Consider the following 57,671-nt stretch of genomic DNA (forward strand, 5'->3'; position numbering starts at 1 on the left):
ATAACCTTCGCGATAGCGTGAAAGGGGAAGACGCGTCTAAGAAACTCGAGGGCATCTACCTGCGGTTAGCCCGAAGCATCCGCGAGCAACTCGACACGGCCGCACCAGCGAAAAAGGCAAAGCTAATCAAAGCATTCCGAGTCTTCTTGGAACAAGTCGCGGGAACTACCCAGGACAACGCGACGTTGCTTTGGATCGGCCAAACGCTCATGCAACTGGGTGAATCGACGATGAATCCGGGCGAAACGAAGGCGATCGGTAATGCTGCAGAACTCATGACGGCAGCTCTCAGCACGTTCGAAAAAATTAGTGGCGAAGAAAAGTCATCACCGTCGGTGATCTTTCAAATGGGGCGAGCGCAACGCTTGCTAGGGCAATACTCGGCTTCGATCAATTCATTTGAAGGATTGCTGAAGACCATGCCAACGATGATTGATGCACAAATCGAAGCAGCGACTGCTTACGAACAATGGGCGGCAACGCTGCCACCCAAGTTCGCTCCCAAGTCGTATGCGAAAGCTCTCAACGGAGCCAAACCCGATGCCAAGGGCAACAATGTGATTTGGGGCTGGGGAAAGATCAGCAAACAGACCATGGGGAACGAGAAATTCCGAGACACGTTCTTCGACGCTCGGTATCACTTGGCACTTTGCCGGTTCCTTTGGGGGAAAGCTTTAAAAAATAACGACATCATCAAGAAATCTTCCGGTGACATCACCATGGTTGCCGCGTTGTACCCTGACCTTGGGGGGAACGAACAGCGCGCGAAGTTTGATGCCCTGCTGAAACAGATCCAACAGGCCAGTGGTGAACCAGCCAAGGGTCTCGATGCCCAGAAGAAAAACTAGTGTTCCCGGTGCAAGCGGTTCATTCAATGTCGGTCGATACATTATGATTTGAATGTATCTGGTTTAGTGCGTTGTCGACTATGGATGTCACCGGGTTGTCGCCGGCTAACGCTGAACCGTTCCACCAATCGAAGCCTCTCTTCTCTCCATTTCTGCTGCATTCATGAATCGTCCTTTCCCGATCGCCCTGTTTGGTTCGTTCGTTGTTTTCGCGATTGGCTTCTCGGGTGTGGCTTCCGGTCAACAAGATCGCCTTTACGACACGTCTGGGAAGAACATTGCTGGCACGGTGACTCAGATCAGCGCCAAGGGTGTGCAGATCAAAAAGGGCAGCAACGCCCAGAACTTCATGGCCAGCGACGTCGAAAAAATCTTGTTCGACGGCGATCCGTCTGGCTTGACCAAAGGCCGAGAGTTTGCCTTGGACGGCCAATACGAACAGGCCCTCGAGCAACTCAAGACAGTCGACCTGGACAAGATCAAACGAGACGCAATCGAAGCGGATTACATGTTCTACACCGCTATGTCGCAGGCCAAACTGGCATTAGCTGGCAAGGGGCCCAAGGATGCCGCGGCAAAGATGATGCTTAGCTTTGCGAAGAAACATAGCCAGTCCTATCACTTCTTTGACGCTGCCAAATTGCTTGGCGACTTAGCCTTGGCCTTGGGCGATCCCCAAACCGCGTTGCGATACTACGGTTCACTCTCGAAGGCTCCATCACCTGATACGAAGATTGAATCTCGCTATTTGGCGGGCATGGTGTTTTTAAAATCGGGTGAAAGCGATAAAGCCCTTGAACAGTTCGAGCCCATCATTGGCCTCAACGCACAAACCCCCGCGACGACGCGGTTGCAAATTTTGTCCAAGGCGGGCAAAGCGGTCGCACTTTCTCAAAAAGGTGAATCCTCCGAAGGCTTGGCGTTGGTGAAAACATTGATCACCGAACTTAGTCCGACAGACATTGAAATGGCGGCTCGCGTTTACAACGCTGCGGGCGCTTGCTACGAAGCAAGCGGCGATAATGACGGAGCTGTTTTTGCATACTTGCACACGCACCTGATGTACTCAGCACTTCCCGATGCCCACGCGGAATCACTGCTGAGGTTGATTGAATTGTGGCCCAAAGTAGGAAAGCCTGAGCGAGCGGCCGAGGCACGCCAGGAATTACAACAACGCTATCCGGGTGCCAAGTAGAACAGCCGCTTCACTTTTTCGATGGCGACATGATCACCTTTGGCGGCAACATGATTCCGGATTCCTCGCTAGACTAACCAAATCAAATTACCAAGCGTTTCGAGAAGGGTTGATTCCAACCCTCTAAAACTCGCTTTCGAAGTCTTCTCGTTAAACCATCTCTTGTGGAGAGTCCCGTTGATGTCCATCGCCCGTGGTTCCCTGTTTGACCTGCTACGTGTTGGGATGATCCTAATCGGGTTATTCGTTTGTGTCGGTTCCCCAACGTTGTCGCTTGCTCAAGACGACGCGGCCGCCGAGTTCGCTGACGATCCTGAACCCGCCGCCGTTGCGGACCCGGCCCCCGCTGCCGAGAGCGCGGCCCCGGCGGGTGGAGCCGCACCTGCGACACCAGCCAAAAAGCAGAACTTGCTATCCTGGACGATCGAATCGCTCGGATACGGGTACGTTTTCATCTTCTTGGCTCTGTCGGTCTGTCTGGTTTCGCTGTTCGTGATGAATGTTTTGGCTGCTCGCCGCGATACGCTTTGCCCCCAAGAGCTCGTAGATAGCTTCGAAGAACGACTCAATGAGAAGGATTTCCAGGGGGCATACGACATGGCTCGCACCGATGAGTCCGTGCTAGGCCAAGTACTCTCTGCTGGACTTGCCAAACTCTCACGTGGGTACAACAAGGCCCTTGAAGGCATGCAAGAAGTTGGCGAGGAAGAAAGCATGAAGCTTGAACACCGCCTCTCTTACATGGCATTGATTGGAAACCTGTCACCCATGATCGGATTGTTCGGCACGGTCCAGGGGATGATCTCGTCGTTCCAGGTGATTGCAACCGGCGGATCGACGCCGAAGCCATCGGACTTGGCTGCTGGTATTTCGACGGCTTTGTTCACGACGTTGGTCGGTTTGGCCGTCGCGATTCCCGCAATCGCGGCCTACAACATTCTTCGAAATCGAGTGTCGAGATTACTATTAGAAGTGGGTGTCACGAGTGAAGACTTGATGAGCCGATTCGAAGATGTTCAACCCCAGGGTGCAAAAAAGTAGCAGGTGCTAGGAAATCGTAGCCGGTGCCCCAATACCACCAGGTGCCCCAATACCACCAGGTACCTCGGATTCGAAATCCAAAACAGTGGCACTGTGAAGTGATGCCCACCCCCTTTTCTTTGTTGATTCCAAATTCATGCGCGTCAAAAAAACAAACGTCGATCTAGCTGAAGGCGACCTAACGCCAATGATTGACATGACGTTTCAGTTGATTGCCTTCTTCATGGTGTTGATCAATTTCGCGCAGACCGAATCCAATGACAAGGTAAAGTTGCCCAGCAGCCAATTGGTCAAACCGCCAGAGGCACCGTTGGAGTTCCCAATCATCTTGCACGTTGCCCAAGACGGTGCAATCTATTTGGGCGGGGACGATTACACGCCAGAGACGCTTCGTTTGGGCCTGGGGCAAGAGATCAGTGTGATTAAGGCCGAAGGCAAATCTGTTTCCGACGCCAACGTTGTTATCCGCGCTCATAAAGACGCCGCCGCAGGTGCCGTTCAAGAGGTCATTCGCGTGGCTCAGGAGCAGAAACTCGAAAACTTTGCTCTGCGGGTAAAGGAGGATCGATCATGAAGATTCGAGGCGGTAAAGACAAAGAAAAGAACGAGTTGAACATGACGAGCATGATCGACATCGTTTTCTTGCTACTGATCTTCTTTGTGATGACGTTCAAAATCGTCGAGCAGGAAGGCGACTTCAGCGTGCGAATGCCGCTAGCTGGTGGCGCGGGTGCTGCTGACATCACTGATCTACCGCTCAAATTGCGGTTGCGAGCCGATGGTGATGGAAAACTAACCGGAATGGCACTCAACGAAATTGACCTAGGCGTTGACTTCGACAAACTACGCGGAAACGTTGTCTCGCTGATCGGCTCAACGGCACCAGCGGGCGATGACGGCGATGGTCCCGAACTGGAAATCGACACTGATTATCAACTTCGATATCAATATGTAATTGAGGCAATAACGGCAGTCTCGGGGTACAAAGATGGCGACCAAGTGGTCAAACTGATTGAAAAGATCAAGTTCGCCAAACCCCGACGTTAAAGGCCGGTGGCTGTATACCGCCGCGTTTCCTCAGTTGATTCTTCTACTCGATAATTACGATTCGTTCGTTCACAACCTAGCTCGCTACTTCCGCTGTCTTGGCGTAGCGACCCAGGTCGTTCGCAGCGATCAAATCGATGTCGAGGGATGTCGCCGTTTGAACCCCGACGCCATCGTCATTTCTCCTGGGCCGAAACGGCCCGAAGATGCTGGTTGCAGCATCGATGTGATTCGGCACTTCGACTCGGCGGTTCCAATCCTTGGTGTTTGTTTGGGGCATCAGGCCATCGGGTTAGCAATGGGCGGACGAATCATCGAGGTTCCTCCGATGCACGGGATCGCGAGCTTGGTGACTCACAACACAGAAGGTTTGTTTGCGGGCTGCTCAAACCCAACCCAAGTGGGACGCTACCATTCGCTCGCGATTGATCCGACAAGTGTGCCGGATTGCCTTCAAGTTACCGCAACAAGCGACGACGGGATCATTATGGCCGTGCGGCATCGCCAACGCCCGTTACTTGGAGTTCAATTTCATCCCGAGTCAATTTTGTCGGAAGACGGCGCAAGGTTGTTGGAAAACTTTGCCAACATGAGCCGTTGCCGTGTAACCAACCCCATCGATCTAAACGCGGCAAGACTATCGTTCTCTCGGCAGGAAACCGCATGATATTGGAATCGATCGTTACCAGTTTGAATAACGATGGCGTCGTCAACGTTGCTCCGATGGGTCCGACCGTCGACGAAGCGTTCACCCAAATCACGCTGCGTCCGTTTAAGAGTTCACGGACTTACCAAAATTTGATTCAGCAGCGTAAAGCCGTTGTTCACGTGACCGACAACGTGATGCTGTTCGCAAAAGCCGCCGTGGATGCATTGACTGTTGAAGAGATGCAGTCACTCGTCCAGCCGCTCGAAACAACTGGACTGTTCCGACTACGGGATTGTCACCGCTATTTCGTCGTCGACATTGACACGATTGCAGAAGACAATCTCCGAGCGACATTAAAGTGCCGGATTGTGGATTCGGGTGTAGTTCGTCCATTTTTCGGCTTCAACCGCGCCAAACATGCGGTAATCGAAGCTGCGATTCTGGCAACGCGAACTCATTTGATCGCCGCGGACGAACTCCAAGACCAGCTCTCTCGCCTGCGTCCACTGGTCGACAAAACCGCGGGTTCTGACGAACATGCCGCTTTTGAATTTCTTGTGCAAACCATTAATGAGCGACTTGCCGCCAACCACTGCAACTAAATCGCCTCTGCGTCCTATCCAAATCGTGACTGGTTCAAGGCTTCACTTTGGATTGCTGCGAGCGTCATCGCCCTTTGGGGGAGTCGGTGTGATGATCGATACTCCGCAAACAAAGGTCACCGTGTCGCCGGCTGAATCCTGGAGCATCGACACGCAGTTTTCTTCCCGAGCCGTCCCCATCGCGCAGCGAGTAGCGAGAATTGCCGGATCCAAGGACTTGCCCAATTGTCGAGTTACCGTCCAGAACGACACATCCCGGAAACACCAAGGACTGGGCAGTGGTACCCAACTTAGCCTGTCGATCGCCGAAGGGCTTTGCCAATTTGCCAATCTAGATGTCAGTCAGGAGCAACTCGCCGTTCAAATCGCTGACCGAGGAAAGCGATCCGCAGTCGGTGTGCATGGATACTTCCAAGGCGGCCTGATCCATGAGGAACCGACCGACGGTCGTTCGCTCAATCCAGTGGTAAACCGCATTCCGCTTCCCCCGCAGTGGCGCGTCGCCTTTTATCTGCCCCCGACTCCCAATGATCCCGTTAGCGGAACCATCGAGAGCGATATGTTTGCCAAGTTGCCGGACGCTGACGAGCGACACATTTGCGAGTTGCAAAATTGTTTATCGCAGAATCTGATTCCATCAGCATCTCGCGGTGACTTCGAAGGGTTTACAACCGCCGTGACGACCTACAACCGGTTAAGTGGAATGCTATTCGCCGAAGTCCAAGGCGGTGCCTACAACGGTGAAAACGTTACCACGCTTGTAAAAAAACTACAGCAACATGGTGCTGTAGGAGTGGGGCAAAGCAGTTGGGGGCCAGGAGTGTTTGCGTGGTTTGAATCAGCAGCTTCGTTGACCGATTTCCATCTCGACATCGATTCGGAACTGCGGCCTTCTTTTGTGGCAAGCGTCATGAACCAGGGTCGACACTAGGAACCCATCGCGACCACCCGAAGAGCACCGCTGCCGACGCTAGGTAGGCAAAGAAGAATTCAAAAACAGCAGGGCGATACTCGGCGCTCAGCACAATATCGCCCCATCCTTCGGGCCCTATCGGCAGAAACAACCGACTGCCATCCAGCGGAGAATGCATCGCCCCAACGATCGTAAAAGCAGCAGCCAATAGGAACACTTTGGCCGCGACGTCTAACTTTCGATCGATCGCGGACGCCAGTGCCCACGACCAAAGCAAACTGGTCAGGATGAAGCCACTGCTAAGCATATTGATTGTACTTAGATTCCCCATTAGCAAACCATCCGCAAGCGTAGTGGCCGATAGCCCTGCGTCCCGAAGTGCTTGGTCGTTAAAAATTCGATTGGGGATATTGATGGCTAAGAATGCCAGCGCCGGCAAACAAGCAATCGCCACCGCGGCGTAGTGGCGCCGAGGGGTTGCAATGAAACTTTGCGCCGTGATTTCCAGGCCAACGAAAACCAAAATGGGATACACCGCAGGCGCCGGGATGTAAGCGTTCAAGTAGGCAAAGTACCCGACTAGCCCTGCGGATCCGACTACAAGAGCGGTCGCTAATGTGTAGCCCGCACGGCCTCCCATCGCCTTATAAGCAGGATGTCCGATGTAAGGTGTTGTTTGGATCACGCCGCCAGATAACCCCGCAATCAACGTTGCGAATCCTTCAATGCCGATCACCGTTCGAGTGTCGTACGCGTCGCCCGCCGAAGCAGCACTTTCTGTGCAATCAATGCCTCCAACAACCGTAGCGATCGCAAACGGCATCGCAATGGGGAGGTAAGGCAGCGCATCGCTAAAATGGCTCAGCCAACCAAACTGCCATGCTTCCAGCCATCGTGTGGGAAACCACTCAACGACCAGAGGTTCAGGGAAATGATAGGCATTACCTGGAACAGCACACATCAAGTAGTAAACGGTTCCCGAGACAATTAACGCACCCAAGGTTCCCGGAACGTTGCCCGGCAACGGAACCCTTGCGATCAAGGTCGTTAAAACGATTACGAGTGCGAGCATGCCTGGCAACGGATGTCCCAGGATTTCCGTTAGTGGCAAAAAGCTAATCAGCACGAGCGCGATCGCGGCAAGCGATCCGAGTAACCCGGCACGCGGAATGATGGTTCGCACCCACTCGGTGAATGGCGCGAGTGCAAACTTCAGCAGCCCGGTTAATACAATGCACCAGATTCCAATGTGCCACGTACGGTAGGCAGCTTCGATATCTTCAAGGCCCATTGCCTGGCCTTGCTTGAACGATGCCCCAAGGACGAGTGCGGTGATCCCGAAGGTCGATGGGGTATCTAAGCCCAACGGCATCGCGGTGACTTCCTGATTGCCGGTTTGCTTTGCTAGGCGAAAGGCCAAGTAGAAAAACATCAGGTCGCCGACGAGCACTCCCAAGGCTGTTCCGGGGACCATCGCCGACACCGCAAACTCGATCGGAAAGCCGAATCCAAACGTCAGGATGCCGACCATCAGAATCAGGCCCGCGATGTTATCGAGCATCAATCCAAAGAAGGCATTGATGTCACCCGTCTGACACCAACGGTACGCGCCCGGTTTAAACGAATCCGATGGTTGAGCTGGATTAGCCAAAATGAAACTCGTGTTTGAGGCGTTGGACTAGTCCGCGACGCAGTTGCTTTAGTGGCACCGGCGGTTGTAGCCCTCCTTTCCCCATAGCTCCATACGGCTCTAGTGAGGGGATTGGCATCCATATTTAGCCAAAGACGTTTTGACGAATTGTTAATTTCTGGGATACTGGAAGCTCAGGACACAGGAATTGACTTTAGAGGAAGATAATTCTCCTCTGATACGACTTACGCGTGCGTTTATCTCGCGTTTTTACGCGTCCTAGCTTATCTCTTTCTTTTCAACTCATTTCTAAATTTACTTCCGCTTGCCTCCAAACTTCTCATGAATGCGATCCAAACGGCAGCCTCCACTGCGAATTTGCAAAGCGACCTCAGCGATGAAAGCCTGATGATCCAGTATCGCGAATCTGGTGACCGAGCGATTTATGGGGTTTTGATGAGTCGCTATGAAAGAGAGATCTACAGCTACCTGCGACGCTACATTGGGGACGCGGAATTGGCTGAAGATGCTTTTCAAGGGACCTTTTTGCAGATTCACTTGAAGTGCCAGCAGTTTGATTGCTCTCGCCGGTTCCGCCCTTGGCTTTACGCGATTGCGACGAACCAGGCAATTGACATCCAACGCCGAAATAAACGGCATCGCATGGTCAGCCTCGACCGAACCTCTAAGGGCGAGCAGGATGATCGAAGCGGAAACTGGTCTGAAAAGCTGGTCGGCGATTGCCCAGACCCTCTCGACGTGGCCGCTGAACACGAAGACAGTCGTTGGGTTCACGATTCGGTGGACACGCTCGGCGAATCGCTCAAACAAGTCGTTCACTTGGTCTACTACCAGGGAATGAAGTACCGCGAAGCTGCCGAAACGCTGGGGATTCCTGTCGGAACGGTGAAAAGCCGATTGCACGCTGCAGTGGGCCGATTGGGTCTGATGTGGGAAGAATCGCACGATTCGGGCGATTCTCAATAGCCTTCCGCTCGATCGGACCTGCGACTTTTGGCAGCACGGCCATCAGACGCTTTCTGCTCAAAACGATCGTATGCGTAGCTATAGTGAAGATATTCATATTATTCACTGGGGCTCTTTAGATTCGGATCGCCAATTCGAACCGCCCGCAGAGCTCTCGCGTAAGTATTGGTAGTCATCAATTCCTGATGATATCTACGGCGTGAGTTTTCTCGTCCGTCGACCCATGTGCCATTTGACCCTGTCCAGCCATGCACGAAGATCTTCTCGGATATCTGCTAGGGGCCCTCGAGCCTCATGAGATGGAACGTGTTGAGGCATGGCTGAAGGAGGATGCCGAAGCGAGACGGCAACTGGTTGAAATCGAGCGGTCGCTGCGTAAGCTTGAAGATCACACCGAGCCTATCGAGCCAGCCCCAAGCGATTTGGTCCAGCGAACGCTTGATGCATTGCCACCGATGCCAGTGGCTGACGATACCGCCGACGATGAAGTTCATTCGCTCGACGAATTCTGGTTTGATCCCGATCAAGTCAACCAAACCCCTCAGGGCCACGTGACACCCTCGTCGAACTCTGGGAACTGGTCGGGTGCCGGGAACTCACTGGGCTCGGATAATTCATCTGGTGGGAACTACTCGACGTTCCACCCCATGACGCCCGAGCATCGTGTTCCACGCAACCGGTCGATGCACTGGATCGACGTGGCCGCGTTATCGATGGCGGCGGCGGTTCTGCTGGCACTCTTGATTCCGGCGATCCTTCAAGATCGCTTCGAAGCTCGTCGGGTCGCATGCCACGAACAACTGCGAAACATCGGCGTGGCCATCACTCAATTTGTCGTTCAAAGTGAACAGTCACGCTTGCCTGCGGTCGCCGAGAAAGGTCCCGAAGCATTCGCGGGTGTTTACGCAGTCCGACTGGCCGACGCGGGACTGCTGCCTGATCCTGCGGTCCGATGGTGTCCGTCGCTCGATGCACCTGGAAGTAAGGACTATCGTTTTGCCGAGATCAACGAATTGCCTTCGGTGAATGAACTTCGCGAAGCCCCCGTCGATCAGTTGCGTATGTTTCAGGAATACGCTGGCGGTCACTATGCTTACACGCTCGGTGTGATCGACAAAGATAAGTTTGCTCCACCACGGTTTGAATCTCGCGCCTCGTTCGCGGTCCTTTCGGATGCCCCACTTGCAGGTAACCCAACCGAAGCAAACTTCAGTGAGTCGATTGGACATGGTGGGACAGGAATCAACGTGCTTTACGAAGACGGCCGCGTCGATTTTGTATCGCTTGCTTCGCTTCGCTCGATGCCAGATCACCCGCTGTTTAATCACCATGGTGAAGTCGAAGCCGGTGTCAACGTTGACGACGCCTCGCTCGCCCCAAGTTGGCGTCCTCCGTTTGTCGAAGTTCGCCAGCGATAACTTGTCTTAGTTATCGGTGCTGTACGAGCGAAGTGTGGTTACCGATTCAAGCCGCTTTGTTTTCTGGCAAGGCTGACTTCAATACTTGCTCGCTGGCAAGTGTGCAAAGCGCCTTCACGGTCAATTGCGGATTGATTTCACATCCCTGCGGAAACAACGATGCGTCGGCGATCGTCATGTTCTGAATGGATTCGCCGCAATCCGTTTTCAAGCGGAAGGTCGTCGTGTCAACGACGTCACCCAGACATGCCCCACCTTGCGGGTGCGTGGTTAGCAAGTTGACGAACGCGGGACCTCGCTTGCGGATTTCGCAAAGTGCCCACTCAAAATCGTCCATGTTACGAATCCGAGCTGGATTTCCGTTTCGCATCAGTAGTGACTTCGTCGGCAAGTAAAGCGACACACCGTCATCTGGCTTGGCGGCGGCAAAATAGATCCTCGCCACTCGTCGCATGCCACGCAGCAATAGCTCAAACTCCGCCTGATCAAATTCCAGATGAAAACTGCCGCAGGAATCCACGTAATTGCTACAGCGAACTTCGGTCGGAATCACAATTCCCGACATGGAAAGGTGATTGAACTTCCGCATCACGCAAGCAAATTCTTGGAACCAACCCGTTAACGCAAGTGCTACCGTTCCCGGGAAGTGGAACCAGTTTTCTAGCGCCGGTTCCTCGACCATCTTTCCGTCTTCCTCGATGTAGCGACGGTCTACGAGGAAGCACTGCGTCACGCCTGGCTCGGGCCGCCCGCTGCCGGATGGCCAAATCGGCTTATCATACATCGCATAGAGCGCGGTGCCGATGTTCGCGGTGAGACGTTTGCCAAGCTCACGATTTCGAAGGCCCGCAGTAGCCAAACTCTGGCTTGCCAATCGAGTTGTCGCACCCACACCGGCGGCCACGACATAATGATTGGCGGTGATGGTCGCATTGATTCGGCAGCCACCCTCTTCAACTCGAGTAACGTCGACTCCATCCACCTTTAGTTCACCCGATTCGTCGCGTCGGATGCGGAGTTTGTGAGCGCGAGTTCGATACGAAACATTGGCGGGCGCCGGATTATGCATCGCTTGGGTAAGAAAGCTATTGGCTCCCACAGGAGAATACGGATGAATCCCACCGATGTGATCACCAAAACTGTCGACCGAGTTGTCGCTACCGCAACCGCGGCACTCTTTACGAATTGCGACGGGAAGCGGCTGGCACTCTTCACCAAGTGCTTCGCAACCTTCAGCAAACCGTTGGCTACGATCGCTAGTTTGTGTTTCAGTGACTAACGTGTTAACGCCTAGCTCGTTGCAGATAGATCCCATCAGGTTGCTGAACTGCTCGTAGGGGGTATTCGCAGGCTGACGCTCACCCCACTTTTGATACGCAGATTCAGGGATGGGCAAATGAATCGCATTGTTCACATAAGGGCCACCACCAAACACCTCGGCCTGCGCCACATTGACGGTTTGCTTTGGCGGAATCTTTTTACGTTTGGACGGAATGATCAGTTCTAATTTCGACTTTACATTGCCGAGGCCTCCGGCGATCTGCCCCGCGGCATCTTTGTAAAGTTTGTAAAGCACTTCATCGCTTCGGGGTGGCGACAAACGAAATGACCCATCGGCTTGTGGCGTGCGTTGAATCAGTGCATCAGGGCTGACGAAATCACCGACATCAAGGATCAGCACCTGCAACCCACGAGCGGTGAGTCGGTTGGCCACCGTAGCACCACCAGCACCGCTACCGACGATGACAACGTCATAGTGGGTCGACAAATCAGCCAACGGTGGCGCGGCAACCGTCACTAGATTGTCTGGATTTCCACATTCATCAGACCAACCAAGCCCGATCAACTTTCGCGCGGGCTCACGAGAGTGAATGACTAGTCGTCCCAGCATGGCGATGCCGGCCACCGCCGTGTGCAATAAATGGTCTTCGCACCATTCCATTCGTGGCGGATCACTCTTGCAGCGACGATGTTCACCCTGATTAAGCAGCTTGCGGACGTCGCGACTACAAAGATTGTGCAGCCGATGACCGACGTGTTTGACGCTGTAGACGTCGAGCCACAACAACGCCACGGCAATACCATGCTGTAGACGCTTGGGCAAATGGCTTGCGTAGACAAGAATTTCGCGGGCCACCTCGCAAGCATTGTCGCCCTGGTGGCCGCACCACAGCGTGTCAATTTGAGCTTCAATGATGGCGACGAGCGTCTTGAATCTTTTGTTGTAGACCGGTTCAAGCGGACAATCCGGAATTTTGCGATCGTTGTTACCTAGCCCAAATGGCAATAGGCCTGCAACTGCGGCGGACCGCAATACATCACGACGGCTAAAGATCTCGAAAGATGAAAGGTCCAGCATCCTTGCCAGTTCCAGTCCAAGTTGATTTGCATGCAGCGTTTCGGAATCGCGAAACGCAGTCTCCTCAGGCATCGGCGTTTTCAATTCGCCTTTTCATTCCGATTGATCCGACATCGGTACACCATCGCGAACTTGATACCGATGTACCGAAGCTAACGGTTTTGCAGGCTAGCTACTTTTTTCGCAGGCGACGGCCGTAGCGTCCAAACACGCCAATCGTCAACATCCCTAATACAAAGGCACCACCGACTTGCGCCCATGCGCTGCTAAGCAAGATCTTATTGACCAACGAATCATGTTGACGACTCGTCTTGGGAAGTTGCCCCGTGTATTGCGCAACGTGATGCAGAAAACTGACCGCCAATGATTCTTCAGGGATGCTTTGGTGGCAAGCGATGCAGGTGCCTTCACGAGAAATATGTTCGATTTCTTCTTTGTTGAACGATCGCGACAACTTGAAGTGATGTCCCACGGTAGCGAGTTGATTGCCCTCCTTATCGACAATCTGAGACCAGTCATGGTCCAAATTCTCGATCGCTTCCATTTGAGGTTGAGTTCGCTTTGGCAAAATTTCGCCGTCGATTGTTTCAAGGTCGACTGTGTGCTGTTCATTCCACGGTCGCGTGGATCCGATGCCAAGACCTAGCGCTTTCGCCGATGCATGACATGACTCGCACGTCCTCGCCTCCGTTGTCGTGGTGTGTGGTTGGACGGGACTCATGTCGATTGCCAATTGCCCTTCGTCGCCACCTCCTTCGACGCCCGCTTCCGTTTTAAAGATATGGTTCAGCAGGATTGGCTTGCCGTCTTGGCCAATGATCGTCACGGAAGGCTGACACCCTGGTGCGAGCGGTGTGACTCGGCCTTCGCCGTTGACCCCTAGCATCGGTTCTTCCCAACGAAGATACGAACGCTGTTCGCTAATCTTACCCGGAATGATTGTGTCATAGTCGGATTCACCGCGGTCGGCAGCGTGTTCGGGTTCCATGTGTTTGCGACCGGCTGCGACCCAGTCAAAGTTCTCTTTTGAGTCTTGGCATTCAGGGCACTTGTCTTTCTGCGAATAATCAATTTTGACATGGCAGCCATAGCACTGCGGAGTCCAGGATGCATGGCACGTGTAGCACTCCATGCGATCGAGGTGCTTGGTAACTCCTTTCATGGACACCACGCCGCGTTGGCTTACTTCGCCCTCTTCGATGAGCGTTTTCAGTGGCTTCATTCGAATGTCTTTGCCAGCGGCGGTGTGAACAATGATTTCATTTCCATCGCGAACCACATTTTCGTAGGGATTCCCACGAGCCGTGATAAGAAATCCATCTTTGGGATCGTAAGCCGTGCCTTGGCTAACGTGAGGCAACCCAATTTTCGTGGTTCCTCGAGGACTTCCTTTGGCGGGCTCCATCTCGAACTCGTCCATGAAACCGAGCGGCAGATCCCAAGGGTAGACATCCGGAGTGCCATGGCAATCCGAACACTCAATTGCAACCGCCGCCAAATTGGCGGCAGCTAGAAACCCATCGCCATGAATGCCTGTTGACGTGTGACAATCCTGGCATGTCATCCCAAGTTGATAGTGAACGTCCTGCTCCATCGCGATGTAGTGCTTGGTATGGAGTGCAGGTTGATTTCCACCATCGGCTGCGAAGGGAGAAACGTAGGGCGATTCCATTAAGCCTTGAAATGACACACCGATACGTTTACCGCGGTCATGGCACGTTGTACAAGTCTCGACGGGAATGCCCGAATACGTTTTGTCGTGAACGGTGACTTTGGCTTCGCGGGTACCCTGCAGCGAGTGGACAAGCATGTGTCCAGTTTCATCCTTTGGCACACTTGCATCAGCACCTTCGTAGAAACCCTCATTGCTATAAGGAGCGTGACACGACGAGCATCCCATACCGCGAAAGTCACCTCGCGCTTGCCTCCCCTTCACAGCATGATGACAGCGTTGACACTCCTGCCGAATGTAAGTGAAAGCCGCCTTCGTGGGATCATCATGCAATTGATCCAACTCATCTTTGGTCAATGCGTCGGGCAGGGCTTCGTGCTTAGAAACAAAGACATCAGGTTCAATTTCAGTAAGCCGTTCCATATAGGCGCGATACTGATCATTCCCTAAACGAGATTTAGGATCACTCGGATTCTCGACCGCGTAGTTGGCCCACTTATGGTTGTACCCGGTGAGTGATCCAAACGCCCAACAGACACCTTGAATTTTCCCGGCCTCGGTCATCATCAAACTTTGCCACTGCACGCGTACCTGATCTTGGTGGCACTTGCCGCATGTATTTTCGTTGATCCAAGGACTACCAGGATCCGCATAAAAGTTGTCCCCACCATGAGCCTTGTCTTTATCCTCACGCTCGGTGGGATCGCCGTTATGACAAACAACGCACCCCGCTGGATCACCCATGGTAGGTCCCATCACCATGATCTGCTTCATCATTTCCGAGTCCGCCTCGCGGATCAGTTCGATGTCCGCGTGGCAAGCCATGCAACCGCTTTGGCTGCTTCGGGAAAATGATCGACAAGTTTGTCAGCGGCGTTAGAAACAACCGGGCAAAGCAGACACGCCATTAAGACTAAAGCCTTGGCGAATCGCGAGATGGAAGAGCAGTGCATGAAAAGGCTAGATGAGCTGGAGGTTCGGCGACCAGAACTCATAAGCCTAACGCGTTGAGAAGCCTCCCAAAAGGAACAAAACAACGCGACGGGTTTTTACAACACAATCAATTCAAAAACTGAATCAATTAGCGACCGCTGTCTCAAACTTGCGAACCTTCACGTCGGTGCTGGTTGGGAAATCCTCTGGTGTGTCGGTGAGCGTGACCTTTCCGGTCGCTGCCCACTCGGTGCCACGCACCAACGTGGTGATGAATCCAACACACTCCATCGACCCATCATTGTCACCCATAGGAGTATGAAAGATTCGGCCTTGTTTGTAGTCGATCGTCATCAACATGGGCTCGTGACGGCCCGTTCCCTTCATTTGAGGATCGGCGTAGGCGGTTGCCAAGATCGACATGTTATTGGCTGGTCCGCGAAGCTGCTGATAGAGTTCATCCTTGGCATGCATCCACGCGCGAGGCAAACCCTTGGTGATCGGGTGGTCCGGATCGCGAATAACAATTTGGTATTCGTGTTGCGGACCGTGCGACCCACCGCTTCCCGCCGACTCGTCACGGACGATCTTGCCGTCCTCGTCGTAGTAGACATAGGGGCCTGACTTCTCATTGCGTCCATCCCAGCCACCGAGACCGATCATCTTATTGAACTCTTCCCATTGGCCAAACGAATTGTCCGCGGCATGAACAATGACCATTCCGCCACCACCGGCAACATACTCTTCCAGCGCGTCCTGAGTTTCTTGGGGCCACGGAGCTGCTTTCCATCCAAAATTGCTCAGCACGACGTCGTAGTTTGCGAATTCAGGCTTAAAATCAGGATCGGATTTTGGCTCTGGTAGATCTTGGTATTCCTTGCCGTCTTCCAACGGAAACTCTTTCAATAAATCTCCGCCTTTCCACGTGAATTGAGTTCTCGCAATATCAACGGTAAACCGGCCACTGTCTTCAAGAAACGACTTCATCATCATGGTTGTTTTGGGCCAACGCACGTGATTGTTTTGACCGTCAATGATCAGCACCCTCAGCTTGTCTTGCGCGAACGTTTGCGCTGAAATTGAAAAGGCGGTTACCGCAAACAGAAAACAGGCAAGAAATCGCATGGATACGTTTTTACTTTAGAGAATGAGGAAAGAAGCCAATCGGAATTGTACCCCACCTCGTTCGCTCATACGAATACCGGGCCGACTCGAACTAGCGAAAATTGGCCAAGCTCGATGACAAAGCTGCACAGCCAATCACGGCTGAGTTACGATAGCGGTTTGCTCCCAACCCGATCTGCCGATCCTTCCGAGTCGCTCCATGAAACGCCCGTTCTGGCTTTGCGCTACCCTCCTTGTTCTGTTCTTTTCCATCGCCGGTGAATTTCATCCACTTTCGGCAGCCGAACGCAATGTGCTTTTTATCATCACGGATGACGAAAGCCCGACACTAGGATGTTACGGAGACAAAGCTGCCGTGACGCCGGCGATAGATGCAGTAGCCGCCGATGGATTGATTTTCCGAAACGCCTTTGCCACCACCGCGTCGTGTAGTGCTTCTCGAAGCGTTGTGATGAGTGGATTGCACAATCACCGAAACGGTCAATTTGGGCACGAACATCACTACCACAAATTTGCATCGTTCCATGATGTTGCAAGACTAGCCCTGCCACGAGTGATGGAGCGTGCAGGCTACCGAACGGGCCGAATAGGAAAGTACCACGTCGCTCCGGAATCGGTCTATCACTACGAAACGGTACTCAATGCCAATTCAAGAAGCCCGGTAGAAATGGCCGAGACCAGCCGAGCGTTTTTGACTGAAACCGACGACGATCGACCGTTCTTCTTTTACTTTGCCACATCGGATCCCCATCGCGGTGGTGGGATCGACAAGACTTCTAAGTCTGAACTAAAGCCTGATTTGTTTGGTAACAAACCCAACCGCAAATCGTACCCCGAGATTGAAGAGGTGTTCTTCAATCCCGAGGACGTGATTGTGCCTGCGTTCTTACCGGACACCCCCGAGACAAGAGAAGAGCTTGCGCAGTACTACCAATCGTGTGCGCGCGTGGACCAGGGTGTTGCTCGCTTGATCAAGATTCTCAAGGACGCTGAACTTTTTGACAAAACGATGATCGTATTCACCGCTGATCACGGAATGGCGTTCGCCGGTGGTAAGACAACGGTTTACGAAGGTGGGCTACGAGTTCCGATGGTGGTTCGGGATCCCTATCAATTCCAACGAGGTGTTGAATCCGATGCTTTGATCAGTCACATCGATATCACGCCTACCTTGCTTGATTTCGCAGGTGGCCTAGATACCGAAGCGAACGCCCCTAAGAACCCATTGAACGTCAAGAAATTCTGGAACGAACGTGACGAGGCCGTTGCCGAAAACCGCAATGGCGGCATGCCGTTTGACCAATACCACGGCAAGTCGTGGATGCACTGCTTGGCAAATCCTGATGACGATCATCACGAACAAATTTTCGCGTCTCACACGTTTCACGAGATCCAAATGTACTACCCGATGCGAGTGATTCGGGATGCCAAGTACAAGTTAATCTGGAACATCGCGCACCCTCTTCCTTACCCGTTTGCTTCGGATCTATGGTCGGCTAGTAGCTGGCAAGCTCAACTCGCCAAGGGTCAGGACGCTCCTTACGGCAACAAAACCGTCGGCGAATACGTTCACCGACCCGAGTTCGAACTTTTTGACATTGCCCGTGACCCCGATGAGACGACCAATCTTGCGACGAGCCCCGGGCATCAAGACATTCTGGAGCTCTACCAAGCGAAGCTCAAGAAAATGCAGCAGGACTACGATGATCCGTGGGTGATGAAATGGGACTATGAATAGGCAACGAAGATCGAATGCTTACAGCGTGCACATTCCAAGACCTCTGGAATCAAGCACGCGTTATCTATCGCGGTGCTAGCTAGCCCGACCCTCGCTTGAGTTAGCGATACCGAACCAGCGAGCCTGACCTACCGAGCCTGACCTACCGAGTCTTATCCTACCGACCCTGAATATCAGCGAGCTTGTTCATCGAATCCTTCAGACTTGCATACAGGTCGCGATAAATGGGGAAAAGCTCGTCATATCGTTTTACTGCCGAACGGTCGGGTTTCGTTTCATCAGCCACTTTGATCGTAGCTTTGCAGGCTGCCTCGACGTTGCGATAGGCACCATCACCTACGGCCGCAAGCAGAGCCACGCCGAACGCGGGACCTTGCTCGACCTCCAACGTGGTGATTTTCTTCCCAAATACATCGGCTTGCATTTGTCGCCACATTGGATTCTTGCTTCCGCCACCTGAAGCTCGCACCTGCTTAACCGGCACGTCAAGCGATTCGATGATTGCTAAACTGTCCCGAAGCGCGAAAGTGATTCCTTCCATCACACATCGAGTCAGATGCCCGCGAGTATGCGTTGTGTTGAGTCCCACAAAACTACCTCGTGCGTTCGGGTCAGCGTGCGGTGTACGTTCGCCATTGAGGTATGGCAAGAACAGTAAACCGTTGCTTCCTGCGGCAACCTTTTCGGCTTCCCGAGTCGCCGCCTCGTAACGAGACTTTTCGGGAATCCCAGCTAGACCTTGAACAACCGAATCAACCCACCATTGCAAGGCACCGCCACTAGTGAGGTTCACACCCATCATGTGCCACTTGCCGTTCACTGCATGGCAGAACGTATGAAGCCGACCTGCTGCATCGTATTGAGGCTCGTCGCTGTGAACGAACATGACTCCGCTGGTACCGATCGAGGTACTGAGCACGCCGGATTTGACGACGCCATTTCCGACCGCTCCAGCGGCGCAATCGCCGGCACCCCCGACGACCTTGCAATCGGTAGTCAATCCAAGCTGTTTCGCAGCTTGGCTAGTGAGCGTGCCGGTGACTTCATCGCTTTCAACCACTCGAGGCAGCAAGGCGGCATCGAGTTCGATTTTGCTGAGCAGTTTGGTAGACCACTTTCGCTTTACCACATCAAGCAAGAGCGTGCCGCTGGCATCGCTAACTTCGGTAACGTAATCGCCCGTTAGGCGACGCCTGATCTCGTCCTTGGGAAGCAACACTTTCGCGAGACGATCGAAGTTGCGTTTTTCGTTGTCTCGCAACCAAAGAATCTTGGGAGCTTGAAAGCCCGTCAAGGCTGGGTTGGCAACCAACTTGATCAACGCGTTCCGACCTCCGGCTTTAGCCGTGATCTCTTCACACTGAGCCGCAGTGCGTTGGTCGTTCCAAAGCAGAGCAGGGCGGATCACGTTATCGTCCTTGTCCAGGAAAACCGACCCATGCATTTGCCCGCTCAATCCGATCGCTTTGACAGCCTCCGGCTTAACCTTGCTGGCCTTCATCACTTCGCGAACCGTCGACACAGTCGCTTTCCACCAGTGTTCCGGATCTTGCTGAGTCCAACCTGGCTTGGGTTGTTCAAGCGGATACTCGGCATTCGCTTCTGCAATCACCTTGCCGCTAACGTCAATCAAAAGCGTTTTGGTGCCGCTGGTCCCAATGTCGATGCCGAGGTAGTAACTCATAAGAATAGATTAATCTTGCGTGGCGATGGGGAAGTAAAACGAAACGTGAAGGCCTAGTTAAGACTCACACTTGAACGACTGATTCTAAGCGATTCAAAACAGCGAATTCGCATCGCGAGAACTGGCAGACACTATAGTGCGTATTACCGTTGCACTGTAGCGATGAGCACTCAATCTCGTCGCAAAACTTTGCCGTCGCGAATCTACTCGACCTTTCAATTCGAACCCGCAGTGACTTCCCGTGTTATCGAATCTTCACCAGAAGCCCCCTGTTGCGAAAGACAACGACCAAGCCGCGTTCCCGCCAGGAAACATCCCCAGACTTAATCGCCGAAACTGGCTGACGGTTACCGCAGCAGCTTCCTGCGGGCTGATGGTAGGCTGCCCTCAACCAACCACGCCCGAGCAGTCCGAAACTAAAATCCCGCCGACTAGCTCTACGGTGCCGTTACGGATTTTGATGGTGGCAGATGATTCAACCGCCGACGTCATCCGGCGCGGCTGGGCGGCGGTGTCCGAACAACCCTTGACCATCGAAGTGATGGGAAAGGGCAGTCGGTTAGACTCGTTTGACGTAGACCAGCTACTTGAAGCGGCAAAGAAAAGCGACATCTTGTGGGTTCCGCATTTCGCCATCCCGGATTTGGTGGCTGCCGGCGGGGTTGATTCATTCAAAGACGATTCCACACTCGATGCAGTCAATGCAATGCTGCCTGCTATTCGAAATGGCCTCACCCAGTACGCTGGCGAAGTCCATTGCATCCCACTGGGTCCCACCCTTCCGGTTGTGATGTCAGTCGATTCAGTCGCCAGTATTCAATCTTGGCAGGGCTACGACAAAGCAGTGACAGAAACCTGGAAGGGTAAAGCTGCCGAGCCTACTTCCGAAGGCTGGGCTGGCATGATGTTCCTATGGCGTTGTGGAAACATAGTCGATCGTTGGTTGTTCGACCAAAACAACTTCGACCCACTCATCACCGGTGATGACTACGTGGCCGTGCTGGAACAAATGAAACAGACCCATGACCGGTACGAAATAAAAGACCTAAGCCCATCCGAAATCACAGCGATGGTTGCTGGTGGTGAACTTCGCGGCGGGATTAGTTATCCGATTGACAGTCAGTCGAGTAATTCATCGGCGCTTGACGTAACCGCACTGCCACGGCGCGTGGACGATAAAATTACCGACGATGTAGAGGAAGCGCTAAGAGCGACAAGTTCAAGCGAGCACTTTAGCGTGCTGTTCGATGCGATGACGCCCGTTTTAGCAATTTCGGCAAGTTGCCGACAAACAGCCTCGTCCAAGACTTTCATTAGCTGGATCACAGGCGGCGAGAGCAGTGGTAACTCGCGACGTGAGTTGCCCGCCGTGTTCCCTAACACGCCAAGAATCGCCTCGTCGGAATCATCCGATGGTTTTGAATACGCGGCAACCCGAGATCGGATACTGGCTCAGCCTTTGACGCTGCCAGGACTAACAGTGCTCAACGCACCAAGCTACTACCAAGCGATCGACCATGCGGTTCGAGCGTGTTTGTATCAAGACCAACCCGCTAAGAATGCACTCGCCGAAGCCGCTTCGACGTGGTCCAAGCTGACCGATGAAATCGGGATGCAGCAGCAGCTCAAAGCTTGGCGAAGGTCGCGTGGACTGCGAGCGTAAGAGGTAACTTGGCTGGTGAAGCTTAACGGGCACTAAGATCACCTGCCAATTCGCTGCGTGATGTTCTCATGTGACAGAACCGATGTCGCGACGAAACAAAAAAAGCCACCCATCGGACCATGGGTGGCTTTTTCAATTGTCTGTAGAAAGCGAAACCTAGGCTTCTGCTTCAGCCGCAGGCTCTTCGCTCTTTGTGGCTGGGGCGTCATCGAACGATGGCTTTTCGGCCTTGCGCTTCACTCGATCATTCTTACCAACCAGTTCAAGGATCGCTCGTGGACCATTGTCACCAAGTCGTGGCATCGCCAACTTCAACACGCGAGTGTATCCGCCTGGTCGATCCGCAAAGCGTTCAGCGATGGTATCGAAAAGAATCTTGGCTGCTTCCTTGTCACCAATGAGCTGAATGACACGGCGTCGAGCGGCGACGACGGGTGCACGAGCGGCGGACCACTTTTGCCAATCATCGCTCTTACGCCACTGCTTGTAAGCATCGCTGCCACGGTCGGCTTTGGTCTCGTACTTGCGAGCCTCTTCCACGTTTGGCAATGTCTTCTTGGCAATCGTAATGCACTTCTCGACCAAAGGACGGACTTCCTTCGCCTTATGAAGCGTGGTCGTGATTCGACCGGGTGCTTTAGGCGCATTGTCGTCGTAAGTGGCATCACGCTCGGTCAAAAACAGAGCGCTGGCAAGGTTCTTAAGCATAGCCTTGCGGTGGCTTGGGCTGCGGCCGAGGGTCCGGCCTCGTCGTCGGTGACGCATGACGTTATCAGGGGGCTATAAAGTTGTTACTGAAAATTCGATCAACAGTCTGATCGAAGTTAAGGAACCGACGTTCAAATACGTCGGTTGCCAAATTAAAACATTGGCTGGTTAGGAACTCTCATTCCGAGGTGCAAGCCGTACTGGCTAAGCTTTTCCCGGACTTCATTGAGCGTCGTGTCGCCGAAGTTGCGAACTTCCAAGAGCGAATCTTCGGTGCGTTGCACCAAGTCACGCACAGTTTGAATGTTCTCACTTTCGAGACAGTTATTTGCACGCACCGACAATCGCATGTCAGCGAGCGTCATGTTCAACTTCGCCTCAAGCTGTGCCTCAGGCGAACCGGCACCGCCACGTGCGGCCGAGAAAATGCTCGGTCCAAGCTCGCGGTATTGCACGAAAGGATTGAGGTGCTTGCGAAGGATCTTCGCTGCTTCGACAAGTGAAAGCTCGGGGCTGACGCTACCGTCGGTCCAGATCTCTAAATTCAATCGGTCGTAGTTCGTCTTCTGACCAACTCGAGTCTCTTCAACTTCGTATCGAACTCGAGTGATAGGACTGAACACGGCGTCGATTGGAATGATTCCGATTTCGTGATCAACGGTGCTGTGCTCGGTGCTTGGCACATAACCGCGACCGTTCTCGACGACCATTTCGACCATGAAATCCACATCGGCGGTCAGCGTTGCAATGACGTGATCTTTGTTGATGACTTCAACATCAGAATCGGTTTGCACGTCGGCTCCGGTGATGACACCGGCCTTGTTGCTTTCGATCGTGATCACGCGAGTCGCTTCGCTGTGATTGCGCACAACAAGGCTCTTCACGTTCAAAACGATCTGCGTAACGTCTTCTACGACACCCGGGATCGAGGTGAATTCATGCTGAGCACCGCGAATCTTGATCTGCGTGACGGCACTTCCCATCAGGCTGCTCAAGAGCACGCGACGAAGACTATTACCAACGCTTGCACCAAAGCCGCGCTCGAAAGGTTCAGCGGTGAACTTACCGTAGCTGGATGTCAGGGTATCACGATCAACTTCCAAATTGCTTGGAAGTTCCATGCCTCGCCAACGAATGTGCATCGTCATAAAACCTCAGTTCTGGGAACAGATGTTGTAGGATTATTGGTAGGGGGTGCAAATGAAGCGGGAAGGTCACTTGCGAAAATCGGCAACGTCGGTGCGGGCCGCAGTTGCCGTTTGAGTTTCATCACTGCCACCCAACGAGAAATCGATGAGTGAGCAAACCATCGGCCGATTAGACGCGACGCTTTTTACGAGGGCGGCATCCGTTGTGAGGAATCGGGGTTACTTCCTCGATCAACTTCACATTCAAACCAGCGGCCTGCAACGAAGTGATAGCACTCTCGCGGCCCGAACCTGGGCCCTTAACCTTCACTTCAACATCACGCATGCCGAATTTCTGAGCCTTTTCAGCAGCTTGCTGTGCAGCACACTGACCGGCGAAAGGGGTGCTCTTACGACTACCCTTGAACCCGCTCGTTCCAGCACTGGCCCAGCAAAGCGTATCGCCCTTGGGATCAGTGATGGTCACGGTCGTGTTATTGAACGTTGCGTGAATGTGAGCAACGCCGCTGGAGACGTTGCGACGGACGCGTTTCTTTTTGTTGGTCTTTGCCACGGCAAAGTTCTCTGCAAATTCGTTGGATAGTGATTGTGTGTGAGGTCCAGAAACTCGCGGTGACGGCACCACGAGTTGCCAATTGAGGTCTTCGAACTAGCGAAGATCCTTCACGCCCTTCTTGCCGGCAACGGTTTTACGCGGGCCTTTACGGGTACGTGAGTTTGTCTTGGTGCGTTGTCCGCGAACGGGCAAGCCAACACGGTGACGCATTCCACGGTACGACTTGATTTCTCGCAGTCGTGAAATGTTCTGTGCGACTTGGCGACGCAACGGGCCTTCGACCGTGTAGTCACGCTCGAGCAATGCAGCGATACGACCGAGTTCGTCTTCGTTGACGTCGGAAGCAGGTCGCTTTGGGTCAATGCCCAACTTCTCACATACTTCACGAGCGGACGGTAGTCCGAGCCCATAAAGATAAGTTAGTGAGTATTGGATCTGTTTGTCGTTTGGGATATCGACGCCCATCAAACGGGGCATAACCAGACTCCGAGTTCAAACGGTGGAATGAAGTGTGTACAGGTAGACAATCAGTGTCAAAATCATTTCGGGAGGGAATCGTCAGAGAGAAAGCACTCGCAAAACCATGTGTTTTTCGAGACTTTACCGACGATCCATTGCCGCAGTTGGATCAGCACCCCGACAAAGTGAGGCCTGGTTTTCAACCAAAATCTTGTCCAAACGCTCGCTTCTAGTCACAAAGCTCTGGGCAAGAATCCCGGAATATACCGCTCGGCCCCCTTTTTGCTCAAGTGGTAACGACCAAGGAATTGGAATGAATTCTCAGAAGAATGTCCCGATCAGTGCCGAACACTCTTTTTTCGTCGAAGTTTCACGAATTCCGTTGGCACATCGTCTCTGTCCGACGCCGGAATTCGGGTCTGCTCGACGATATCAAAGCCACTGAGGTCAAGATCCAAATGGGTATCGCCCTGCACCTGCGAAAGCACTCGCGTCAGGAATACCTTTTCACATGAAGGCATCAACTGCCGGTAAATCTCGGCTCCACCCACCACATACGCTCCGTTCTTGGCTGATCCGGCCAGTTCCGCGGCAACCTCCAGGGCTTCTTCGGGACTTTTAGCACGATGCACCCCGTCAGCGGACCACTCGTCCTGGCGAGTGATGACGACCGTTTGCCGACCTGGGAGCGGACGACCAATTGAGTCATACGTTTTCCGCCCCATGATCAAAACGCCACCGAGGGTCAATTTCTTGAATCGCCGCAGATCACTGCTCAAACGCCACGGCATATCACCGTTTAGCCCGATCACCCCAGCCGGAGTCATGGCCACGATTGCAGTCAAAGCCCCCACTGAAGACACCTTGTCACTCACACCGCCACCGGAGCTTTAATTGCAGGGTGGGGGTCGTAATCAACCAGCGTAAAATCATCGAACTGAAACTGGTCAATCGACTCGGGTGACGAACGTATCTGGATCTGAGGCAATGGACGCGGATGACGCGAAAGCTGCTCTTTGGCTTGGTCGAAATGATTGCGGTATAGATGCAGGTCGCCCAAGGTATGAACGAACTCCCCTGGCTTGAGTCCCGTTACCTTGGCCATCATCATCGTCAGCAACGCGTAGCTGGCGATGTTAAAGGGAACGCCAAGGAACATATCTGCACTGCGTTGATAGAGCTGACAGGAAAGCCGATCCCCCGCCACGTAAAACTGAAATAGCAGATGGCAAGGTGGCAGCGCCATATCAGGCACATCGGCAACATTCCACGCCGATACGATTAACCGGCGCGATTGCGGATTCTTGCGAATTTCGTCCTGCACCCACGCGATCTGGTCAATCGTTTGGCCAGCCTTGTGTGACTGCCAAGATCGCCATTGCCGGCCATAGACAGGCCCAAGCTCACCATCTTCGTCGGCCCACTCGTCCCAAATCGAAACTCCGTTCTCTTTAAGCCACTTGATGTTGGTGTCTCCTCGAAGAAACCACAACAACTCGTAAATGATCGACCGAACGTGCAGCTTCTTCGTCGTCAGCAAAGGAAATCCTTCGCTAAGGTCAAACCGCATTTGCCGGCCAAACAGACCTCGCGTGCCCACACCAGTGCGGTCGTCGCGATCAAGTCCGTGGTGAAGTACTTCGTCCAATAATTGCAGATAGGTCCGCATTGCCTACTCCGGTCGTTTCCAATCAATCGTCCAATGCCGATCCGACGTCATTTGAACGCAGTGAACCTCCACGCCAAGCCCCCTGATGATTTCCTCGGTTTCTTGAAGCGATAACGACGCGAGCAATGATTGACGAAGCAACTGCTGAGCGTATTCGGATTCGCCTTCGCCGTGCAAACCAACCAACCGTTCAATTTCTTCATGCGTTGAAGGCCGAACCAGATCGCGAATAAACATACGCCCACCCGGAGCGGTAACTCTCACCAGTTCAGCAATTGCCTGGGCTGGTTCGGAACAATGGTGCACGAGCGTGTTTGAAACGACGGTGTCAGCAAACCCATCGTCATAGATGTCAAAGGCGGTTACGTCCCCGAACTGAAGCGTGATTCGATCGGCCAAACCCGCAATCTCAATTTCCATCTTTGCGATTTCGAGCATTTCGACTTCGTTGTCGATCGCCATGATCTGCCAGGGTGCGGCCGCATATCCGTACTCCGATTCGGAAAGACGTTTGCCAATGCGGATGGGGATGTCAGCCGGACCACATCCAATGTCCATCACCCGTGGTCCAACCTTTCCATTTTTAAACAAGTCGTCCACGAACTGCTGGTTCACCAACGAATGGTCCATTTCGTGGTACGCCGCAGCATCAGCACGAGCATCAATGGGTGCGGGCTCTGGAATTCGATGCAGGTTCACAAACAATTTCCTCGATAGCAGGTCAAAACGAAAGGATGAGCAAGGGCGCAAGATGCAGTAGAACCGGTTGGATTCTGGATGACACCCTACCCCTGCGGCGCCTCGAGAATCAGGGGTAATCTTACGAACAAACCTTCAGGGTGGCCTCCGATCAAGGTCAGTGGACAGTTAGTGACTGCAGGCTTGCATCGCATCACCGTGATTCCTAATACCGTCCATTCCCCCGCTAAGACGCCTCTCAGGGCCACCGTAGTGCATAATCAGAAAATTCCTCCTAATCCCACCAATTTGCCGCTCGTCCAGACTACAACTTACTGACAAAATGGTCTGCGATTGAGGCGGAGCAATGCGAATTCCTGACACGCTGATTACTTTGGAAGCTCTCCATAGCAATCGGGCGACTAAACGGTTCTTGCACAGCCTAGGCGGTTTAGGTCGTGCTCCCGTCGCTGAACATTTCATCCAGAACGAGTTAAGTCATGGATCGCAACGACCAATCTAGCCAACCGCGACCTTCGCGTGAAAATCGAACGGGAGATTCGAGATCATCTGAATCTTGGGCCACCCTTACCCCGGCCGATCTGATTCGATCAGTATCTCGACGCTTGCCGAGCGTGCTTGTCACGACGTTATTGGTTGCCATCGCGGTCGCAGCGATCTTAGTTGCTTGGCCCAATCAATATTCCAGCGATGGAATGTTCTACGTTCGCCTTGGACGGGGTGCCGTTTCGATCGATCCGACGACCGAGCCTACCCGTTCGGTTTCTTTGCAGGAGAGTCGCACGTCGGAAGTGATGTCGATCTCGCAGATGCTCAACAGCCGCGAGATTGCCGACCGGGTCGTACGTACCGTTGGTGCACGAGCCATCAATCACCCTCGCAATTGGGTCGAACGCCTGACTCGAATCGCAAACGAATCGTCGGCCGATGTGGAAGAGAACGACGAACGCATTAAGTACGAACATCAAATTGCTCACGAAGAGGCCGTCAAGAAGGTACTGAAGTCCGTCTCAATCAACGTTCCTAAAGACAGCTACACAGTCTCGGTGACGGCAAAGGGCAGCGATCCTCTTTTGGCCCAACAAATCGTTCAAGCGTTCATGGACGAATACGGCGCCTACCATGTTGAAGCCCACCGTTCCAACGGCTCACTCGATTTCTTCGAAAAGCAAACCAAGGCTAGCCAGAGCGCCGCGTTGAATGCCAGAAAGGCTCTGCAGGAAGCTCGTGGTCAAATGGGCTGGCTCAGTTCGGAGTCGTCCGAAAAGGCACTCGGCGAACGAATCATCGAATTGGAATTGGCGCTCGACCAAGCTGAAAGCAGCTACGCCGAGTCGCAAAGCCGCACCGCCGCATTGAAACAACAGCTCGCTCAAGTTCAAGAATGGGTGCCGATGGAAGTTAGCCGTGTTGCAAACGAGGCTGCGTTTGGAATGCGAACCTATCTGTACGAAGCCCAGATGGAAGATGGCGAAAAGCTGTCCAAGGTAACTTCCAACCACCCTCGCTATAAAATTCTGCAACAGAAGATCAACCAAGGAAACCAAATCGTCGACGCCGCTGGCGACGAGCGAGAGCAAACGACCGAAGCACTCAACCCGATTCGAATCAAGCTTGAATCAGAATTCCAAACCGCGTTCGCCGAAAACGCTGGACTGAAAAGCCGACTGGAATCACTGCAGGCGAGCATGGAACAAGCTAAGGCTGACCTGCGGCGTCTCAACGAAGATGCCATCAAGTTGGCAGAACTCAGCTGGACGGCCGACATCGCCGAAGAAAACTTCTTAGCTCACGCCAAAAGCTTGGAATCATCTCGCGTGACCCATGAATTGGACAAGCAAGAGATGTCCGACGTATCGGTGATCCAAAACGCTTCGCTTAACCTCAAGAAGGTTGGACCACCTCGCTTAGCACTTGGCGTTGTCGGCATGATGCTTGGGTTCTGCATTGGCGTGCTTCAGGCTCTCATCCGCGACAACCCGATTGCCACCAGAGACGCCCAAGAGGTTTCCACCGCACCGGAACAACGAGCTCGTCATTACGGCGAGGACGACAATGACTATTTCGTCACTCCACCTAAGAGAACGAACCGCGATGCACTCACTAGTGCTGAACGAGAATTTGCCCAAGCTGATCAAGCGAGGCACGATTTGACCGTGCATTCCTCGAGTAAGCCTGGACCAGTTGTTAAAGGCGAAAAGAAACAAGACGAGTGGGTGTCTATGCCAAGGTAGAAATCAGTGATTGTTGATGGCCAATGCAAGTTCACCAGGGTGAACACGCTTTGGTCGCAGGAATAATTGATGACTGCCGACGCACCCGATAGATGTGTTGACCAATTCATTTGCAGCTTTGTATTACACCATTGACCCTCAAGATGATGGTCCATTCATTACAGTATCCGTTCCGTCGCAAAGGGTTTTGTGCGGAGAGGGTGAAAAAGGTTTAACGAGACGTGCTAGGAGCATTGATCACCGATTGGGCTGAGCGATTACCTCGGCTCAGCTACCGCGACCCGTTGCTGTTAACAGCAACGCAGTTCAATCGCGAAGTCGCAAGAGAGCGAATTCGAGCGACTCGTCGTTCGTTCCCGTTTTGCGTCATCATGTTGGAACTTGACGGAACTCAGCACCGTAAACGTCGCAGTCGCATGTTGGTTCGAATGCTGCATCGCAACCTGCGCATGACCGACCAAAAAGGGTTTATCGGCAAGGACCGCTATGGAATCCTACTAGTTGATACACCGGAGATGGGTGGACGATCCGTAATGGATCGATTGACCCAGTTGGCTCACAAGCACGGCCTGCAAATCACAATGAAGCTTAAGGTCCATGACCCGGATGGCTTCAGTCCTGATGAAGACCAGGACTCGCCTGGCGATGGCATGAGCAGTTTCGACGAAGATCTCGTCGCCTCGGGACGCCGGCGTGGCGATGACCAAAACTCGCGATGGTTACCCGTTGCGGGTGAAGTGGAAGTTACGACGGAAGATCCGATCGTGGGTCGACCGGCAATTCGAATGGCCGCTAAACGGACGCTCGACATTGTCGGCGCCAGTGTCGGCTTGATCCTTACCGGTCCCGTGGTGCTGGCGGCTATGTACGCGATTCGTCGCCAGGACGGTGGGTCGCCGATATTCACGCAAACCCGAGAAGGACTTCGCGGAAAGCCGTTCACGATCTTCAAGTTGCGCACGATGGTGATCAACGCGGAAGCCTCACAGGCGGAACTGCGTTCGCAAAGCCACCGTGATGGACCGGCATTCAAGATTTCACACGACCCGCGAGTCACCAAAGTTGGGCAGTTTCTTCGCAAGACTTGTATCGACGAACTTCCACAGCTTTGGAATGTCTTGATTGGTGATATGTCATTGGTAGGTCCTCGTCCACTTCCGTGGCACGAAAGCCGCGCCTGCGTGCCATGGCACCGACGCCGGTTAGACGTGCGTCCAGGAATGACTTGCTATTGGCAGGTGGAAAAGGACAAGGTCGAAACGTTCGACGATTGGATGCGATTGGACCTGCGTTACCTCGAGCAAGTTAGCATATTGGAAGACTTACGCTTGATTGCCAAGACGGTCGTGGTTCCCATGACCGGTCGCGGGAGCGAGTAAAACGTGACGTTGACTGAGCAGCAGCACTTGCGATCGACTCAACACGAGTCGCATGCAATCATTGATGCACGCGTTGTCTTTTTGACGCACTACATCCCGCTGTACCAAGTTCGGGTATTGCAGTCGATTGCTAGGCGTGTGCGTGATTTTCAAATCCTGCTTAGCACCCCCATAGAACCTAACCGTGATTTTCAACCGGACTGGTCCGGTCTAAACGTGACGGTTCAAAACTCTTGGACGTTTCGCCGACGATGGCGACATCGGACCGCTGGTTTCGACGATCAGCTCTACGTCCACTTCCCGTACGACACGATGTCACGCCTACGGGAATTGAAACCAGATGTAGTGATGTCTCTTGAATTAGGTGCCCGATCCGCGGGGGCGGCGATGTATTGCCGCCGACACCCCGAATCGAAACTTGTCTTATGCACCTACATGAGCCAACGAACCGAACAGGGACGCGGACTCCTGCGCCGCCAACTTCGCAAACAACTGCTCAAGTCGGCTGACGCGGTCACGTACAACGGTCCATCGTGCAGGGAATACTTGAGTGAATTCGGTGTTCCAAGCAAGCGCCTCTTTCATCTGCCTTACGCGGCAGACGACCGAACAATTTATGACGGACCTGTGGAACGCGACGAAGAAAGCTCTCGCTATCGACTACTCGTCGTCGGCCAACTGAACGAGCGCAAAGGCGTTTGCCGACTACTAACCCAACTCGAAGATTATTGCCGAAGGCGTTCACACCGACAGATCGAAGTTATTTTCGCGGGTGACGGACCATTAAGAGGCAAGCTTGAATCTTTCGCTGCTGGCGATGGTCATGATCTTCCTAACCTCAAGGTCAAAGTACTTGGCAACGTGCCCGCCAACGATCTAGCAGTCTGGATGCTTAGATGTGGCGCCATGATTGCACCGACGCTTGCTGACGAATGGATGCTAGTTGTCAATGAAGCCCTGCATGCAGGAGTCCCCGTCATTGGCAGTATTCACTCCCAAGCCGTGACGACGCTGATTCAATCGGGAAAGAACGGCTGGACTTATGATCCGATGCAAGACGGATCACTAGCATTGGCATTGGAGAGTTACTTCAGCGAATCTGATGACGCGATCGCATGCATGCGATACACGTGTCGCCAATCGGTTGATCAGCGAACACCAGACTGGGCCGCTTCGGGTGGGATCAGGGCGATACAAAGCGTATTGCATCACCAAAAGTCACCCCAAACCGAGACGCAAGCGTGAACAATGCGTCCCCTACCGCGAAGTCTCAATCTCGATCGGTTGCAAGTCTATCAATGGACTTGGACAACAAGTGGGCCTACCTGCGAGCCGCGGGAAATCCAGATTGGCAAACACGCCCGGGTTACCTTCCGATCGTCATCGATCGGATTGTTGAGATGCTCGGGGAACTCAACTTACCGCTCACCGTGTTCACGGTGGGACGCGACCTAGTAGAAGACGAGGACTGCGTTGCCATCAAATCGTTTGATCGCATGCCTCGCTGGGAACCAGCCAATCATTCGCTCAATCATTTGCCATGGATGCATACCATGGAATCATCGGAAATCGCTGACGAGATCGAGGTCACCGATGCTCGGATTCGTGAAGTCACGGGACGTCGACCGCTTGGGTTTCGCGGTCCAGGCTTTAGTTGCCCGGACGAAGTCTTGAGTGTTCTTTCTCGAAATGATTACGTTTACGACGCCTCGATTTTCCCGACCTCGATTGCGCCGATCGCTCGCGCGGTGTTTCTGATGAAAACCGATCTGCAGGGTGCAGAAAAGGAAAGAGCCAAGAAGCTTTACGGCGGGTTCGATTCACTTCGCCATCCCAACCATCCGTTCGAACGAAACATTGCCGGTCATAGCTTGTGGGAAATGCCGGTAACCGTGATGCCGTTTACTCGCACTCCAATTCACTTCAGCTACTTTACCTTTTTAGCCAGCTTTTCGACGTTGGCAGCAAAGTCTTATTTTCGCACGGCGCTTTGGCTATGCAAAGTCACCGGCACGGCACCGTCGCTACTGTTGCATCCTCCCGACTTCATGGGTCGCGAAGACGACAGCGACTTGGCTTACTTCCCTGGCATGAAAATGCAGCGCCGAGACAAGTTGGCGATTGTTCGTTGGGCACTGGAACTTTATTCAACACAGTTTGATGTCCGTTGCATGATCGATGCGCTACGCACATTTGACCCGGCGGTTGACCCCGATGCCGCACAACTTGGCCACTCTCGTGCCACCGGAAACAACATCGCAACTTCAACGGGCCAACTCGCCCAGTCACCTTCCTTCCAATGAAGTACCTGAGCCAGTAATGTCCTGGCCAAATTAAGTGAAATATCATGTTAGATCTTGGCAAACGAAATGTCTTAGGCATCGGCGTCAATGCGATCGATTACGAAGCAGCCGTCGCCAAAGTGATCGAAGCAGGCCGCTCGCGATCTCCGATGGCCGTGACCGCGCTCGCCGTTCACGGTGTTATGACTGGCGTTAGTGACAAAGCGCATAAGTATCGCCTTAACCAGTTCGACCTTGTTTGCCCTGATGGCCAGCCCGTCCGATGGGCTCTCAACCGATTGCATGGTTGCGATTTGAATGATCGAGTTTATGGCCCCGAACTGACGTTGCGGCTGTGTGAAGCGGCCGCCAAAGAGGACGATGTTCCGGTGTATTTATTTGGTGCCACCGAAGAAATGCTCGACCAGTTTGCTGAACGTCTTTGTGAGAAGTTCCCTGGATTGAAGATAGCGGGTCGCAAGGCGTCGCGGTTCCGCACGCTCAACGAGCAAGAACGCGATGAACTGGCTGCCGAGATTAACGCCAGTGGCGCCGGCATGTGTTTCGTTGGACTGGGCTGCCCGCGACAGGAGGTCTTCGCTTATGAGATGCGAGATCGTGTTCGAATGCCCTTGATTGCCGTCGGTGCCGCATTCGCATTCCATGCTGGCATGCTTGAGCAAGCCCCAGCTTGGATGCAAAGAAACGGCTTGGAATGGTTCTTTCGGCTCACTCGCGAACCTGGTCGTTTGTGGAAGCGTTACTCGACCACCAACCCTGCCTTTGCGTCCCTCGCAATCTTGCAGAAATTGAAGCTCTACGCGGCCCGCACAGATTCTGGCGTGCCACCAACCGAAGAAGTCAGGTTTGGCTAGACGTTTTTAGGTATGCTGGGATAAGATTTGCGATTCAGGCCTGACGCCTGCCCCGCCTATAACCCTTAGCCCACCGACCAAGATGCCTACCTCATTCCGTTATTTGCTGCCCGCTGGATTAGCTCTCGCCTGCCTCGTTGCTGTTGCCATGAAGGTCAGCGACCCACCGGCGGTGCAAATGCAGACGTTTGCGGAAAACTTCTTAGCTTCGCTAGATGAGACTCAATCCGCCAAAGCGACGATGCCCTACGATTCACCTAAGCGAGTCGGCTGGCACTTCATCCCGATGAAGGACCGCAAGGGCCTCACCCTTGGCGAGATGGATGATGCTCAACGCACCGCTGCACTTCGACTCGTTCGAGCCGCACTTAGCGAAGCCGGCTACGACAAAACCAACAAGATCATGACACTCGAGCGCACGCTGCGTATCCTCGAAGGTGAAGGACGCACATGGCCACGCGATCACAACCTCTACTATGTCACCGTGTTTGGTACCCCATCAAACCAGGGCGTTTGGGGTCTCAGCTTCGAAGGTCACCACCTTTCGCTCAACTTCGTATGTCGCGACGGCAATATCGTTGACAGTACACCGCAGTTCTTCGCAACGAATCCTGCGATCATCATGAATGATGTGGTCGCGCCGGAAGGTGAAACGGTGCTCGGTAAAGGAACACGTGTCTTACGTGACGAAGAAGAGTATGCGTTCAAGATTGTGCAATCGCTGACTGAATCTCAATTGGCAACTGCCGTCATCGACGAAACAGCACCTCAAGAGATTCGGTTTGCCGGTGAAGCGCAACCGAGCGTCGGCGATCCAGAAGGCATCCCGTTTGACCAACTCGATAAAGACCAGCAGAAAACCTTGAAGGATTTGATCGAAGTCTATGTTGGCGCAGTTGCCGATAGCGCCGCAGATGACCGCCGCAAGATCATCGAAAGCGATGGTTGGAACAACGTGCATTTCGCATGGGCCGGGGCAAAGAAGCCAGGCATTGGTCACTACTACCGAGTTCGCGGTAAGAGCTTCTTGATTGAGTTCATCAACACGCAGCCCGATGCAATGGGTAATCCAGCCAATCACATTCACTGCGTCTATCGTGACCTAACCGGTGACTTCGACTTAGCTCTTTAGGCTTTGAGTGTGACAGATCTTAGGGACGCGGTTTGCCTTGGAGCGATAATAAGTCAACGACTGATTGCTTTCCTTCAACCGATGCCGTCCTATGTTGTCTTTTCTAAAGCACCTGCAAGAACGCTGGAACGACTGGTGTGGCGATCGAGAAATGGAGATGGCGATCCGTCGCTCACTCAGCGAAAACGGATACTTTGGTCAAACAGCGAAGCTAAAGAACGTTCGCTGTGTTGCCGTTCAGCGACCCGGCTGGCTTCAAGTATTTCGCTTTGAAGCAACGGCTCGCGTCCGCTTAGAAGTTGATGACGATGCTCCAGAGCCGGACCCCGTCTATGACGAACTATTTGGACTGGTGCGCGACGACATTCGCCACAACATCAACACCATTCGAGTGTTCAATCAGGAAGCCGAACGCAAAGAGCTATTTGCCCGCTGGAGCGAGGGCCTGATTTGCTTACGTGGTGCTCACGGGCTTTCGCCCCCGACCTGACATCGGAAAAACTTGGCCCATCCGATAGAATCAATGAGCTACTGTCTCGCCCTCCCATTCCGATTCTGCCTCCCATTCCGATTCTGATGGACCGAAGATGATTATTCGCACTGCTGGACTGATCCTGCTTTCAATCGCAAGCATGTCGCTATTGCGAGGCGATAGTCCCGACGTTGCGGCTGAAAAGTCCAAACAAGAAGCCGCTATTCTGGCCCAATCGCAAGAAAGCGAGCTGATTAGCAAGCGACGGCAAATCACGTTTGAAGGCCGGAGGGCGGGTGAAGGCTATTTCAGTAGCGATGGAAACCGAATGGTGTTCCAAAGCGAACGCGATGCAGCGAACCCGTTTTATCAGATCTATCTTTCTGACCTGCAAACCGGTGACATCGAACGCGTGTCCACCGGCGACGGCAAAACGACGTGCGCATGGATCCATCCGTCAGGGGATCGCATTTTGTTCGCCAGCACCCACGAAGACACCGAAGCGATCGCTAAGCAAAACGAAGAAATCGAGCTACGCGAATCGGGCAAGCAACGACGATACGCTTGGGACTACGATCCGTCTTTCGAACTCTACGCGAAAGATATGGCCGATGGTTCGCTGACCCGTTTGACCAACGCGCGAGGCTACGACGCTGAAGCCAGCTACAGTCCTGATGGCAAACAGATCGTGTTCGCATCCAACCGAGAAGCCTATTCACGCGAACTTACTGACCGCGAGAAGAAACTCTTTGAAGTTGACCCGGCATTCATGATTGATCTCTACATCATGAACGCCGATGGCAGTGACGTTCGACGCTTAACCGATGAACCGGGCTACGACGGCGGACCGTTTTTCTCCGCTGATGGATCTCGCATTTGTTGGCGGCGATTTGCTGAAAATGGTGCCACCGCGGAAGTGTATTCGATGAAAACCGATGGCACCGATGTGACTCGTCTAACCGACATTGGCGCGATGAGTTGGGCTCCGTACTTTCACCCTAGCGGTGAGTACCTAATCTTTACAACCAACAAACATGGCTTCGCTAACTTCGAGCTCTATCTTGTCAGGGCTGACGGCCAAGGCGAACCGGTTCGAGTGACCTACACCGACGGCTTTGACGGGCTGCCGGTATTTCTACCCGATGGCACACACCTGTCATGGACATCGAATCGAAATGAAAAGAAGCAATCGCAAATCTACATGGCAGATTGGAACCATGAAGCGGCTCTAGAAAAGCTCGGCCTAACCAACAGCGACGATACCCGAACAGAAGATCGCGAAGCGGCAATCGCTTCAGCCCAATCGTCGAAGCCCGAGTTCGCACCCACCGACGTGATGCGGCACGTTGATTACCTCACCCGTCCTGACCTGGGTGGACGGCTTACCGGAACGCCTGGTGAGAAACGAGCTACTGGATACGTAGCAGCTTACCTAGAGAGCCTTGGTTTTTTACCTGCAGGTGAAAACGGAACGTACTTTCAAAACTTCGAATTCCCCGCCGGATCGGTGTTGGGAGATTCGAACTCGCTTTCGTTGGGTGAACAGTCATTAAAGTTGGATCATGATTGGCGTCCTATTGCTTTCTCGGTGGATGGAAAGATTGATCCCACTGGGATTGTGTTCGCTGGCTACGGGATGCAGGTTCCTGCTAGTGAAGGCGTCGATGAATATGACAGCTACGTGCACCTAAATGTTGCTGAACAATGGGTGTTGGTGTTTCGCGATCTACCTCAAGACATCACACCCGAAGTTCGTCAAAAGATGGCACGCTACGGATCACCACGACGAAAGGCTACGATCGCTCGCGACATGGGTGCGAAAGGGATCATCTTCGTTGCCGGACCTAACAGCAAAGTCAAAGAACAACTGATTCGTTTCGATAAAGGAGCCTCCGATGCCGGAACCAGCCTCGCAGCGATTTCGGTCACCAATGCAATAGCCGAAAAGATGCTAGAGGGATCGGAACAGACCTTAAAAGACTTGCAAACCAAGCTTGATGATGGTTCGTTGATGATGGGTTTTCCATTAACCGAACTCAAGCTATCCGGTGAAATTCAGATCAAACGCAATCGTGGCGTGGGACGAAACGTGATTGCTCGTTTGCCCGCCGGAGACGCGCCATCTATCGATAAGCCAGTTGTGATGCTGGGTGCTCACGTCGACCACTTGGGTCGCGGCGGAAGCAGCAATTCGCTCGCCCGCGAAGACGAACGCGATTCGATTCACATGGGTGCCGATGACAATGCATCGGGAGTGGCAGCCATGCTCGAGATCGCTCAATACGTTGCGTCGGAAAAGAACGCCGGGCGGATCAGCGCGGAACGAGACTTGATTGTCGCAGGTTGGAGCGGCGAGGAACTCGGATTGTTCGGATCGCAAGCCTTCGTAGATCGCTTCTACGAACTCTATCCGAATGCTCCCCAAGCAGAGATCGACGAACAAGCAGAAGCGATCGCTGCGGCTCATGGAATGTCCACTGATGCAAAACCACTGACTCCCGCGGTCGCGGTTTACTTGAACCTCGACATGGTAGGAAGACTTCGCGAGAAATTGATTGTGCAGGGAATTGGATCGTCACCCGGGTTCGCTGGCGAAGTCAATCGCCGCAATGTTCCAATTGGGTTGGAACTTGAACTCGACAAGACGAGCACAAGATTGCCGACTGACGCTTCGGCCTTTGTTAGCCGCGAGGTCCCCATATTGTCGGGATTCACGGGTGCTCACGAAGACTACCACACACCTCGTGACACTCCGGACAAACTAAATTACGAAGGCGTGGCCGACATAGCCAAGCTTTTTGGATTACTGACTCGCGGATTCCTCATCGCAAAGGAATCTCCCGTCTTCAAACTTGAACAGGGTGAAGCCAGTGATGAAAACGTTCCACGCGCTCGCTTAACGGCGTACCTTGGAACGATCCCCGATTATGCGGCGGGCGACATCAAGGGGCTAAAACTCAGTGGTGTTGCAGGAGAAGGTCCCGCTGCCAAAGCAGGCATCAAAGGCGGCGACGTCATCATCGAGGTTGCTGGAAAGACGATCGAGGACATCTACGATTACACGTATGCCATTGAAGCCCTGAAGATCGGTGAAGAAGTCACCATCAAGGTACGGCGTGGGGAAGAATCTCTCGAGCTTTCCATCACGCCTTCATCTCGAGACTAACTGCAATCGCCCTCGATTATTTCATATCGAGAATGCTTTCGGCTGGAACCATCGCAGCCTCATGATCCTGCCGGACTTTGCGGATTTGCTCTAGCACAGCCGGTTGGCGTTTCGAAAGATCGTGCTGTTCGCGCAAGTCCGTTGACAAGTCGTACAACAGCGGCGGATCATGGAAATGAGGTGCACTCGCACCAGGCACATAACTGTCCTGAGTAATGAAGTGCGCTTTGTGGTTCTTGTAGCGAATCGCCATCAATCGGTTGTCGCGATAAAAGAACATCGAATCGCGAGCCGACTTATCTTCGCCTTTCAACCACGCCGATTGATCGTATCCATCAAGCGACAAATTACCAGGAAGCGTTGCACCGGCCATTGCCGCAAACGTCGGCAACAGATCCAAAGTACTGGTCACCCCCGAGTCGATCCGATTCGCTGGCACGGTGCCGGGCATCCAAAATATCCCTGGCACTCGCATGCCGCCATCGAAAGTCGTTCCCTTGCCGTTTCGCAACGGACCAGCCGACCCACCGTGGTCGGCAAACGTTAGCCAAGGACCATTGTCGCTCGTAAACACGACCAATGTATTTTCGGCCAAGTCGCGATCGCGAAGCGTTTGTAGTATTCGCCCAACACCATCGTCGATCTCTTCAATCACATCCCCGTACAATCCCGATTGTGAATGCCCGGCAAACTCATCGCTGCGAAACAGGGGCACATGTGGCAACGAGTGAGCGAGATAAAGAAAGAACGGTACTTCGCTATCCATGGAATCGATTAGCTCGATGGTCCGCTCGGTGTAGCGACGGGTAATGGTTGATTGGTTGGCAGGCCGCTCGATCTCGCGGCAACCTTCTTTGACCGTTCCTTCCATCAAGGGAACATGAAAGTCATTCCAATCAGGATCAAGAAAAACTTGGCGCCCCTTTTTCTGGGGGTCAGTCGTCCCAACCCTGTCCATGTCATTGCTATACGGAATTCCATAGTAAGAGTCGAACCCGTGGTTTGTCGGCAAGAACTCCTTGCGATGTCCGAGGTGCCATTTGCCCACCATCGCCGTTTTGTATCCTGCCCCCTGAAGCGTTTCCGCAATGGTGACTTCGTGATCGGGCAGTCCGCCAATCGAGTCGGGAAAGAGAACGCGACGGTTGCCCCACATGCCTGAACGGATCGGATAGCGACCGGTCAGTAGCCCCGCCCGACTCGGCGTGCAAACACTTGCTGCAACATAGAATTGAGTGGCCCGCATTCCTTCCGTTGCCATGCGATCAAGATGCGGCGTGCTGATGGTTGGATGTCCATAACAACTTAAGTCACCATAACCTAGATCGTCACAGAAGATAATTATGAAATTGGGACGGGCGGCACTCGCCGAACCGGCTATCAACAGAACACCAACAAGCAACAACGAACGAAGCATAAGAGTCACAACCATCAAAAAGTGCAAACAAGAAACATACGCACAATACACAAATCCTTTCGTAAGTATTGCGAATCACCTCAACCGCTAAGCCTCTTCTCGATCACAACCAAACAACAGGTCACACCAGAGCATCTGGGATAGCGACAGCACTTGCTGGATTGCCACGGGCTCAACAGAGCCCGATTTCACGAGCGAGGGAGAGTTACGATTATGACACAAGAGCCTGAGCGATGGGGAAACTCACTGCTTTCGCAAGATTTCGGTGAGTGTTGAAGCGGCGATAGCCGATCGGAACGAGAGCCGCTAAGAATGGAAACCTCAAAACAACCGCCTGCTACTCTTGACGGATGAACGTCCTTTCGAGATGACGACCTCGTGAGACGAATTGCACCACCGCCCGCTGCATAAGGCGTTGCGTGTTGCTTCAATCAATCAACCTCACCCGGCTGGACCGACCTGTCGTCCATCAACTTGCAAGCGTATCTCTCGCTAGTGCTTTCGATGGAATCGACTGTTGAACTTGTGGATTGAGAGCACTGTAAACTTGAGCTTGACCAAGTCCAATTGGCTCGCGACAAGCCAACTTGATTCCGCGAGTCATGCCTGCGCAGAAATAGAGAGATTAGACAGGCTTTAGGTCGTGCCATGATGAAAAATTCTTGAAATCGAATTCGGTCAAATGGCCCAGCAGTTGCGTAGACTTAGTTGGATTTGACTCTGTTCTGCCATTTTGGCGTTCAAAATAGTTGCTAGGAATTGAAATGGGTTTGTACTTTTTACTGCTGATTCCTCCCATGTTGCTCGGCTTTTACGCGCAATGGAAGGTGAAATCCGCATTCTCGAAGATGAGCCAAATACCGGCCCGAATGTCCGGAGCCCAGGCTGCCCGGCAAATGCTTGATCATGGAGGCCTCAGTTCGGTCGGCATCGAACAGGTTCCTGGTCAACTGAGTGACCACTATGACCCGCGTGCAAAAGTGCTGCGTTTAAGTCCAGACGTTTATTCAGGTCGATCCATGGCAGCCTTAGGCGTAGCTTGCCACGAAGCGGGACATGCGTTTCAGGACGCCCATAACTACGCGCCGCTAATGATTCGAAACGCTGCAGTTCCAGCCGCTAACTTTGGATCGGGCACAGGCATGATTCTACTGATGGCCGGATTAGGTTTCGGATTGACGTCCGTCGCTTGGGCCGGAGTCATTTTGTTCGCGGCTGTGGTGTTTTTCCAACTGGTAAATCTTCCTGTTGAGTTCGACGCAAGTGCGCGAGCAAAGCGTGAACTCGTGGCCCAAGGAATGATCGCCGGAAACGAAGAGCAATACATCAGTAAAGTCCTCAATGCTGCTGCGTTGACCTATGTTGCCGCCACGCTACAAGCGGTACTGACCTTGGTCTACTACGTGATGCTGTTGCTCAACAACCGCCGCTGATCTAGGCAACCAATCGCGGCCAAGTTGAAACGCCAATGATTGGTCCTTGGCCACTGGGCATCTATCTGAGGGGGGTGCTGCCGCTTGGGTTACTGCTGGAATCGCCAGCAGTTACAATGGAGATGTCAAGAATGAACATCTCTCAACGGAGCATCCATACGTGAAGACCATGATTCTTTGTGGCGGGCAAGGAACGCGGCTTCGTGAAGAGACGGAGTACCGGCCCAAACCGATGGTTGAAATTGGCGGCCGACCGATTCTGTGGCACATCATGAAGATGTACGCCCGCTTCGAGTTCCATCACTTTGTGCTGTGCCTTGGCTACCGCGGTCAAATGATCAAGGACTATTTCCTGAAGTATCAAGCAATGAACAACGACTTTACGTTGTCGCTCGGTCAAGAGCAGGAGATCGAATTTCACGGTGAGCACAGCGAACAATCGATATCCGTGACTCTGGCTGACACGGGGTTGCCTACGATGACGGGCGGTCGCGTGCTTCGTGCCTCTCGTTATATCGACGAAGACACCTTCATGTTGACCTACGGCGACGGTGTTGCGGATATCAACATCGAGAAGCTCGTGGCTTTTCATCGATCGCATGGGAAGTTGGCGACGATCAGTACGACACGTCCCATGTCTCGATTCGGTGAACTCGATCTTCGCACCGATGGTATGGTCAATCGGTTTGTCGAAAAACCTCAAAGTGATTCGTGGTCAAGTTGTGGTTTCTTCGTCCTCGACCGTCGTGTCCTCGACTTGATTGATGGCGACGATTGTATTTTCGAACGCGAACCGCTCGAGCGTTTAGCGAAGGAAAATGAATTGGTGGCCTATCGTCATGATGGCTTCTTCTTCGCAATGGATACTTACCGCGAGTACCAACACCTCAACGAACTCTGGTCTTCAGGCGACGCACCATGGAAAGTTTGGTGAGACGCTAACATGATACGACAGACCTACAACGGCAAGCGAGTATTCCTTACGGGGCATACGGGCTTCAAAGGTGCTTGGCTTTCAGCGTGGCTGAGAGAATGTGGAGCCACGATCAAAGGCTATTCTCTTGATCCCCCATCTCAACCTTCGTTGTATCCTCAACTAGATCTCGATAAGGACATCGAATCTGTTCGCGGGGATATCCGCGATGCGGACCGCTTGGCTGCTTCTATTCATGACTTTCGCCCTGACTTTGTTTTTCACTTAGCCGCTCAATCACTAGTTCGTCGTTCTTACGATGAACCCGTTGAGACCTTCAACGTTAATGCGATGGGCACGGTAAATGTGTTGGAGGCTTTGCGTTCGTACGATAGTGCCTGCAGTGCCGTGATGGTGACGTCGGATAAGTGCTACCAGAACAAAGAATGGATGTATGGCTACCGCGAAAATGATCCGTTAGGTGGTATCGATCCCTACAGTTGCAGTAAAGCAATGGCTGAGCTGGCAACGTCATCGTATCAACAGGCTTTTTTTTCCGAGAAACGGATTCGCGTTGCAAGTGGTCGAGCGGGAAACGTCATCGGTGGTGGAGATTATGCTGTCGACCGGATTGTCCCCGACTGTATCCGCGCAATCACCGCCGATCAGCCGATATCGGTGAGAAACCCGTTGTCACGAAGGCCATGGCAACATGTCCTAGAGCCACTGCATGGCTACCTTCGATTGGCCGCGAAGTTAGAATCTTGCGACGCAGGAAACTGTGATGGTTATTGCTCTGGATTTAACTTCGGCCCTCCTAACGAATCAAACCGAACCGTTGCGGAACTCGCCGATGCGATGACCAACCACTGGAAGGGTAGTTGGAAAGACTGCTCATCCAACAACAATCCGCATGAGGCTAAGTTGCTTAGTCTTGTAGCTGACAAGGCAAATCACATGCTGGGTTGGAGGAACGTTTGGAACTTTGAAGAAACAATCAAGGAAACATTGTCATGGTATCGACGAGTCAGTGAGCACGAATCGGCAGCGGCAGTTACCCTTGAACAGATTCATCGCTTTGAAAAACGTATCGACTGACTCATCCATTCATCTCTTCTGAAGAACGTTCATTCCGTGTCACCATCGCGCCCCAACCATAACTTCGATCCCGGCCCGATCTCTTGTTGTCAAGTTTGCGGGAACGAGAGTTTAGAGCTAGTACTCGACCTAGGCCACCAACCACTTTGCGACACGCTGCTCTCCGCAGACGATCTCAACGAGCCTGAAACGTTTTATCCATTGCGTCAAGTTTGGTGCCCCAAGTGCACGCTTTCTCAATTGGACTATGTGGTTCCCGGCAGTGTCGTCTATCACGACGACTACCCGTACCGAACGGGTGTCACGCGAGAGTTAGCGGCTTATCAACAAGAGATGGCACTGGAGATCGTTAAAGACATCGAGGCCAAAAAGAACAGCCTCTGCGTCGATGTCGGCTGCAACGATGGCACTTTGCTCTCGTATTTCAAGCAGGCCGGTATGCGAGTCGTTGGCGTGGAACCGACCGGAATCGCCAAGTACGCACGCGAAGCAGGCATTGAAACAATGCAAGCCTGTTTTGATCCTACCGTTGCCAAGCAAATTGTCGAAGATCACGGTCAAGCTAAAGTCGTGACAGCGACCAATGTCTTCGCTCACATGGCCAGCTTAGGTGACGTGCTTCAAGGTTTAGAGATTTTGGTCGCAGACGACGGCTATTTCGTTTTAGAAAATCACTATCTCGTTCCCGTCATGGAACGAATGCAGTTCGATACGATTTACCACGAACATCTTCGAACTTATTCATTGCGTTCTCTCGTCACATTGTTTGACTACTACGACTTTACGGTAGTGGATGCGAAAAAAGTGAGCCGGTATGGCGGAAACATTCGGGTGTATGTCGCTAAAGGACGTGGACATCAACGCAAACCGAGCGTGGATGCGATCTTGGCCGAAGAACAAGCTACCCTGACGGACCCTGCTTACTACAAGGCGTTTGAGCAAAAGTCTATTAAGCTCAAAAACGACCTGTTGAAACTGTTCATGGATTGCAACGACAAAGGACATCAGATCATCGGCAATTCTTGCCCGGGACGATGCAGCACGTTGCTTAATTTCGCCGGCATAGGTCCTGACTTGATGCCTTACATCGGCGAACAGCCTACTTCGCTGAAGCTGGGGAAGTTTCTTCCGGGCAAGCATATCCCAATCGTCAATAACCAACGAATCGTTGACGAACAGCCTGAGTACGTTCTTCTGCTAGCTTGGCATTATGCTCAACCGATTGCCGAACAACTTCGCGAACGGGGTTTGAAATCGAACTTGATCATGCCGATGCCAGAAGTACGAACGCTTGAGATTTAAATTGTCACGGCCCATCCCACGAACCGTGGCGATCGTCGGTGGCGGTCGCTGGGGTCGACAAATCGTGTCGGTCCTAAAGCCCATCCTTTCCAACGAACAGCGAATTCTTTGGGTTACAAAGCATGGGAATGACGCTGCACAAAAGTGGTGCGTGAACAACGCCTTGGACTATGTGACATGCGTACCTGACCTAGAGACCATCGTTTGTAACATTGACGCAGCGATTGTCGCCAATGCCCCGACCGAACACTATCCAGCCGTATCCACGCTGCTGGAACACTCAGTCCCGACGTTCTGTGAGAAGCCAGTCACGTTGTCGCTTCATCATGCGAATAAGCTTGTCCAACTCGCAGAATTAAAGAACGTAGCCTTCGGAACCAACCTGGTCCTCGATGAAGCTAGTTACCTTAAGGAATTCACGGATGATTGCGCCGGTCTTTCAATAAGATCAATTGAAATCGTTTGGCACGATCCGTGGTGCGAGGTGCGACACGGACAAACCAAGCACGGTGACTTCTATACGCCGATGACGCACGACATGTTGCCGCATTGCTGGTCGATCATGCGCCGCATACTTGGCAACGGCTTTTCCCTAGAACTGCTGGGCGTGGACTACACTCCGCAATGCACTGTGATCACTTGTCAAACACAAGACATTTCTATCAGTGTTTCGCTTAGTCGTCGAGCAAAACTTCGCATTCGCAAGATCAAGATTAATGGGAGCGGATCCAACGAAGGCGATTCAGCTTGGTTGGATTTTTCGCAAGAGCCTGGCTTCCAATCGGTTAAAGGTCAAACCAGGACGAATCAGTGGGGCGACGTTCGACCGCTTGAGGCATCACTCCGTTCGTTCTTTTCCGCGATCGAGTCGGACGACGATCAATGGTCATTATCGACTTCCAATTGCCTTGAAGCAGTTCAACTTGCTGAATCTGCTTCCCAACTAGTTGAAAAGGATCAGGATCACAGAATCCGAAGACTTGCTTCGAAGCGTCAACTATCCGCTGACAACTCGGATCACGTTGCGTTGTTGATCGATCGACTGGCTCCTACTCTTGCTTCTCAAGGCCAACGTGATCCCCTTCTAACAACAGAACAGTGCAAGCGATTCGCCGATCAATGCATTCCGCTAGTGGCTTCGTTGCTTTAGCCACAAAACAAATCGGAACGGTGCTGAAAGAAGTTTGGGCGCAGATGCGTTTGTCATCGCGACGCAAAACGCCTTGAAAAGCAACCACGGGTAGCCACGCATCTGCGATGCAAACAACAACGCTTCTCGCCAACCTCCGGCGGATTCGGGGTCCCATAGCAGATACCCCAAATCAATACCGCGGTCCGTTAGTTGGTATCGGTAGTACGGATCAAGGGTCTTTGAGGGCACTCCGCTAGCTTCATACATTTTCAGCAATGATGTGAAGTGCAATACGCCAGTGACGGCGATGTATTTCGCCCAACTGTATTGCGCACCTTTCAATTCATGAATCATCACGCTGGGCGACGGGATCAACCCAGCCTCTCTTCCGGGCAGCGTTTTTGCGATGATGTAGGCATGCGGATAGGTCGACTTTACGTCGACGAAGGTGGGTCCTAAGTAAGGTTCCGGAAACTCTTTGGCCCATAGCGATTGCCTAAGCACTAGCGAGTACATCGCGGTTAAGTCTGCCGAAGGTCCCGTCAGCAAACTCTCAAATTCAATGACTTCACTCGGCCCCAGTGGTCGCTGACATTTCTCTGGTTCGGCGAGAATCCCACCCCACGCTGCGTCCGCCGACGGACGTAAATCACCGGCACGATACCCGACGTTTAATGCGACCAAATCAAGACTTGGGTTCTCCTTTAAAAATAGTAGCACTCGCTTGACGGCCCCGGCAATTAACCCATCGTCGTCTCCTACCATCCAAACGAATTCGCCGCGAGCCAGCACTGAGGCGACTTTTGTAATATTCCCAATGATGCCAATGTTCGAATCGTTTCGATAAGCTCGCACACACGTAAATTGGCTGGAATATCTTTCCACCACCGCCGGCGTTTCGTCTGTTGAAGCATTGTCACAAATCACGCATTCGACTTCGTCACCTAGCGGCTCGAGTTGTGGCAAGATCGTTGCCAGACAAGTATCCAGCATCTCAGCACGTGAGTACGTCGGAACGCAGATCGAGAGCAGAGGACGGGTCACGGCGACTCTTCAAAGACTGTGAGAACGAAAATGGTCAGTGAGATGCCTGAGGCGTCTTTGAAGGTTGTAACACCAGCCCAAGCCTAACGAGCCAATCCGAAGGCGTGGGAAGAGGTGAAGAGAGACTCGGTCGCAGCGGTAACGTTACGGTTCCGTCACCTCGAATAACCGCATCGGAAAAGTGCAACCCAGCGGTCGAGGATGGCAAGTAGATCCCTGCGAAACCCACCCCTAGGTCTTGACCTCCTAATTGAATGTCGGAACAACCGGAATCATCACTTGGCGATCCAATCCGGACGGTAACTTCGTTGGGCACGTTTTGATCCGCCACTGCAACACAAACCGTCCGATTGGTATTCCAGCCATGAACACAGGCAAGGGTAGCAACTGGATTCATCGACAATAGCACCGCGCGCTGCGATCGATCCTGGGTCACTTGATTGAGCTTCAAGACTACGTCCACCAACATTTCGATGCTAGGCAAAGCTTCGTCATTATTGAAAGCATCTGGGCCGACTACAAACGCAATGTACTTAGCGGATTTAATTTGGGTACTTAACGACGCGACCGAGTCATCCTTGGAATCTTGACCATGGATCAAACAAGACGCGAGTTCGGCAATGTAACCGGCGTTGGGATCACGAAGCGAAACGACGTTTACGTCCTCATTTGATCGCTCGATCTTTTCGCGAAATCTTGGCATTGTCACGTCGGGTTGTCCCAGCATGACGATCAGGTCCGCGTGCAGTCGAACATCGGCTAGAGTAGCTGAAATCACGCCTGTTCGACGAACAACATTCTGATAGGCGAGCGACGTGGGCGATCCGTCCACGTAGGTGGTCGCCTTGATGGCAAGTCGAGAAAGGGTTTTCGACAACTGTAGCGTCGCGGATCGAACCGTGACTGACACACCATCTTGGGATTCTAGTAGGTTCAATGCGGCCTGTTCCGCTTGCCCTATTGCAACAGAATCGTTGTCAATACGCGCCACAACTTCGTCGCTTACCGCTGCAGCAAACTCCTTACTCAGCTTAGAGCAGCGCGAATCGAGCAATTGCCCATCAGCGATTCCAACATCATCGCAGTTCAGCGGACAAAACGGACATACGATTCGAAGCGCCATTATGAGTCCTGCGTTCCACGCTGAGAAAGTTCCTTTACTGCTTCGACCAACGCGATCACATGTTCAACCGGTGTTTCTTTTAACACGCCATGCCCTAGGTTGAAAATGTGTCCTGGTCGGTCTTCCGCTTGACCGAGCAGATCCGCAACAGCTTCACGAATTGAATCGGGCGACCCCAACAACACTGAAGGATCTAAGTTCCCTTGGACACTGCAGTCGTGCCCAATTCGGTTCCAGGCTTGGTCGAGTGATATTCGCCAGTCCACGCCCACGACGGTCCGGCGATCTCCGCGAAGCAGCGGAAGCAATTCAGGATTCCCCGTTGCAAAATTAATCACCGGTATGCCCGGCGTGATACCAGCGATAATCTGCTTCATCCATGGCAACACAAATTTGATGTAGTCGCTCGGCGACAAGCAGCCTGCCCAACTATCGAACAACTGGACGCACTGAGCGCCGGCGTCAATCTGATGATTCAGATAAATCGTGATCGCGGAGGAAAGCTTTTCCATCAATGCATCCCAGGCACCACGATCCGTGTGCATGAGCTTCTTCGTGTTCGTGTATTGTCGACTACCACCTCCTTCAATCGCGTAGCTTGCCAGAGTGAATGGCGAGCCTGCGAAACCGATCAGTGGGATACCCTCGGGTAAGTCCTTCCGAGTTTGTCGAACTGTTTCGTAGACAAAGTCGAGCTCTTCGGGATGATCAAGATCCTTGACTCGAGCCAAATCACCGCCCTCACGAATGGGGTTGTGAATGACTGGCCCATCACCCGCCACGAATTCCAAATCAAAGCCAAGTGGCACAAGGATTGGAAGCAAGTCCGAGAAAATGATCGCTGCATCGACTCCCAAACGGTCGACCGCCGTGCACATAATTTCGCTGCAAAGCATCGGATTGGCACACAATTCCAAAAAGGATTGCTTTGCACGAACCTCGCGATACTCGGCCATGTAGCGTCCGGCTTGTCGCATCAACCACACCGGTGTGCGATCGGTAGCTTCGCCACGACAAGCCTTCATGAACAAACTCTGATCGGAAGGATGCGTGTGTGAATTCATGTTCTTGGCTGATGAAGGAATAGCGGGAGAAGCTTCAGTGATACGCTTTTTGGTCTTGATGATCGGTACGCCACGCGCGGCGGACTCGGTGACCAAGTGCCCCATTTTCGGATGACTGGGCTCTAGATCGACGTGGATGTCACATTCTTCGAGCATCTGCGAAGTCGTCGGTCCGATGGAAGCAATCACAGTACGGTGTAAACCATCACGAAGTTGATCGGTCATTCCCAACTGCTCAGCCATGCGAAGCATGTTGACAATTTGGTGAGCGCTGGTCAGCAATAGCATGTCACGTTCGCCGTTGGCGATGGCGCGAACATTCTGCTCAAGCGGGCCGACGTCTTCGGGAAATTCCCAGCCGTAGACGCGAACTGGTTCAACGATAGCTCCTCGAGCTTCCAAACCAGCGATCAAGGATGCGTTAGTGACCCCGTACTCTTGCAGCCCTACGGTTTGGTTGGCAACGGAAAAGTTTCCGTCGATCGTTTGCAGCAGCTCTCGCCACGTATTGGGCTCGGGAACTCGGTAGGTTGGCGTGATTCCGACCTCTTTCATCGCCGCTGCCGGCTTAGGACCTCGGCAAACCGTCGTAATATCAGAAAGCGAGTCCAGGAACCTCTGCTGATCAACGTGACGCTCAATCGCTTTTAGCAGGTAGCGAAAGCCGACTCCGGTCATCAGAATCACGACGCCAATTTGGCCTGTGATCAGGCGATTGGCAAAATCGATGGCTTCGCGATTTGGCTCGATCGGGACCTCGCGCATCGACGGACTGACATGAGCTTGACCACCAAAACGCTCGATCAGACGCTGCATATCGTCGGCTCGCCGGCTTTCGAGGGATGCGATCGAGAAACCTTCAAAATCGGCTTCGGACTTGGTCATACAGATAAAGAGTAAATGGAGATGCGGAGAGGACAGGACATGGCTCATATTGTAGAGAAATCAGCGCCAGTTACGATGACGGCTCTCCAGCCCATTTTGTTGCCAATTTCGAACTTCCTATGCCACGACACACGATCCGTGTTCCCAAACCTGAATTTGACCTTAGCGGGATACTTTACGAGGTCGAGCAACTTCCGGCCCAATTGTCGAGCGAGTCTCTCTTCGAGAACGACAAGCCGCTCGAAATCGAGATTGGATCTGGGAAGGGGCTTTTCCTGGCAACGGAATCGGTTGCCAATCCCGCTCACAATTACCTCGGGATCGAAATCATTGGTAAATACGCCACTCACTCCGCGGCCCGATTCGTTCGTGCGGGCGCTCGCGAGATTGGCAACGCTAAGATGGTATCGGGCAACGCTGAGCCCCTTTTTGAACATCGAATTGCACCGGGAAGCTTAGAAGCCGTGCATGTTTACTTCCCCGACCCGTGGTGGAAAAAGAAACATCGCAAGCGTCGTGTCGTCAACGAGAAAAGTATTCGAAACTATTCCAATGCCATTCGCGTCGGCGGAAGGCTCCACTTTTGGACCGATGTGCTCGACTACTTCGAAGACACCGTAGAAATGATTGCCGACTTGGCTCCCAACCTTGGCGTTCCCATTCCCGAAGAGGAAATGGAAGCAGAACACGATCTGGATTACCGGACACACTTCGAACGACGAAGTCGCAAGTACAGCATTCCGGTTTACCGAGTGTGCTACCAGAAACGTTCTTAGTCCGAACAACGGGTTTCCGGTCGAGAGTGTAGGATCTTCTAGCGCTTCCAGTTTCGAGGATTGAGGAATCGTGCAAGGTCGTCGCCATCTTCGCTCTCTAGATCGTCTTTCAAATCTTTGACAGCGTCAGAGTCTTCGTTGTCTGAGTCGACCTCACCATTTTCGTTGGCCGGTTGAACCGCCGGGTTTGGCGTGACTTGAGTATCTAACATGCCAGTGTCAATCGCACTCGCTTGTTCGATGTAGCCAGTCGACTGAGGAGCAGATGGATCAAACGGTCCAGAGGTCAACGGTCGAGGAACATCGACGGCCGACGGATTCAATCGTGGTTCTAAGTACCGCCCCTGTTGATAGGCATCGGCGGTTGCTCCCGCTTCCCATGGCCCCTCTGCCATTTGCACCTGGTTGTAGGCTAACAATGAGCCCTTCTCTCTGTGCAGATCGCGTATTGCCAAATTGTAGTCGAACAGCGATTGGTAAAAAGCGGTTTCGCTGGTGACCACTTGTCGTTGAGCTTGCAAAAGGAAGTTGATGTTATCGTTCCCGTCTCGATAGCGGCGACGCAACACTTCGACTTGATGTAGGTCAGCTTGGTAACGATCGAAATTTGTTTCCACCAACTTGTACGTCAAAGCCACCTGACGAGCGGCGGACGACAAGTCATGACTGATTCGCAGTTCCGTTTCGGACAGCAAAGCACGCTCTCGTTTGACGTTCAACTTCGCTTCGGCAATGGCAATGCCGGCCAAACGAAAGCCAACGGGGAAACTCATCTCGATACCGGCCTGACCCTCTTGATAGTCACCGCCGGTGATCGACCCGTAAAGGTTGTTCAACGGTGGGTTGTTGTCGTTGCCAATCAAATGGTCACCCAAACCTCGCCAACGATACAAGGCTAGGAAGTCCAATCGCGGACGATAGTTCAGCTTCGCTGCGACAAGTTCAAGCTCACGTCGTTCGACGTTGTAACGCTGGCGACGCACTTCGACCCGTCGCTGAATGGCTTGCGACAGGGCACTTTCCCAATCGTAGACAACACGCGCATCGGTTGGTGGCGTGACCGGACGGATTAAGCGTCCATCGTTAGCAGGAAGTCCAATCAGGTAACGTAGTGTTTGCTCGGAAGCGTACAGTCCAGTCGGTCCGCCAAGAGCGGATTCGACTTGTGCTTGAAATTGATAGTACTGCGATCGAGCTTGTGCTTCTTCATCGCTTCGTCCCGCCCCCACTTCCAATCTCACTTCTTGAAACTGGAATGTTTGTTGGGCCGCTTCACGTCCTTTTACAGTCGCGTCGAGCACGCGATAGGATTGAGCCAAGGTCCAGTATGCCTGTTCGACATCCGAGACAAGTGAGATCACGCCGTTTTCAAAGTCGGCCAGGGCAACATCTTCGTTGATACGAGCGATTAGCACACCGCTGTATTGCCCGGGAGTGCGATATCCAGAAGTCGGCACAGGCCCTGCGATGCGATTATACAGGACGCCACTTCCTTGCATCAAAGGTTGACGCCATTCCGCTTCCACCCAACCAACGAAGTCGCTCGTGAACTGACGTCCGGGACGGTTCGTGTTGACGTAGTTGACCACGTGTCGCAAAGAGAACCTAGCACCGGTTGCCGTTTGCTTGGACAACTCGCCGCTAAACGTCGCATTGTTTCCTGCCGTTGCATCGGGAGTAAACTGTTCGAAAATACCAGCGGCGCGGTTGTTAGGTTGATCGGTGCTACTCCAGAATAATTCCTGTGTGTAGTCTGCGTCGAAGGCAGCCAGAGCTGCCTCGGTACCTTGACTGGCGCTATTGGCAATCAACGCAGGGCTGTAAACCGTTTGAGTGCTTGAGGGAGACGATACGATTGTCCCTCCGATGTTCCGCAGAACCGGACTCTGCTGGACCGCTAAGCTAATCGCTTCTTCCAACGTCATTTCGAGTGCTGGCATCTGCGAAGGATCCTCAAGCGACATCGGCTCGATCGATTGTTCGGCAGACAAACTGGCCGCCGTCGCACACTCTTGAACTTGCGGATACTCAATCCGCAATCCGTAGTTGTCGTGATACGATGCCTTCGTGTCGTGAGGCCCCGGCGATACTTTGTCAAGCATCCCGCAACCCGTCGTATTGGCGATCAACAACCCTGCCAGAGCGACTCTTGCCGTGTGACGAAAACGCTGGCGTAGCGACGGATGGTCCGAATGGTCAGACGATGGGCGGGTTTTCGCTTGGATAACATTCATAAAACGGTCACGTGGGCTAGATGATTCGAGGTGGTTGGATCGCTCGACGTGCGATCACCGTCTTGATCTTCGCTAGAAACCCGATCAACGGATTGCTGCGAAGAAGCCTCTCAACCCCTATCGACGGATCGGCCCGCACGGCTGGAACAACCCGACCTAGAAATCACTCGTCATCTTCGGAGCAAGCCGCACAGGCCGAAAAGTCGCGTTAAACTTTGCCGGTTATCAGGATTGTCGCGACACGAAGGTTCGGGCTTTCCGCAAGCGAGGTACAGCGTTACCCTTGGCGTGCTTACCGCGAGCGACCGATGAAACGCTTCGTGCTGTGCACAAATCCACTTATTGAACTTTGGCCCGTACAGTTTGGAACTGCTGTGATCGCTACCTGGATGGCCATGCCGTTAGAACTGCGAATGTCGCTGCTTGTGGTGATCGGCTTGTTGCTTGGTGCCTTGGCCAATCACATTATCTATCGCTACGCGTACTTCGTCGCTCGTCCAATCACGCCTTGGGCATCAAAGGCGTTTCTGTCTCGATTCCAAGACCCGAAAGTTTCGCCGAGATCCTGGCTGGACCGGATTCCGCTGTTGGGTTGGTTGCGACTGCGCCGAGAATCGCACATCCATGGCAATGGTTTTTGGATCCGACCTCTGCTGATTGAGCTGTCGATGGCAATCGTATTGCCGTTGCTGTACCAGTTCGAAGCACTCGATGGAGGATTGCTTCCCACGTCAGCGCGCTTCGCACGTTTTCTTGTTTTGTTTGAAACAAGGGGGACGATCATCTTCTTTGCTCATGCGATTCTCTTGGCATTGATGGTACCGGCGACGTTCATCGACTTTGACGAGAAGACAATTCCCGACATCATCACCATTCCGGGCACCATCCTTGGATTGATCATCGGAACAGTAAGTCTCAATGTATTCATGCCCACGGCGTTGCCGGTTGGTGGGAACGCGGTAAGCGTTTTCCCCACACTCTTCGATTCACCTTGGTTCCCAGCCCCCAACAATCACTTGACGGCGAAGTATTGGTGGATCGCGATGGCAATATGGACCACTTGGTGCTTTGCCTTGGCAGATCGTCGGTGGAGTTGGGCTGTTGCCCGGCGTCGTGGATTTGGCAGGGCAGTGAAGCACCTTGTCGACGGAATCTTTCACTATGGTTTTTGGAAATGGCTCGCTGCCATTTGGTTGATTGGCTTTATCGGCATCACGGCCATCTATCGCTCTGGTGGCACCGATGCTTGGTACGGTCTGTTTTCGTCGCTTGTTGGTTTGGCAGTCGGCGGCGGTATTGTTTGGACCATCCGCATCATTGCGTCCTGGGCGATGAACATGGAAGCGATGGGCTTTGGTGATGTCACGCTTATGGCGATGATTGGAGCCTTCATTGGTTGGCAAGCTTCTTTATCGGCCTTCTTCCTTGCCCCGTTCGCTGCCATCGTAATTGTCCTGGTTCAGTTTGTGATCACGCGAGACCCTCACGTGCCCTTTGGTCCTTATTTGTGTGCCGGCACACTACTGACAATTGTGTTTTGGGACAAAGTCTATAACGGATGGTTTGCGTTCAACCTGCTTACGATTGGGCCCATCCTGCTTTGGATCTGCATCGCCATGTTGGGATTGATGGGAGTGATGCTGTTTGTGTGGCGACTGATCAAAATGCGTTTATTTGGCTAACGAGGCGGAACGCCGACGAGTCATGACGAGACGCCGCCGCCAACGCACATCAGCCGGAACGTTTGGGAAAGGTTGCGTGATTTGGCCATCAAAATGAGGAAGCCACGAAGACATCGGCTCTATCGGTGAGCTTTTTTCATGGATGGTGCGTACTGTACACTTCAAGCTCCTCTTCCTGTGATTGACCGCCGATTTCGACTTCGCCATGACAGATCTACCCTCGGAACGTCGATCTTGGCCGCGTCGTTTATTGAACCGCATGGAGGTTGATCGGGCGGTTTTTTATGCGATCGCGTCTCGAGGCTGGCAGTTCCTTGCGGGCCCCATCACGATCTTGATGATCGCCTCCTACTTTACCAAAGAGGTTCAGGGCTACTTTTACACGTTTGGCGGCGTGGTAGCACTGCAGATGTTCTTTGAACTGGGGTTCCCTCAGGTCATCATCAATTTCGCAAGTCACGAGTGGGGAAAACTCGCTCTCGCGGACGACGGATCTATCGAAGGTGATGCGGATGCGCTATCACGGTTGTCCAGTTTGTTCCGTGCTTCAATGATTTGTTTTGCGGCCGTCACGGTTGTCCTAGCTTTGACAATCCTGGTCGTTGGTTGGATCATGTTTTCCCGAGACGAGCACAGCGACGCTGTGAATTGGAAAGCACCATGGATCGCATTGTCTATTTTGTCAGCGATTGGATTTTCGCTATCGCCAACACTGATCGTGCTGGAAGGTTGCGATCAAGTTCGTAACGTTTACAAGATGCAGTTCGTTCGCGCGGTGCTGGGAAATCTGGCTGTCTGGGTAGCGATACCTCTAGGTGCTGCCCTTTGGACTCCTGTCATCGCAACCGTGGTCAGGTTGGTATGTGAGTGTTACTTCATTTTCGTTCCCTACCGAAAGTTCTTTCGCGCCGTTTCGAGCAGACCGACGGGGCCCGTGTTGAATTGGCGTCGTGACATTTGGCCCTTTCAATGGCGAATCGGTTTTCGAGGTCTGTTCTCGTATTTTTCTGCATCGCTGATGAGCCCCATCGTCTTTGTGTACCAAGATGCGGTTGCTGCGGGGCAATTCGGTCTTGTTTGGCAGGTGCTCAATGCGATCTATGGAGCCTGCGGTGCATGGGTGCGAACCCGAATGTCCAAGATGGGAACATTGGTCGCCAAACGCGAGTTCCAGGAGCTTGATCGCATGTTCTATCGCGTCAGCACCATTGGTTTGTCGGTGATGGTGGCCACCTGCATCACGTTCGTCGTTTTCGATTGGGCACTGTACTATTTCAACTCACCGTATGCCACACGCATGCTCACACCGCTTCCGACCATCTGCTTGGCATTTGGCATGACAGCCGCAATGGCGATGGAATACCAAGGTCTGTACATGCATGCCCACCAACGTTCTCCCTTTCTTGTGACAGGCATCGCTTGCGCTACCGCTAGCGGACTGCTGATTTGGTGGTGGGGAGCTTGGTTTGGTGTGCTGGGCGTGGCAGTTGCATTCTTCACGATGAACATGCTAATCAACCTGCCACTTTGGACTTACCTATGGCATCGCTTTCGAAGGGAGTACTACCACCAACTTGGATCCAGCGAAATTTAGCCAGCGTGAAGCCAGAACCTGCAGCCGTGCAAAGTCGTTGATCGACAAACGGATACGTACGCAGACCATGACAAAAAAATGCTCAGGCGTTTTCACACACCTGAGCATTCGTAAGAAAGATATCGACACGAAGTCGGCCAGATTCCAATCGCTTAAACTTCGCGGGCGAAGCGTGGCATCCAACGAATTTTCCAACCGGCTTCGGTGGCCTTGGTACCCGCATCATCAAGCGAATCAGCTTCAGGGCTGTTGAGTTCTGGTTGAGGCAGTTCGAAGAAATCGCTCTCGTCTTCGTCGGAAGAACTATCGAGCGTATCTTGCGATGAAACCGGTGGATCAATCTCAATCTTTTGCATCCGCGTGCTTGGCACATCGCCAAGTGTACGAGGGCTTTGCAGGACGGATTCGCCCATGGAATCAATCGGCTGGCTCACTTCGGGTGCCGAGTAGGATTCAACAACCGGAGTCGACGACATTGGCACCATGCTGGACGAGTAGGGTGCGGAGTTAGCAAACGACGAATAGCCGCTTACGATTGCTGGACTGAAGGGGTCGTAGTAAGACAACGGAACCTTCTGCGTCACTTGCTGAGGAACCATGATGGTTTCGGTGTAAGGCACATAGACCTGACGAGTAACCGGTTTGCGAACGGTTTGAACGATCGCTTCTTGCTCGTAATACGATACCTGGACCGGTTCTTTGCGAGTTTGATAGGTCACTCGCGTGGATTGAACAGGCACTTTGCGTACTTTTTCTTCGGTGACCCAGCGCTGCTGTTGCACGGGAACCTTACGGGTCAGTGTTTTGGTCACGGGCTTGGTCACGACATAAGGAACCTTGCGAACTTCGGTCGTGGGAATCATGCGAGTGGTTTGCACAGGGACATTCTGCGTGACCATCTCGGTCTGCATCCGCTGAACTGAAACTGGCACGCGCTGAGTCACCACTTCGGTTTGCATGCGAGTGGTTTGCACGGGCACTTGAACCTGCTGAGTTTGCGGAACGTAGGTGGTGCTGGCAACTTGCTGGGTGATGTAGTTGGGCCGGTACGCGTACTGCGTTTGAACCGTAGGTGGAGTGACCTGAGGTGTGACGGCATAGGCACCACGGACGCGAGCAAACAATCCAAGTGGTCCTGGTGTTGCGTACGCACCGGGAACGTACTGCAGGCCGTATTGAACTTGCCCCGGAACCACGGTCTGTTGAGCGACATAGCCTCCCGCGTCATAGACTTGGTTTTGCATGGTTGTGACGGGACGCATCGCCGTGTACTGCTGAGTTTGCAGTTGAGTTTCAACGACAGGTCGCTGGACCGCATAGCGCTGTTCATACATCTGTGTTTCCGTCACAGGTCTCTGTACAGCGTACTGTTGTTGGTAGTACTGCGTCTCAACGACAGGCTTGTAGGTTGTGTATTGCTCTTCGCGTTCGGCAGTTTCCGTAACGTAACTGGTTTGCTCAACCGTTTCGTCACGATAAGAAGTCTCAACGACTGGCTTCCAAACGGTGAAGCGTTCTTCTCGGTAAGACGTCTCGGTAACGGGAACAGCTACCTGGTACTCACGTTCTTCAGTGCGAGTTTTCAAGACAGGGCGGTAGCTAGTAACTTGCTCGTCAACGTATTCGGTCTGTAAAGACAAACGCATACGCTGGACGGTTTGTGGTTGCATTACCGTTTCGCACTGCAAGCG

Annotated in this window: 46 protein-coding genes (2 of these 46 cut by a window edge); 28 read left to right on the forward strand and 18 right to left on the reverse strand. The window is 52.9% G+C overall.

Annotated elements, in window-relative coordinates; genetic code table 11:
• From Pla22_RS00515 to Pla22_RS00550, 8 genes are all read left to right on the forward strand, one after another.
• Window positions 1-848, forward strand: the end of a protein-coding gene (locus Pla22_RS00515; RefSeq protein ID WP_146512850.1) for a tetratricopeptide repeat protein. 2,152 nt of this gene lie to the left of the window's left edge; only the last 848 of its 3,000 coding nucleotides appear in the window; the start codon falls outside the window, past its left edge; it ends in the stop codon at window positions 846-848.
• A gap of 163 nt (window positions 849-1,011) precedes the next feature.
• Window positions 1,012-2,043 carry a tetratricopeptide repeat protein gene (locus tag Pla22_RS00520; protein ID WP_146512851.1) on the forward strand — a complete coding sequence of 344 codons (1,032 nt, stop codon included), beginning with the start codon at window positions 1,012-1,014 and terminating at the stop codon, window positions 2,041-2,043.
• Window positions 2,044-2,223: 180 nt separating this feature from the next.
• Window positions 2,224-3,084 carry a MotA/TolQ/ExbB proton channel family protein gene (locus tag Pla22_RS00525; RefSeq protein WP_146512852.1) on the forward strand — a complete coding sequence of 287 codons (861 nt, stop codon included), beginning with the start codon at window positions 2,224-2,226 and terminating at the stop codon, window positions 3,082-3,084.
• Between the two features lie 136 nt (window positions 3,085-3,220).
• On the forward strand, window positions 3,221-3,658 hold the full coding sequence (locus tag Pla22_RS00530) for an ExbD/TolR family protein (RefSeq protein WP_146512853.1): 438 nt from the start codon (window positions 3,221-3,223) through the stop codon (window positions 3,656-3,658).
• Entirely contained in the window at window positions 3,655-4,131 is a 477-nt protein-coding gene (locus Pla22_RS00535) for an ExbD/TolR family protein (protein WP_146512854.1), read from the forward strand. Before Pla22_RS00530 ends, Pla22_RS00535 begins: the two co-directional genes overlap by 4 nt.
• The gene (locus Pla22_RS00540) at window positions 4,097-4,798 is read left to right on the forward strand and encodes an anthranilate synthase component II (protein WP_242631709.1); all 702 of its coding nucleotides are present in this window, start codon (window positions 4,097-4,099) and stop codon (window positions 4,796-4,798) included. The genes Pla22_RS00535 and Pla22_RS00540 overlap by 35 nt, the downstream gene beginning before the upstream one ends.
• Window positions 4,795-5,382: a DUF447 domain-containing protein gene (locus tag Pla22_RS00545; protein ID WP_146512855.1), complete on the forward strand. Its 588-nt coding sequence runs from the start codon at window positions 4,795-4,797 to the stop codon at window positions 5,380-5,382. The genes Pla22_RS00540 and Pla22_RS00545 overlap by 4 nt, the downstream gene beginning before the upstream one ends.
• Complete coding sequence (locus tag Pla22_RS00550; protein ID WP_165440453.1) at window positions 5,351-6,313, forward strand: GHMP family kinase ATP-binding protein; 963 nt, start codon at window positions 5,351-5,353, stop codon at window positions 6,311-6,313. Before Pla22_RS00545 ends, Pla22_RS00550 begins: the two co-directional genes overlap by 32 nt.
• On the opposite strand, the gene Pla22_RS00555 is transcribed toward Pla22_RS00550, so the two are convergent.
• Complete coding sequence (locus Pla22_RS00555) at window positions 6,291-7,856, reverse strand: permease (protein ID WP_146515140.1); 1,566 nt, start codon at window positions 7,854-7,856, stop codon at window positions 6,291-6,293. The genes Pla22_RS00550 and Pla22_RS00555 overlap by 23 nt on opposite strands.
• Before the next feature lie 411 nt (window positions 7,857-8,267).
• Here Pla22_RS00555 and Pla22_RS00560 point away from each other — a divergent pair, with 411 nt between their 5' ends.
• Together Pla22_RS00560 and Pla22_RS00565 are read left to right on the forward strand one after the other, a co-directional pair.
• Window positions 8,268-8,912: an RNA polymerase sigma factor gene (locus tag Pla22_RS00560; protein ID WP_146512857.1), complete on the forward strand. Its 645-nt coding sequence runs from the start codon at window positions 8,268-8,270 to the stop codon at window positions 8,910-8,912.
• 248 nt (window positions 8,913-9,160) lie between these two features.
• Window positions 9,161-10,330, forward strand: coding sequence for an anti-sigma factor family protein (locus Pla22_RS00565; RefSeq protein WP_146512858.1), 1,170 nt, complete (start codon window positions 9,161-9,163; stop codon window positions 10,328-10,330).
• A gap of 46 nt (window positions 10,331-10,376) precedes the next feature.
• Here the strand turns inward: Pla22_RS00565 and Pla22_RS00570 are convergent, their stop codons facing one another.
• From Pla22_RS00570 to Pla22_RS00580, 3 genes are all read right to left on the reverse strand, one after another.
• On the reverse strand, window positions 10,377-12,761 hold the full coding sequence (locus Pla22_RS00570) for a GMC family oxidoreductase N-terminal domain-containing protein (RefSeq protein WP_146512859.1): 2,385 nt from the start codon (window positions 12,759-12,761) through the stop codon (window positions 10,377-10,379).
• Between the two features lie 100 nt (window positions 12,762-12,861).
• A complete protein-coding gene (locus tag Pla22_RS00575; protein ID WP_242631710.1) occupies window positions 12,862-15,186 on the reverse strand; it encodes a cytochrome C in 2,325 nt (774 codons plus the stop codon).
• 252 nt (window positions 15,187-15,438) lie between these two features.
• Entirely contained in the window at window positions 15,439-16,419 is a 981-nt protein-coding gene (locus tag Pla22_RS00580) for a ThuA domain-containing protein (protein WP_146512860.1), read from the reverse strand.
• A gap of 199 nt (window positions 16,420-16,618) precedes the next feature.
• Here Pla22_RS00580 and Pla22_RS00585 point away from each other — a divergent pair, with 199 nt between their 5' ends.
• Complete coding sequence (locus tag Pla22_RS00585; protein ID WP_146512861.1) at window positions 16,619-18,157, forward strand: sulfatase family protein; 1,539 nt, start codon at window positions 16,619-16,621, stop codon at window positions 18,155-18,157.
• A 157-nt stretch (window positions 18,158-18,314) separates the two neighbouring features.
• On the opposite strand, the gene xylB is transcribed toward Pla22_RS00585, so the two are convergent.
• Window positions 18,315-19,841, reverse strand: a complete 1,527-nt coding sequence (xylB, locus tag Pla22_RS00590) for a xylulokinase (RefSeq protein ID WP_146512862.1) — start codon at window positions 19,839-19,841, stop codon at window positions 18,315-18,317.
• Window positions 19,842-20,082: 241 nt separating this feature from the next.
• On the opposite strand from xylB, the gene Pla22_RS00595 reads away from it, so the two are divergent.
• Complete coding sequence (locus tag Pla22_RS00595) at window positions 20,083-21,504, forward strand: extracellular solute-binding protein (protein WP_146512863.1); 1,422 nt, start codon at window positions 20,083-20,085, stop codon at window positions 21,502-21,504.
• A gap of 156 nt (window positions 21,505-21,660) precedes the next feature.
• Here Pla22_RS00595 and Pla22_RS00600 read toward each other — a convergent pair whose 3' ends face one another.
• The 7 genes from Pla22_RS00600 to Pla22_RS00630 all read right to left on the reverse strand — a co-directional run bounded on the left by Pla22_RS00600 (window position 21,661) and on the right by Pla22_RS00630 (window position 26,743).
• Window positions 21,661-22,269 (reverse strand): bL17 family ribosomal protein, encoded by a 609-nt coding sequence (locus tag Pla22_RS00600; RefSeq protein ID WP_146512864.1) that lies wholly within the window; start codon window positions 22,267-22,269, stop codon window positions 21,661-21,663.
• A 95-nt stretch (window positions 22,270-22,364) separates the two neighbouring features.
• The gene (locus Pla22_RS00605; protein ID WP_146512865.1) at window positions 22,365-23,360 is read right to left on the reverse strand and encodes a DNA-directed RNA polymerase subunit alpha; all 996 of its coding nucleotides are present in this window, start codon (window positions 23,358-23,360) and stop codon (window positions 22,365-22,367) included.
• A 169-nt stretch (window positions 23,361-23,529) separates the two neighbouring features.
• Window positions 23,530-23,913, reverse strand: a complete 384-nt coding sequence (gene rpsK, locus Pla22_RS00610) for a 30S ribosomal protein S11 (protein WP_146512866.1) — start codon at window positions 23,911-23,913, stop codon at window positions 23,530-23,532.
• Window positions 23,914-24,009: 96 nt separating this feature from the next.
• Complete coding sequence (gene rpsM / locus Pla22_RS00615) at window positions 24,010-24,381, reverse strand: 30S ribosomal protein S13 (protein ID WP_146515141.1); 372 nt, start codon at window positions 24,379-24,381, stop codon at window positions 24,010-24,012.
• Window positions 24,382-24,713: 332 nt separating this feature from the next.
• Window positions 24,714-25,208, reverse strand: a complete 495-nt coding sequence (locus Pla22_RS00620; RefSeq protein ID WP_261343131.1) for a dihydrofolate reductase — start codon at window positions 25,206-25,208, stop codon at window positions 24,714-24,716.
• A 38-nt stretch (window positions 25,209-25,246) separates the two neighbouring features.
• Complete coding sequence (locus tag Pla22_RS00625; protein ID WP_146512867.1) at window positions 25,247-26,044, reverse strand: thymidylate synthase; 798 nt, start codon at window positions 26,042-26,044, stop codon at window positions 25,247-25,249.
• A gap of 3 nt (window positions 26,045-26,047) precedes the next feature.
• Window positions 26,048-26,743 (reverse strand): class I SAM-dependent methyltransferase, encoded by a 696-nt coding sequence (locus Pla22_RS00630; protein ID WP_242631711.1) that lies wholly within the window; start codon window positions 26,741-26,743, stop codon window positions 26,048-26,050.
• Window positions 26,744-27,222: 479 nt separating this feature from the next.
• Between Pla22_RS00630 and Pla22_RS00635 the strand changes: the two genes are divergently transcribed.
• From Pla22_RS00635 to Pla22_RS00670, 8 genes are all read left to right on the forward strand, one after another.
• Window positions 27,223-28,977 carry a GumC family protein gene (locus Pla22_RS00635; RefSeq protein ID WP_146512868.1) on the forward strand — a complete coding sequence of 585 codons (1,755 nt, stop codon included), beginning with the start codon at window positions 27,223-27,225 and terminating at the stop codon, window positions 28,975-28,977.
• Window positions 28,978-29,198: 221 nt separating this feature from the next.
• The gene (locus Pla22_RS00640) at window positions 29,199-30,356 is read left to right on the forward strand and encodes a sugar transferase (protein ID WP_242631712.1); all 1,158 of its coding nucleotides are present in this window, start codon (window positions 29,199-29,201) and stop codon (window positions 30,354-30,356) included.
• A gap of 3 nt (window positions 30,357-30,359) precedes the next feature.
• On the forward strand, window positions 30,360-31,601 hold the full coding sequence (locus Pla22_RS00645) for a glycosyltransferase family 4 protein (protein ID WP_242631713.1): 1,242 nt from the start codon (window positions 30,360-30,362) through the stop codon (window positions 31,599-31,601).
• Entirely contained in the window at window positions 31,598-32,659 is a 1,062-nt protein-coding gene (locus Pla22_RS00650) for a polysaccharide deacetylase family protein (protein WP_242631714.1), read from the forward strand. The genes Pla22_RS00645 and Pla22_RS00650 overlap by 4 nt, the downstream gene beginning before the upstream one ends.
• Window positions 32,660-32,703: 44 nt before the next feature.
• Window positions 32,704-33,513 carry a WecB/TagA/CpsF family glycosyltransferase gene (locus tag Pla22_RS00655; protein WP_146512869.1) on the forward strand — a complete coding sequence of 270 codons (810 nt, stop codon included), beginning with the start codon at window positions 32,704-32,706 and terminating at the stop codon, window positions 33,511-33,513.
• A gap of 82 nt (window positions 33,514-33,595) precedes the next feature.
• Window positions 33,596-34,645, forward strand: coding sequence for a DUF3500 domain-containing protein (locus Pla22_RS00660; RefSeq protein WP_207310278.1), 1,050 nt, complete (start codon window positions 33,596-33,598; stop codon window positions 34,643-34,645).
• Between the two features lie 91 nt (window positions 34,646-34,736).
• Window positions 34,737-35,135 carry a hypothetical protein gene (locus Pla22_RS00665; RefSeq protein ID WP_146512870.1) on the forward strand — a complete coding sequence of 133 codons (399 nt, stop codon included), beginning with the start codon at window positions 34,737-34,739 and terminating at the stop codon, window positions 35,133-35,135.
• Between the two features lie 97 nt (window positions 35,136-35,232).
• Window positions 35,233-38,283 (forward strand): M28 family peptidase, encoded by a 3,051-nt coding sequence (locus Pla22_RS00670; RefSeq protein WP_207310279.1) that lies wholly within the window; start codon window positions 35,233-35,235, stop codon window positions 38,281-38,283.
• Between the two features lie 16 nt (window positions 38,284-38,299).
• Here the strand turns inward: Pla22_RS00670 and Pla22_RS00675 are convergent, their stop codons facing one another.
• Window positions 38,300-39,715, reverse strand: a complete 1,416-nt coding sequence (locus Pla22_RS00675; RefSeq protein ID WP_146512871.1) for a sulfatase family protein — start codon at window positions 39,713-39,715, stop codon at window positions 38,300-38,302.
• A 749-nt stretch (window positions 39,716-40,464) separates the two neighbouring features.
• Between Pla22_RS00675 and Pla22_RS00680 the strand changes: the two genes are divergently transcribed.
• From Pla22_RS00680 to Pla22_RS00700, 5 genes are all read left to right on the forward strand, one after another.
• Entirely contained in the window at window positions 40,465-41,133 is a 669-nt protein-coding gene (locus Pla22_RS00680; protein ID WP_146512872.1) for a zinc metallopeptidase, read from the forward strand.
• A gap of 169 nt (window positions 41,134-41,302) precedes the next feature.
• Complete coding sequence (rfbF, locus tag Pla22_RS00685) at window positions 41,303-42,067, forward strand: glucose-1-phosphate cytidylyltransferase (protein WP_315854178.1); 765 nt, start codon at window positions 41,303-41,305, stop codon at window positions 42,065-42,067.
• 9 nt (window positions 42,068-42,076) lie between these two features.
• Window positions 42,077-43,144 carry a CDP-glucose 4,6-dehydratase gene (rfbG, locus tag Pla22_RS00690; RefSeq protein ID WP_146512874.1) on the forward strand — a complete coding sequence of 356 codons (1,068 nt, stop codon included), beginning with the start codon at window positions 42,077-42,079 and terminating at the stop codon, window positions 43,142-43,144.
• 36 nt (window positions 43,145-43,180) lie between these two features.
• Entirely contained in the window at window positions 43,181-44,446 is a 1,266-nt protein-coding gene (locus Pla22_RS00695) for a class I SAM-dependent methyltransferase (RefSeq protein ID WP_146512875.1), read from the forward strand.
• Between the two features lies 1 nt (window position 44,447).
• Window positions 44,448-45,596, forward strand: a complete 1,149-nt coding sequence (locus Pla22_RS00700; RefSeq protein WP_165440454.1) for a Gfo/Idh/MocA family oxidoreductase — start codon at window positions 44,448-44,450, stop codon at window positions 45,594-45,596.
• On the opposite strand, the gene Pla22_RS00705 is transcribed toward Pla22_RS00700, so the two are convergent.
• The 3 genes from Pla22_RS00705 to hemE are packed head-to-tail and all read right to left on the reverse strand — an operon-like array spanning window position 45,576 to window position 49,694.
• Entirely contained in the window at window positions 45,576-46,622 is a 1,047-nt protein-coding gene (locus tag Pla22_RS00705; protein ID WP_146512877.1) for a glycosyltransferase family 2 protein, read from the reverse strand. The genes Pla22_RS00700 and Pla22_RS00705 overlap by 21 nt on opposite strands.
• 34 nt (window positions 46,623-46,656) lie before the next feature.
• A complete protein-coding gene (locus tag Pla22_RS00710) occupies window positions 46,657-47,745 on the reverse strand; it encodes a molybdopterin-binding domain-containing protein (protein ID WP_146512878.1) in 1,089 nt (362 codons plus the stop codon).
• A complete protein-coding gene (gene hemE, locus Pla22_RS00715) occupies window positions 47,745-49,694 on the reverse strand; it encodes a uroporphyrinogen decarboxylase (protein ID WP_146512879.1) in 1,950 nt (649 codons plus the stop codon). The genes Pla22_RS00710 and hemE overlap by 1 nt, the downstream gene beginning before the upstream one ends.
• A gap of 119 nt (window positions 49,695-49,813) precedes the next feature.
• Here hemE and trmB point away from each other — a divergent pair, with 119 nt between their 5' ends.
• Window positions 49,814-50,470 (forward strand): tRNA (guanosine(46)-N7)-methyltransferase TrmB, encoded by a 657-nt coding sequence (gene trmB, locus Pla22_RS00720; RefSeq protein ID WP_146512880.1) that lies wholly within the window; start codon window positions 49,814-49,816, stop codon window positions 50,468-50,470.
• 38 nt (window positions 50,471-50,508) lie between these two features.
• On the opposite strand, the gene Pla22_RS00725 is transcribed toward trmB, so the two are convergent.
• Complete coding sequence (locus Pla22_RS00725; RefSeq protein WP_146512881.1) at window positions 50,509-52,704, reverse strand: TolC family protein; 2,196 nt, start codon at window positions 52,702-52,704, stop codon at window positions 50,509-50,511.
• Window positions 52,705-53,012: 308 nt separating this feature from the next.
• On the opposite strand from Pla22_RS00725, the gene Pla22_RS00730 reads away from it, so the two are divergent.
• Window positions 53,013-54,386 carry a prepilin peptidase gene (locus Pla22_RS00730; protein ID WP_165440455.1) on the forward strand — a complete coding sequence of 458 codons (1,374 nt, stop codon included), beginning with the start codon at window positions 53,013-53,015 and terminating at the stop codon, window positions 54,384-54,386.
• Window positions 54,387-54,591: 205 nt separating this feature from the next.
• Window positions 54,592-55,980, forward strand: a complete 1,389-nt coding sequence (locus Pla22_RS00735; protein ID WP_146512882.1) for a lipopolysaccharide biosynthesis protein — start codon at window positions 54,592-54,594, stop codon at window positions 55,978-55,980.
• Between the two features lie 152 nt (window positions 55,981-56,132).
• On the opposite strand, the gene Pla22_RS00740 is transcribed toward Pla22_RS00735, so the two are convergent.
• A protein-coding gene (locus Pla22_RS00740; protein ID WP_146512883.1) for a hypothetical protein crosses the window boundary here: on the reverse strand, window positions 56,133-57,671 show its 3' portion. It continues 141 nt past the right edge of the window; 1,539 of the gene's 1,680 nt are visible here — the last part of the coding sequence; its start codon lies beyond the right edge, outside the window — the gene reads right to left on this strand; its stop codon occupies window positions 56,133-56,135.

Source organism: Rubripirellula amarantea (assembly GCF_007859865.1).
Lineage (GTDB): Bacteria > Planctomycetota > Planctomycetia > Pirellulales > Pirellulaceae > Rubripirellula > Rubripirellula amarantea.

Bases quoted from the DNA above. Each gene is read 5' to 3' on its own strand.
- trmB (WP_146512880.1), top strand. From the start codon at position 49,814: ATGCCACGACACACGATCCGTGTTCCCAAACCTGAATTTGACCTTAGC.
- Pla22_RS00675 (WP_146512871.1), bottom strand. From the start codon at position 39,715: ATGGTTGTGACTCTTATGCTTCGTTCGTTGTTGCTTGTTGGTGTTCTG.
- Pla22_RS00680 (WP_146512872.1), top strand. From the start codon at position 40,465: ATGGGTTTGTACTTTTTACTGCTGATTCCTCCCATGTTGCTCGGCTTT.
- Pla22_RS00570 (WP_146512859.1), bottom strand. From the start codon at position 12,761: ATGCCTGAGGAGACTGCGTTTCGCGATTCCGAAACGCTGCATGCAAAT.
- Pla22_RS00575 (WP_242631710.1), bottom strand. From the start codon at position 15,186: ATGGCTTGCCACGCGGACATCGAACTGATCCGCGAGGCGGACTCGGAA.
- Pla22_RS00550 (WP_165440453.1), top strand. From the start codon at position 5,351: ATGAGCGACTTGCCGCCAACCACTGCAACTAAATCGCCTCTGCGTCCT.
- Pla22_RS00665 (WP_146512870.1), top strand. From the start codon at position 34,737: ATGTTGTCTTTTCTAAAGCACCTGCAAGAACGCTGGAACGACTGGTGT.
- Pla22_RS00660 (WP_207310278.1), top strand. From the start codon at position 33,596: ATGCCTACCTCATTCCGTTATTTGCTGCCCGCTGGATTAGCTCTCGCC.
- hemE (WP_146512879.1), bottom strand. From the start codon at position 49,694: ATGACCAAGTCCGAAGCCGATTTTGAAGGTTTCTCGATCGCATCCCTC.
- Pla22_RS00625 (WP_146512867.1), bottom strand. From the start codon at position 26,044: ATGCGGACCTATCTGCAATTATTGGACGAAGTACTTCACCACGGACTT.
- Pla22_RS00560 (WP_146512857.1), top strand. From the start codon at position 8,268: ATGAATGCGATCCAAACGGCAGCCTCCACTGCGAATTTGCAAAGCGAC.
- Pla22_RS00670 (WP_207310279.1), top strand. From the start codon at position 35,233: ATGATTATTCGCACTGCTGGACTGATCCTGCTTTCAATCGCAAGCATG.
- Pla22_RS00585 (WP_146512861.1), top strand. From the start codon at position 16,619: ATGAAACGCCCGTTCTGGCTTTGCGCTACCCTCCTTGTTCTGTTCTTT.
- Pla22_RS00555 (WP_146515140.1), bottom strand. From the start codon at position 7,856: ATGCTCGATAACATCGCGGGCCTGATTCTGATGGTCGGCATCCTGACG.
- rpsM (WP_146515141.1), bottom strand. From the start codon at position 24,381: ATGGGCGTCGATATCCCAAACGACAAACAGATCCAATACTCACTAACT.
- Pla22_RS00635 (WP_146512868.1), top strand. From the start codon at position 27,223: ATGGATCGCAACGACCAATCTAGCCAACCGCGACCTTCGCGTGAAAAT.
- Pla22_RS00565 (WP_146512858.1), top strand. From the start codon at position 9,161: ATGCACGAAGATCTTCTCGGATATCTGCTAGGGGCCCTCGAGCCTCAT.
- Pla22_RS00580 (WP_146512860.1), bottom strand. From the start codon at position 16,419: ATGCGATTTCTTGCCTGTTTTCTGTTTGCGGTAACCGCCTTTTCAATT.
- xylB (WP_146512862.1), bottom strand. From the start codon at position 19,841: ATGAGTTACTACCTCGGCATCGACATTGGGACCAGCGGCACCAAAACG.
- Pla22_RS00725 (WP_146512881.1), bottom strand. From the start codon at position 52,704: ATGAATGTTATCCAAGCGAAAACCCGCCCATCGTCTGACCATTCGGAC.
- Pla22_RS00535 (WP_146512854.1), top strand. From the start codon at position 3,655: ATGAAGATTCGAGGCGGTAAAGACAAAGAAAAGAACGAGTTGAACATG.
- Pla22_RS00710 (WP_146512878.1), bottom strand. From the start codon at position 47,745: ATGGCGCTTCGAATCGTATGTCCGTTTTGTCCGCTGAACTGCGATGAT.
- Pla22_RS00605 (WP_146512865.1), bottom strand. From the start codon at position 23,360: ATGACGATGCACATTCGTTGGCGAGGCATGGAACTTCCAAGCAATTTG.
- Pla22_RS00520 (WP_146512851.1), top strand. From the start codon at position 1,012: ATGAATCGTCCTTTCCCGATCGCCCTGTTTGGTTCGTTCGTTGTTTTC.
- Pla22_RS00545 (WP_146512855.1), top strand. From the start codon at position 4,795: ATGATATTGGAATCGATCGTTACCAGTTTGAATAACGATGGCGTCGTC.
- rfbG (WP_146512874.1), top strand. From the start codon at position 42,077: ATGATACGACAGACCTACAACGGCAAGCGAGTATTCCTTACGGGGCAT.
- rfbF (WP_315854178.1), top strand. From the start codon at position 41,303: ATGATTCTTTGTGGCGGGCAAGGAACGCGGCTTCGTGAAGAGACGGAG.
- Pla22_RS00600 (WP_146512864.1), bottom strand. From the start codon at position 22,269: ATGCGTCACCGACGACGAGGCCGGACCCTCGGCCGCAGCCCAAGCCAC.
- Pla22_RS00530 (WP_146512853.1), top strand. From the start codon at position 3,221: ATGCGCGTCAAAAAAACAAACGTCGATCTAGCTGAAGGCGACCTAACG.
- Pla22_RS00655 (WP_146512869.1), top strand. From the start codon at position 32,704: ATGTTAGATCTTGGCAAACGAAATGTCTTAGGCATCGGCGTCAATGCG.
- Pla22_RS00730 (WP_165440455.1), top strand. From the start codon at position 53,013: ATGAAACGCTTCGTGCTGTGCACAAATCCACTTATTGAACTTTGGCCC.
- Pla22_RS00525 (WP_146512852.1), top strand. From the start codon at position 2,224: ATGTCCATCGCCCGTGGTTCCCTGTTTGACCTGCTACGTGTTGGGATG.
- Pla22_RS00735 (WP_146512882.1), top strand. From the start codon at position 54,592: ATGACAGATCTACCCTCGGAACGTCGATCTTGGCCGCGTCGTTTATTG.